This window comes from Streptomyces sp. NPDC016562, assembly GCF_043076955.1.
Classification (GTDB): domain Bacteria; phylum Actinomycetota; class Actinomycetes; order Streptomycetales; family Streptomycetaceae; genus Streptomyces.
Map to the genome: position 1 here is coordinate 1,565,247 of NZ_JBIBRZ010000001.1, position 57,671 is coordinate 1,622,917.

At 72.1% G+C, this 57,671-nt stretch carries 42 protein-coding genes and 1 pseudogene (1 of these 43 only partly in view); 24 read left to right on the top strand and 19 right to left on the bottom strand.

The genetic code is table 11. The features are described from left to right. Positions 1–61 precede the first annotated feature (61 nt). Both ACF059_RS07240 and ACF059_RS07245 read right to left on the bottom strand, forming a co-directional pair. Positions 62–991, bottom strand: a complete 930-nt coding sequence (locus ACF059_RS07240) for an alpha/beta hydrolase (protein ID WP_392053123.1) — start codon at positions 989–991, stop codon at positions 62–64. Positions 992–1,434: 443 nt separating this feature from the next. Beyond that, the gene (locus tag ACF059_RS07245; protein WP_392052567.1) at positions 1,435–2,505 is read right to left on the bottom strand and encodes a ketoacyl-ACP synthase III family protein; all 1,071 of its coding nucleotides are present in this window, start codon (positions 2,503–2,505) and stop codon (positions 1,435–1,437) included. A gap of 2,535 nt (positions 2,506–5,040) precedes the next feature. On the opposite strand from ACF059_RS07245, the gene ACF059_RS07250 reads away from it, so the two are divergent. The 7 genes from ACF059_RS07250 (at position 5,041) to ACF059_RS07280 (ending at position 12,129) form a co-directional block, all read left to right on the top strand. Further along, a complete protein-coding gene (locus ACF059_RS07250) occupies positions 5,041–5,628 on the top strand; it encodes a response regulator transcription factor (protein WP_360895954.1) in 588 nt (195 codons plus the stop codon). A gap of 1,239 nt (positions 5,629–6,867) precedes the next feature. Beyond that, positions 6,868–8,037, top strand: a complete 1,170-nt coding sequence (locus ACF059_RS07255) for an ATP-binding protein (protein ID WP_366867429.1) — start codon at positions 6,868–6,870, stop codon at positions 8,035–8,037. Further along, positions 8,034–8,435: a roadblock/LC7 domain-containing protein gene (locus ACF059_RS07260; protein WP_360895957.1), complete on the top strand. Its 402-nt coding sequence runs from the start codon at positions 8,034–8,036 to the stop codon at positions 8,433–8,435. The genes ACF059_RS07255 and ACF059_RS07260 overlap by 4 nt, the downstream gene beginning before the upstream one ends. Next, positions 8,432–8,809, top strand: coding sequence for a DUF742 domain-containing protein (locus tag ACF059_RS07265; RefSeq protein ID WP_392052571.1), 378 nt, complete (start codon positions 8,432–8,434; stop codon positions 8,807–8,809). Before ACF059_RS07260 ends, ACF059_RS07265 begins: the two co-directional genes overlap by 4 nt. Continuing rightward, positions 8,784–9,377 carry an ATP/GTP-binding protein gene (locus ACF059_RS07270; protein WP_360895963.1) on the top strand — a complete coding sequence of 198 codons (594 nt, stop codon included), beginning with the start codon at positions 8,784–8,786 and terminating at the stop codon, positions 9,375–9,377. The genes ACF059_RS07265 and ACF059_RS07270 overlap by 26 nt, the downstream gene beginning before the upstream one ends. 8 nt (positions 9,378–9,385) lie before the next feature. Continuing rightward, on the top strand, positions 9,386–10,729 hold the full coding sequence (locus tag ACF059_RS07275; RefSeq protein ID WP_392052574.1) for a cytochrome P450: 1,344 nt from the start codon (positions 9,386–9,388) through the stop codon (positions 10,727–10,729). A gap of 263 nt (positions 10,730–10,992) precedes the next feature. Next, positions 10,993–12,129 carry a tryptophan dimethylallyltransferase family protein gene (locus tag ACF059_RS07280; RefSeq protein ID WP_392052576.1) on the top strand — a complete coding sequence of 379 codons (1,137 nt, stop codon included), beginning with the start codon at positions 10,993–10,995 and terminating at the stop codon, positions 12,127–12,129. Positions 12,130–12,207: 78 nt separating this feature from the next. Here the strand turns inward: ACF059_RS07280 and ACF059_RS07285 are convergent, their stop codons facing one another. The 3 genes from ACF059_RS07285 to ACF059_RS07295 all read right to left on the bottom strand — a co-directional run bounded on the left by ACF059_RS07285 (position 12,208) and on the right by ACF059_RS07295 (position 16,737). Beyond that, the gene (locus ACF059_RS07285; RefSeq protein ID WP_392052579.1) at positions 12,208–13,557 is read right to left on the bottom strand and encodes a flavin-containing monooxygenase; all 1,350 of its coding nucleotides are present in this window, start codon (positions 13,555–13,557) and stop codon (positions 12,208–12,210) included. 149 nt (positions 13,558–13,706) lie between these two features. Further along, a complete protein-coding gene (gene recQ, locus ACF059_RS07290) occupies positions 13,707–15,710 on the bottom strand; it encodes a DNA helicase RecQ (RefSeq protein WP_392052582.1) in 2,004 nt (667 codons plus the stop codon). Between the two features lie 76 nt (positions 15,711–15,786). Further along, the gene (locus ACF059_RS07295; RefSeq protein WP_392052585.1) at positions 15,787–16,737 is read right to left on the bottom strand and encodes an NAD-dependent epimerase/dehydratase family protein; all 951 of its coding nucleotides are present in this window, start codon (positions 16,735–16,737) and stop codon (positions 15,787–15,789) included. Positions 16,738–16,863: 126 nt separating this feature from the next. Here ACF059_RS07295 and ACF059_RS07300 point away from each other — a divergent pair, with 126 nt between their 5' ends. The 4 genes from ACF059_RS07300 (at position 16,864) to ACF059_RS07315 (ending at position 20,711) form a co-directional block, all read left to right on the top strand. Then, entirely contained in the window at positions 16,864–17,301 is a 438-nt protein-coding gene (locus tag ACF059_RS07300) for a VOC family protein (RefSeq protein ID WP_392052587.1), read from the top strand. A gap of 85 nt (positions 17,302–17,386) precedes the next feature. Then, positions 17,387–19,798, top strand: a complete 2,412-nt coding sequence (locus tag ACF059_RS07305) for an ATP-binding cassette domain-containing protein (RefSeq protein WP_392052590.1) — start codon at positions 17,387–17,389, stop codon at positions 19,796–19,798. A 66-nt stretch (positions 19,799–19,864) separates the two neighbouring features. Then, positions 19,865–20,284, top strand: coding sequence for a helix-turn-helix transcriptional regulator (locus ACF059_RS07310; protein WP_392052593.1), 420 nt, complete (start codon positions 19,865–19,867; stop codon positions 20,282–20,284). A 10-nt stretch (positions 20,285–20,294) separates the two neighbouring features. Next, on the top strand, positions 20,295–20,711 hold the full coding sequence (locus ACF059_RS07315) for a VOC family protein (protein ID WP_366867354.1): 417 nt from the start codon (positions 20,295–20,297) through the stop codon (positions 20,709–20,711). Here the strand turns inward: ACF059_RS07315 and ACF059_RS07320 are convergent. From ACF059_RS07320 to ACF059_RS07330, 3 genes are all read right to left on the bottom strand, one after another. Then, on the bottom strand, positions 20,689–22,791 hold the full coding sequence (locus tag ACF059_RS07320) for an FUSC family protein (RefSeq protein WP_392052596.1): 2,103 nt from the start codon (positions 22,789–22,791) through the stop codon (positions 20,689–20,691). The genes ACF059_RS07315 and ACF059_RS07320 overlap by 23 nt on opposite strands. 92 nt (positions 22,792–22,883) lie before the next feature. Further along, positions 22,884–23,798, bottom strand: a complete 915-nt coding sequence (locus ACF059_RS07325; RefSeq protein WP_392052599.1) for a hypothetical protein — start codon at positions 23,796–23,798, stop codon at positions 22,884–22,886. Beyond that, positions 23,795–25,207 carry a phenylacetate--CoA ligase family protein gene (locus ACF059_RS07330; RefSeq protein WP_392052602.1) on the bottom strand — a complete coding sequence of 471 codons (1,413 nt, stop codon included), beginning with the start codon at positions 25,205–25,207 and terminating at the stop codon, positions 23,795–23,797. The genes ACF059_RS07325 and ACF059_RS07330 overlap by 4 nt, the downstream gene beginning before the upstream one ends. A gap of 448 nt (positions 25,208–25,655) precedes the next feature. Between ACF059_RS07330 and ACF059_RS07335 the strand changes: the two genes are divergently transcribed. After that, on the top strand, positions 25,656–26,351 hold the full coding sequence (locus ACF059_RS07335; protein WP_392052605.1) for a helix-turn-helix domain-containing protein: 696 nt from the start codon (positions 25,656–25,658) through the stop codon (positions 26,349–26,351). Positions 26,352–26,506: 155 nt separating this feature from the next. Then, positions 26,507–26,755: a hypothetical protein gene (locus ACF059_RS07340; protein ID WP_392052608.1), complete on the top strand. Its 249-nt coding sequence runs from the start codon at positions 26,507–26,509 to the stop codon at positions 26,753–26,755. 29 nt (positions 26,756–26,784) lie between these two features. On the opposite strand, the pseudogene ACF059_RS07345 reads toward ACF059_RS07340, so the two are convergent. Both ACF059_RS07345 and ACF059_RS07350 read right to left on the bottom strand, forming a co-directional pair. Further along, positions 26,785–27,322, bottom strand: a pseudogene (locus ACF059_RS07345) (hypothetical protein). 69 nt (positions 27,323–27,391) lie between these two features. Continuing rightward, complete coding sequence (locus ACF059_RS07350) at positions 27,392–27,880, bottom strand: isochorismatase family protein (RefSeq protein ID WP_392052611.1); 489 nt, start codon at positions 27,878–27,880, stop codon at positions 27,392–27,394. Between the two features lie 123 nt (positions 27,881–28,003). Here ACF059_RS07350 and ACF059_RS07355 point away from each other — a divergent pair, with 123 nt between their 5' ends. The 3 genes from ACF059_RS07355 to ACF059_RS07365 all read left to right on the top strand — a co-directional run bounded on the left by ACF059_RS07355 (position 28,004) and on the right by ACF059_RS07365 (position 32,014). After that, complete coding sequence (locus ACF059_RS07355) at positions 28,004–29,422, top strand: hypothetical protein (RefSeq protein ID WP_392052613.1); 1,419 nt, start codon at positions 28,004–28,006, stop codon at positions 29,420–29,422. A gap of 73 nt (positions 29,423–29,495) precedes the next feature. Beyond that, positions 29,496–30,761: an AAA family ATPase gene (locus tag ACF059_RS07360; RefSeq protein ID WP_392052616.1), complete on the top strand. Its 1,266-nt coding sequence runs from the start codon at positions 29,496–29,498 to the stop codon at positions 30,759–30,761. Beyond that, positions 30,758–32,014 carry a VWA-like domain-containing protein gene (locus tag ACF059_RS07365; protein WP_392052618.1) on the top strand — a complete coding sequence of 419 codons (1,257 nt, stop codon included), beginning with the start codon at positions 30,758–30,760 and terminating at the stop codon, positions 32,012–32,014. Before ACF059_RS07360 ends, ACF059_RS07365 begins: the two co-directional genes overlap by 4 nt. Positions 32,015–32,073: 59 nt before the next feature. On the opposite strand, the gene ACF059_RS07370 is transcribed toward ACF059_RS07365, so the two are convergent. The 3 genes from ACF059_RS07370 to ACF059_RS07380 all read right to left on the bottom strand — a co-directional run bounded on the left by ACF059_RS07370 (position 32,074) and on the right by ACF059_RS07380 (position 41,583). Next, positions 32,074–34,707: a SpoIIE family protein phosphatase gene (locus ACF059_RS07370; protein WP_392053126.1), complete on the bottom strand. Its 2,634-nt coding sequence runs from the start codon at positions 34,705–34,707 to the stop codon at positions 32,074–32,076. A 256-nt stretch (positions 34,708–34,963) separates the two neighbouring features. After that, positions 34,964–35,716, bottom strand: a complete 753-nt coding sequence (locus ACF059_RS07375; protein WP_392052621.1) for a tyrosine-protein phosphatase — start codon at positions 35,714–35,716, stop codon at positions 34,964–34,966. Positions 35,717–35,736: 20 nt separating this feature from the next. Beyond that, positions 35,737–41,583, bottom strand: coding sequence for a TIR domain-containing protein (locus ACF059_RS07380; protein ID WP_392053129.1), 5,847 nt, complete (start codon positions 41,581–41,583; stop codon positions 35,737–35,739). A gap of 168 nt (positions 41,584–41,751) precedes the next feature. Between ACF059_RS07380 and ACF059_RS07385 the strand changes: the two genes are divergently transcribed. Further along, complete coding sequence (locus ACF059_RS07385) at positions 41,752–42,942, top strand: SLC13 family permease (RefSeq protein WP_392052624.1); 1,191 nt, start codon at positions 41,752–41,754, stop codon at positions 42,940–42,942. Between the two features lie 15 nt (positions 42,943–42,957). On the opposite strand, the gene ACF059_RS07390 is transcribed toward ACF059_RS07385, so the two are convergent. From ACF059_RS07390 to ACF059_RS07405, 4 genes are all read right to left on the bottom strand, one after another. Next, positions 42,958–43,785: an inositol monophosphatase family protein gene (locus ACF059_RS07390; RefSeq protein WP_392052627.1), complete on the bottom strand. Its 828-nt coding sequence runs from the start codon at positions 43,783–43,785 to the stop codon at positions 42,958–42,960. Then, positions 43,766–44,254: a hypothetical protein gene (locus ACF059_RS07395; protein ID WP_392052630.1), complete on the bottom strand. Its 489-nt coding sequence runs from the start codon at positions 44,252–44,254 to the stop codon at positions 43,766–43,768. Before ACF059_RS07395 ends, ACF059_RS07390 begins: the two co-directional genes overlap by 20 nt. 154 nt (positions 44,255–44,408) lie before the next feature. Continuing rightward, the gene (locus ACF059_RS07400; RefSeq protein WP_392052633.1) at positions 44,409–45,353 is read right to left on the bottom strand and encodes a hypothetical protein; all 945 of its coding nucleotides are present in this window, start codon (positions 45,351–45,353) and stop codon (positions 44,409–44,411) included. Positions 45,354–45,466: 113 nt separating this feature from the next. Next, positions 45,467–46,927 (bottom strand): MFS transporter, encoded by a 1,461-nt coding sequence (locus ACF059_RS07405; RefSeq protein WP_392052636.1) that lies wholly within the window; start codon positions 46,925–46,927, stop codon positions 45,467–45,469. Between the two features lie 166 nt (positions 46,928–47,093). Between ACF059_RS07405 and ACF059_RS07410 the strand changes: the two genes are divergently transcribed. Further along, positions 47,094–48,053 (top strand): helix-turn-helix domain-containing protein, encoded by a 960-nt coding sequence (locus ACF059_RS07410; protein WP_392052639.1) that lies wholly within the window; start codon positions 47,094–47,096, stop codon positions 48,051–48,053. Here ACF059_RS07410 and ACF059_RS07415 read toward each other — a convergent pair. Next, positions 48,040–48,402 carry a zinc ribbon domain-containing protein YjdM gene (locus ACF059_RS07415; RefSeq protein ID WP_392052642.1) on the bottom strand — a complete coding sequence of 121 codons (363 nt, stop codon included), beginning with the start codon at positions 48,400–48,402 and terminating at the stop codon, positions 48,040–48,042. The genes ACF059_RS07410 and ACF059_RS07415 overlap by 14 nt on opposite strands. Before the next feature lie 180 nt (positions 48,403–48,582). Between ACF059_RS07415 and ACF059_RS07420 the strand changes: the two genes are divergently transcribed. The 4 genes from ACF059_RS07420 (at position 48,583) to ACF059_RS07435 (ending at position 54,554) form a co-directional block, all read left to right on the top strand. Next, positions 48,583–50,211, top strand: coding sequence for an AMP-binding protein (locus ACF059_RS07420; RefSeq protein WP_392052644.1), 1,629 nt, complete (start codon positions 48,583–48,585; stop codon positions 50,209–50,211). Between the two features lie 141 nt (positions 50,212–50,352). Continuing rightward, a complete protein-coding gene (locus ACF059_RS07425) occupies positions 50,353–51,561 on the top strand; it encodes a serine hydrolase domain-containing protein (protein WP_392052647.1) in 1,209 nt (402 codons plus the stop codon). Between the two features lie 231 nt (positions 51,562–51,792). Continuing rightward, entirely contained in the window at positions 51,793–53,814 is a 2,022-nt protein-coding gene (locus ACF059_RS07430) for a discoidin domain-containing protein (protein WP_392052650.1), read from the top strand. A gap of 131 nt (positions 53,815–53,945) precedes the next feature. Then, a complete protein-coding gene (locus ACF059_RS07435) occupies positions 53,946–54,554 on the top strand; it encodes a TetR/AcrR family transcriptional regulator (RefSeq protein WP_392052653.1) in 609 nt (202 codons plus the stop codon). A 79-nt stretch (positions 54,555–54,633) separates the two neighbouring features. Here ACF059_RS07435 and ACF059_RS07440 read toward each other — a convergent pair whose 3' ends face one another. Beyond that, complete coding sequence (locus ACF059_RS07440) at positions 54,634–56,292, bottom strand: FAD-dependent oxidoreductase (RefSeq protein WP_392052656.1); 1,659 nt, start codon at positions 56,290–56,292, stop codon at positions 54,634–54,636. 146 nt (positions 56,293–56,438) lie between these two features. On the opposite strand from ACF059_RS07440, the gene ACF059_RS07445 reads away from it, so the two are divergent. Together ACF059_RS07445 and ACF059_RS07450 are read left to right on the top strand one after the other, a co-directional pair. Beyond that, positions 56,439–57,560: a SchA/CurD-like domain-containing protein gene (locus ACF059_RS07445; protein WP_392052659.1), complete on the top strand. Its 1,122-nt coding sequence runs from the start codon at positions 56,439–56,441 to the stop codon at positions 57,558–57,560. A gap of 12 nt (positions 57,561–57,572) precedes the next feature. Continuing rightward, on the top strand, positions 57,573–57,671 hold the start of the coding sequence (locus tag ACF059_RS07450) for an acyl carrier protein (protein WP_392052662.1). Its footprint extends 159 nt past the window's final position; the window shows 99 of its 258 coding nt (coding positions 1–99); it begins with the start codon at positions 57,573–57,575; its stop codon lies beyond the right edge, outside the window.

Consider the following 57,671-nt stretch of genomic DNA (forward strand, 5'->3'; position numbering starts at 1 on the left):
GGTCTGGACGATGGCGGGGGGAGCCCCGGCCCCACCCGGGTCGGCTCGTGGAGCGCCCCGCCTAGTTCGGCACCGGAACCGACGTCAACGTCCGTTCCAGCGCCGCGAGTACTTCGCGTGTGGCCTCTGCGGCCGCGGGGACGACGTCGGCCAGGAGGAGGTAGCCGTGCACGAGGCCCGGCGCCGGAACGTGCTCCACGCGGACGCCGCTGGCGGCCATGCGCGCCGCGAGTTCGACGCCCTCGTCGTGCAGCCCGTCGAACTCGGCCGTGCCGATCACCGTCGGCGCCAGGCCGCGGTGGTCGGCGTTGATCAGGTCGATCGCCGGGTCATTGGCGTGTGCCGGATCGGTCACGTACTGCTCGTAGTACCAGCGCAGGTCGTCGAGGTCCGCCAGGTATCCCGACGCGTACTTGTGCAGGGACTCCGAGGTCATGCTCGGGTCGGCGGGCGGATAGACCAGCAGCTGCGCGGCGAAGGTGATGCCGTCGTGGTCGCGGTGGTGCAACGCGATCCCCAGGGCCAGCCCCGCTCCGGCGCTGTCCCCGGCGATCACGTGGTCGCGCCCCGGGAACTGGCCGGCCGCCCATTCGGAGGCGGCGATGCCGTCCTGGAGCGGGCCGGGATAGGGGTGCTCCGGCGCGCGGCGGTAGTCGACGGAGACGACGACCGCTCCGAGGGCGGCGGCGATGCGACGGCACACCCCGTCGTGGGTGTCGACGTCGCCGACCGTCCAGCCCCCGCCGTGCAGGAACGTCACGAGGCGGCCCCGGTCGGTGACCGGGAGGTACGTCCGCACGCGGAAGCGCCCGCCCCGGCCGTCGATCAGCTGGTCCGACACCGCGGCGACCGGTTCCGGCTGGGCGCCGCCGCAGGTGCGCGCCGCACTGTCGGCGTACCTGCGGCGCACTTGTGCCACGGTGAGGGTCCGCGCCGGTGCGGGCCGGTCGGCGGCCTGCCACTGGATCAAGGCGCGGATGAAACGGTCCATGGGCACGGGATTCTCCTCGGATCACACCAGCGAAGGGTTCAGCGGTTCGAACCCGCGAAGCCGGTGGTGCGGGAATCGCGGGCCGCGTGGTCAAGGTCAACGCGTCGACGCGGAAGCTGTGTTGCGAGTTCGCCCTCCTCATGCGGTACGGCGGGAGCCGGCCGCCCGGTGACTGCCCGCACCGGGAAGCGGCAACGTGGCCGCACAGCATGAGGGGGACTCCCCGACCCGGACCCGTCCGGGCTCCGGTGCGCAGAAGGCGCCGTCGCCGGCCGTGGTGGCGCCGGTGTCGGGGTCACTCGTATGGGGCGCCGCGGCGTCGGCCCGGCCGACGTTCGCGCGCATGCCTGCATCCCGCACGATCCAGGCTTCGCGGGCGTCAGCCGGGCGCCCGCCACGGCGGGGGCGTCACCCGGGCCGGAACGCGGGTTCCGGCGTCGGGGTCACGCCGTGACGTCGGCCGGCAGGGCGAAGTCCGTGGTGACCTCGGTCCACTCCGGGACCGACTCGATCTCGACCACGGCAGCGGTCAGCGAGTAACCGCCACCGGTACCGACCAGCAGCAGGAAGTCACCGGGGTTGACCTCCTTCGTCTCCACCAGGCGGGCGACGGCCGCGGTCAGGTCGCCGGCGCCCAGGTGCCCGGTGTAGCGGCCCCAGTTCCACAGCGTGCGCTCGGCCGGGATGCCCAGCGGGTTGAAGAACTGGACCTGCATCATCATGCTGCCCATGTTGGGCAGGAGGACCTTGGCGAAGTCCTCGAGCTTGTGGCCGGTCTTGTCGAGCACCGTACGGACGACGCTGAGCAGCGCGTCCTCGGCGCGCTTGAGCACCGACTCGACTCCGACCTCTTCCAGGTAGGACTTCTTGGGCGTGCGCAGGTTCTCGTCGACGACGACCCCGTACGCGTTGGTGAACGGGTCGGTGCCCCGGTGCAACGGTTCCAGGGAGGCGTCGGTGAGCGATGCGACGGCGTGGATACGGGCGAAGCCACCGGTGGTGGAGAGCACCATCGCCGTGGAGCCGTCACCGAAGACGATGCCGTACGAACCTCGCCAGCGGTCGAAGCCGGGCGGGCAGAAACGGTCCGCGGTGGTGATCAGGGCACTGGTGCCCCGGCCGGCTTCGAGCTGGGCCATGGCCAGGTCGATCGCCGCCATGCCGCCGTTCGACATGCCCTCCACGTTCACCGCGAAGGCGTCGGTGATGCCCAGCTCGCGCTGGATGTAGGGCGCCGAATTCCAGTGGTGGTCACGGCCCTGGTGGTAGATCGAGGCGTGCAATACGAGGTCGACGTGGTCGCCGACCACGTCGGCGGCCCGCTCAAGGGCCTTGCGCCCGGCGATCACACCCATGTCGGGAACGGATATCTCGTCCGTGGCGACCGGCAGGCAGGGGATGTCGTTGACGGTCATTTCGTCGGTGGTGTACTTGCCGGCGGCCACCGCTTCCTTCGCCGATTCCGCGGGCGGAATCCAAGCCGCAGCCGACGCAATGTAGACAGGGGTGCTCATTGTCTAACTTCCTCCGAGTGTGATGCCCGTCGAGTATCGCGGCCGTGGCGACCTGGTCCGGGGCCACCGGTGCGATCACGCTCGGCGATCCGGGCCATCAGATCGCGAACGTTTCATCGGAATAAAGGCCACGCTACAGCGTCGCCCCCGATCATTCGCATATGCGTTTCTCATGACTTGCGATTAATACTGCACAGCCCTGAGAAACCCCCTGGTCGGGCAACGCCCCGGACGTCTTCACGGGGCGGCACCAGGTGGTTCCGGTCGCTAATTGAAGCTTACCGGCGAGTAGTGATCTTTTAAACACCCACAGCCATGCAGGCGCCGTGCGTATGTCACGCGGCGAAGTGAGGAACTCACGCGCGGACCGGTACGGATGACCTACGAGCGGGGAATTTCGGGGGAAAACCCGGTTATCCCCTATTCCCTCATTGCCGGGACCGGCGAGATGTTCCAGAATTCGGCGTGACGCCCGCTGCGCTGGAGCGGTTCGTCGCGGGTGCCTTCGTCGGGGCGGCCGCGGCGGATACGTACGGGGCCGCCGTCGGCGGAGCCGGAGGGGGGCCGGCCGGCTCGGGTGAGGGTGCGGCTTCCCGGCCGCCGCGGCGCCGGCCCAGGACGGAGCGCGCGCAGCGGAGTCGGCCGCCTCCGGTGGCGCTCAGGCGGGGTGGGGCGGTGCGTTCGACGGCGCGTCCGGCGAAGAGGGAGACGGCGGTGGCACGGACGTACGGGCCTGGCCGCGGGCGATGACGCCCCCTCGCCCGCAGGACGTCCGGGAGCCGCGGGCCGTCCACCACCGCCGGGAGCCGGCAGCGGGCAGGACGCTCCCGCCGCGGCGGCAACCACCGCGCTCCGCGTCGGCGCGCGGCCCAACTGCCGTCCGTGGCACGGCTGATCGCCTGCGGCGGCTCCACCGTGAACAACAGCCCCACGCGCATGCCGACCGCACCCCTCCGTTTGGAAACGCGTGCGAATATTACCCTACCGCGGGCCCGGGCTGACGTGTTCTCAGGTTTTCAGGCCGGGAGGCTCTCCTCGCTGCATGCACGCCAGGAGGCTGACCCATCGTCACCGGTGAGGCGTGGGAGGCGGCAGTAACGAGACGTCGACTGGAAGAAGATGTGCCGTCCACCGGCTGACGCGTAGGTGGTGGGAGGGCGTCGTCGAAGCGACGGCGCGCCCGCCGGCGCCGTCCCCGCACGTCGCGCCGGAGGCTCCGCCTCCGCCCGCTGACGGTCCGCGGAGGTGGCTCTGACCACGCCAATCGCTGGCCAAAAACCGCCCCTTCTGTGCTTCCGGACGCGCTGCACGGCCGGAATGCGGCAGGCTGTTCGTGGGGGTCGACGCGCCGTGAGGAGGAGGGGTGACAACCAGCCGGGCCACCGCTAATGTCTGCTCCGAGTACATCTAACGGGTGACAAGACGGGGGAAACGTGCTCAGTCAATCTTTGACTGGTGGTTTACTCGGAAGATTTGATGTGGCCGCACCAGCCTACGGACGCCGTCGGCCGCGGCGGCGGAACTCGATCGCACCATCACTGCCATGACGACGCTGTAGCCGTCTCTCGCATGCAAGTTGATCTGACGAAGGCCCCTGGCTAATCTGACCTGCGACCGTCCCGGGTTACGACGGTCGACGGCCGGCAGTGCCAGCTCCTCCGGAGGCGCGGGTCGCGGCATTTCACCTGACGTCCAGCACGTCATCGTGCCGTTTCACCCATTCCCGCGCCGCCTTCACGGCATCGAGGCGCGGTGACACGTGCTCATTTTCGCGTTTGCGGGCCCGCATGCCGCGGTCTGCTCATGCGGCACACCTCTTTCTGCTGAATACGTGCTACGGGCCAATCCTTGACGCGATTACCCCTGCTCAGAGGAGAGAAACGTGATGGAAACGGCAGCCGGACTCTTCGCCTCCGATATTTTTACCACGCATGCGCTGTACAGGGAACCCGGCGGTTCGTCTATATCCCTGAATATAGAAATAGTGGATCCTTCACGTGCGACAGATCCGGACTTACCGGGACACAGACCGCGATCCATGACTGTCGGACTCCCCGAGCGGACCTGCCGCCGCCGGCCGGCCGCCCTCACGGCCCGCGCCGTTCGCTCCTGCGAGGTGCAACCAACCGGCACAGCGGTACGTCATGGGGAGTGGATGCCGCGGGACCGCCGGATCAGAAGGTAGCCCTCGCGGTCGGCGGCTCGACCGGGGCCCGTCCGGCGACTGCCCGGCGGTCCGAAGCCTGAGGCGCCACGCGTACCACACCGGACGGCGACGCGATCAACGCCGGAGTCGGTGAGACCACCCGATCCGGGACCCGCCCCATGACGCCCTCGCGGCCGTGACCACACCTCCGACCCCTGGCCACCGGCCCGATCGGCTCCCCCCATTCACCTTTGTGCCGACGGCACGGAAGGGAGATCCAGCTTCAGGATTTCGAACATGAACGGTATTATCGAACGCGTTACGCATTTACGGCCCAATAGGGCGGTCGAGGAACTACCTTGGGGGATCGAGTGGGAATCGATGTATTGGTGTCCGACGACCTGCACCTGTCCCGTTTCGGGCTCACTGCTTTACTTGAGCGGCACGAGGAGATCCGCGTAGTCGGATCAGCGGACAGCAATCTCGACGCGCTGGAGTTCGCCGAGCGGCATAAGCCGGATGTGGTGATCATCAGCTTCGAGGGCGGGGACACCGACGCGATCGCAATCGCCGAGAAGATCGCGAGCCTTCCGGGATGCCGGAGCATGCTGCTCGCCACGGCGTTCACCCGATCCGTCGTGCGTCAGGCTTTCGCCGCCGGCATCGGCGGCATCGTGGAACGGAGCATGCCTCCGCGTCAGTTCTTCGAGGCCATCCACCGGGTGCACCAGGGCGAGCGGGTCTTCGACGCGGAGCTGACCGTCGCCGCGCTGGTCAACGAGGACTGCCCCTTGACGCTGCGGGAGTTCTCCGTGCTGGAGCACGTCTCCCGAGGTGACACCGTCACCGAGATCGCTGCGCGCTTACACCTCTCGCAGGGGACCGTGCGCAACTACCTTTCGTCCATGGTTGCCAAGCTGGGGGCACGCAACCGCATAGACGCACTGAGGATTGCGCGGGATTCGAACTGGGTCTGAGTGCCCGTTCCCCGAATGGGGCTGTGCCGTCGGCTGTCGAGGTGACCTTGTCCTCGTCACGCCGTCCGTGCACAGCCCTTTTTTTGGGTCGGCGCGGCACCACCACCGGACGCAGAGCTAATATTTACCACCAGAACACCGATGGCGCAATGACCAGACTCTGCCGGTGGAATGAGATGCCCATAAGAAAGTGAGTGAATTTCACTTCAGCCGTCCGAATGCTGGACTATCTCACCGTGACGTACGGGGCCACACACCTCCACGGGGAGGCCGCCTGGCCCTGATGATCCCTCAGAGACCTGCTCTGACCAGCGAGGAGTGCAGTAGCCGCACGGTTCGCCTCCTGCGGCCCGAGCCGCTCTTCCCGTACCCCGGGCCCCAGTTGACGCAGGCTTCGCTGAATTGGCCGCCACGTTCCGCTTCGACGAGGACCGGGGCCGTCGATCCATCGGCCCGTGATGCCCCACGGCTCTCTCGCCCTGCCTCGCCAGAACCCACAGCGGCATAACGCCCACTCCCCCAAGTGGAGTTACCGAGGACCGCACCGAGGACGGCCGCGATATCGACGGCCCGCGCGCCGAAAACAACGCCCTCGCCTGAGAGGCGCCGCAGAGCGCGCCCCGTGGCACCCGGAGGCGTCCGAGCCTCGACCCGGGCCGCGGCGAGCCCCCTACAGCACGGCGCAGGGACCCGGCCGGCGCCGTCCTGGGCGCCCCACACCCCGGTGCGGACGCGTATCGGCACTATGATCCTCGCCACGTCGGAGGAGTTCCCGGCCAACTGGCGCATGTTCGCCCGGCCCTTGGTTCCCACCGTCCCGCCGGGCCCTCGACACAGGCCCGTTCCTTCGGTCGTCCCAGCATCGGCAAAGGGCGTCTGCGCAGATCGACGGAGAGGCATCCCTGCGGGGACCGCCCAGCCCTCGAAAGCCGTAGACGGCCTTTATCGGACACCCCGCCCCGTCGCCGCGCGCTCTGTTGTGAGACGCTCCCCCACTTCATTTACTTCCCGTGAAGTCGGCCGAAACAGGCCAATGCGCATCAACGAACTCCTTGTTGACGGTCGGTCACCTCCTGACACCCGGTGATACGATCAACACACTTGCGGAGCGGCTGATGGGCGTACCACGACATCTCCGACCACGGCGGCCGTACGGCAGTGCCCCGGTACGCATGGTCCGCCGGTCCACCCGCATTGACGGAAATCAACAACTGGCCGTCAGCGCCTGAAGAGAGTCTTATGACGCAGTACATACAGAATCCAGTGCTCTGGGCCCTTCTCGTCGCCGTCGTCGGCGCAGTCGCCGTCATTGCTCGCCAGCGCAAGGCGGCGCAGGCATTGCGGCATCAGGTCGAGGAGATCAAGGCCCATTACGCCGAGTTGGAGCACGGCTTCTCGAAATCCGTCGAGATCGAGAAGGAGCATGCCCAGGACGCGACGAAGTCGGTCCTGAAGTCCGCGATGAGGACGCTCCAGGGACTTGCCGCCGAGCAGCAGTCGGTCATCTCCGGATTGCAGAGCAAGTACGGCGAGTCCGTCATTCTCCAGGACCTCCTGGAGATCGACCACACGAACTCTCAGTTCGGACGGCGCGCCCAGTCCATCGCCGTACTGTGCGACGGCTGGCTCGGGCGACAGCGCGATGCCGCGTCGGTTTACGACGTGGTCCGCAGTGCGCAGGGCAGGATCCGTCACTTCCGGCGCGTGGAAATCCTTTCGCAGGTCGACTTCGGCATCACCAGCCGGGCCGTCGAACCGGTGGCACTGGCGCTCGCCGAGCTGCTCGACAACGCCACCAGCTATTCCAGCCCGGACACCGTGGTCGAAATCAACATTCGGACCGTCCCGAAGGGCATTTGCATCGTCGTCGACGACGCCGGCGTCGGCATGAACGACGAGGAGCGGGCCAAGGCCGCGAAGCTCCTGACCACCGAGCGGGTCTCCGGCGTCTCGGGTCTCGGCAGCCCCCCGCAGTTCGGTTTCGCGGTGATCGGCGTGCTCAGCGAGCGCTTCGGCTTCGAGGTGTCCGTGGACTCCGACTCACCGTACGGAGGCGTCCGCGCGGTCCTCCTCCTGCCGCACGAGCTGCTCTCCGCCATGCCGGACAAGAAGGCCCCGGCACCGGTCGTCCCCGCCATGTCGGCGGCGGACCCGGGCGGCCCCGAGTCCGCGGTGACCACCTCCTCGACCGTCGACGGCCTGCCCAAGCGCAGCCGCAAGCGGCCGATGGCCATCGTGCCGGGCAGTGCCTCGGGCATGCCGGCGGCGACGCGCTCCGGTGCGGAGACGGCGGCGATCATGGGGGCCTTCCAGCGGGGGACGCAATCCGGACGGGCCACACGCTCGGACTCGCCGGATCAAACGAGCAGCACACGTGATGCGAGCAGCGAAGGGCATGGGGTCTCGTGAACGACGATCTGTCATGGATGCTTGACAGCGCCTTGGAGATACCCGGGGCGCTGCACGCGGTCCTGGTGTCCGCCGACGGCCTGCTGATGGCCCGGACGAGGGACTTCGGCAAGGACAACGCCGACACCGTCGCCGCCGCCATGAGCGGCGTCCAGTCGCTGAGCCGCTCTCTCGGCTTCTTCATCGACACGGGCGCGCTGCAGTGGCGTCAGACGCTGGTCGAGTTCGACGGCGGCTGGGTCTTCCTCATCTCCGCCGGAGAGGGCGCCTACCTCGGCGTCTCGGCCTCTCCGGACGTCGACATGCAGGACATCACCTTCCGGATGCAGCAGCTCGTCGGTCAGCTCGGCAAGGCCCTGACGACGCCGCCGCGCGAGAACCTCGGCATGCGGTCATGAGCGGCTTCGAGGGCTGGCAGCCGGGTGGCGCTGAATTAGTGCGTCCGTACGTCATCACCAAGGGACGCGGCCTGCCCGACGAGGAGCAGCTGTCCCTGATCACCTTGGTCACCGCGGCGGGCGATCAGCAGCAGCGGCCGACCCGGCTGTCTCCCGAGGAGCAGAGCCTGCTCGACCTGTGCGCCGCCGGCTACCTCTCGGTCGCCGAGATCGCGGGGCACATGCGGCTGCCCATGGGTGTGGTGAAGATCCTCCTCTCCGCCCTCACCGAGGGCGGCTACCTCATCACCCGCCCACCCGTGCAGCGTGCCCCGCTCACGGACAGACGCATCCTCGAGGAGGTACTGAATGGACTCCGCACCAAGTTTGGGTGAACGGGCCTACGTCCGCGCCGGAGCGACCCAGACCGCCGTCAAGATCCTCGTCGTCGGTCACTTCGCCGTCGGCAAGACGACTTTCATCCGTGCGATCTCGGAGATCCCTCCGCTGTCCACGGAGGAGACGATGACCCGCGCCGGCGAGTCCTTCGACGACCTCAAGGGAGTCCGGAGCAAGACCACCACCACGGTGGCCATGGACTTCGGCCGTCTCACCATCAGCGAACGCGTGGTGCTGTACCTGTTCGGGACGCCCGGCCAGCAGCGCTTCGTGCAGATGTGGGAGGACATGGCACGCGGCGCGCTCGGAGCGCTGGTGCTGGTGGACCCCGAGCGGCTGGCGGACTCCTTCGCCGTGATCGACCTGATCGAGCAGTACGGCCTCGACTACGCGATCGCCGTCAACCGCTTCGACGGCACCCCCGACCGGGAGGTACGGGCGCTGCGCGAGGCGCTGGACCTGCTCGACGACACCCCGGTCGTCACTTGCGACGCGCGTGACGAGAAGTCGTCCGCCGACGCGTTGATCACACTCGTTCGCTATCTGCTGCACCGCGCTCACTAGGAACAGACATGGACGCTCAACCCACCGCCCCCGTGCCCCCGCCCGGGTGCCCTGCTCACCATTCCGGCGCCCGGGTTCCGCTGCACGGACCGGGGTTCGCGGCCGATCCGCAGGCCTACTACGCCTACCTGCGCCACTACGGCCCGACCGCGCCCGTGGAGCTCGCTCCGGGGGTGGAGGCGACCCTCGTCACCGATTACTCGACGGCGCTGCAACTCCTGCAGGACTCCGGCTCCTTCCGCAAGGACGCGCGCCGGTGGCGGGACCTGAGCGAAGGCAGGATCAGCCCGGACAACCCGGTCGTGCCGGTCCTGTCGTACCGGCCCAACTGCATGTTCACCGACGGCGCCGAGCACCTGAGGCTCCGTCAGGCGGTGACCGACAGCATGGCCCGCGTCGACTCGCGCCGGCTCAGCCAGAGCACCGAGCAGGTCTCCAACTACCTGATCTCGCAGTTCGGTACCCGCGGTTCGGCCGATCTCCTCGGTGACTACGCCAAGCAGTTGCCGCTGTTCGTCTTCAACGAACTCTTCGGCTGCCCCGCCGACATCGGCGACCGGGTGCTGTTCGGCATCAACGGCATGTTCGACGGCATCAACGCCGACCGCGCCATCGAGGTGCTGTTCGGAGCCGTCGGCGAACTGGTGGCGCTCAAGCGGGCCCGGCCGGGCGAGGACGTCACCTCATGGCTGATGCAGCACCAGGCGAAGCTGAGCGACGAGGAGATGGTCCACCAGCTCGCCCTGCTGCTGGTGGCGGGCAACGAGCCGCTGCGCAACCTGATCGGCAACACCCTGCACCGGCTGCTCACCCACGACGCGTACGCCCACAAGGGCGGGCTGATCGACGAGGCCATCGACGACACGCTGTGGGAGAACCCGCCCATGCAGAACCTGGCGCCGCACTATCCGGCGTCGGACATGGAGTTCGCCGGGCAGAAGCTCCAGGCGGGCGACCTCGTGCTGGTCAGTTTCGCGGCCGCCAACACCGGGCCGGCGCTGACGGCCGCGCGTCAGGCCGGTAGCAACCGCGCGCACCTGGCGTGGAGCGCGGGCCCGCACGCCTGTCCGTCGAAGGAGCCCGCCCGGCAGATCACCGTGACCGCGGTCGAGAACCTGCTCAACCGGCTCCCCGACGTCGAACTTGCCGTGCCGGAGGACAGCCTCGTGTGGCGTCCGGGCCCCTTCAACCGGGGCCTCGCCACCCTGCCCGCCCGGTTCACGCCGGCCGAGGCGGTACGCCGGACGGTCCCGCAGGCCGGGCCCGAGGCGCCCGCCCGGCCCGAGGCCGGCAAGGCGAACGGCAAGCGCGATCGGATGTGGAGTCAGTTCCTCAACTGGCTGACGACGTGATCCACTTAACTCCCTGGGGTTCCGCTTTCACGGCATGAACGTTTCGCCCGTGGGGTAGTGAGGAACGCGTTGTTCACTCCTACTCATGAGGCAAAGGAGGTGTCGTGGACCAGATATCCGACGACGCCGCTGTCATACAGCACCCCACCGAGCTGGGACCCCTCGATACCCGCCCCTCCAGGCGGGTATCTTCTTGGGCGCTCCGGTCCGCGGCGAGGGTTCCGGTGGCCGCCTCACCACTCGACGGACCGAGACCGCCCGGTGTGGAGACACTGGGCGGTCATGCGGCGAGACAGGTGCTACGGCTGTGCGAGTCCGCGGGTCTGAGCGGGGCCGATTCCGCGGAGTACGCGCGCACGCTGCTCACGGTGCTGGGTCCCGTCGCCGAGCGCTCACTCGATCTGCCGCCCGACGACAGCTCGTTCCTCTCCGACGATCACACGCCGGTCGAGTTCTCGCTCGCCTTCGTGCCGGACGGGGAGCCGACGCTGCGCGTGCTGCTGGAGCCGGGGTACGGCGCCGGCAGCCTGGCCGAGAACGGGCGCACCGGGCTGCGGGCCGTCCGCGAGATGGCGCAGCGGTGGGGATTCGACACCAAGCGGCTGGACGAGCTGGAGGACCTGTTCTTCCCGCCGTCCCCTCAGGGGCCGTTGGCGCTCTGGTGCGCACTGGAGCTGGTCCCCGGCGGAGTACCCAAGGTCAAGGTCTATCTGAACCCGGCGGCGTCCGGGCAGGAACGTTCCGCCGACACGGTGCGCGAGGCCCTGCGACGGCTCGGCCACCGGCAGGCCTTCGCGGCGCTGCCCGAGGGCGACCGCCACCTCTTCTTCGCGTTGGACCTGGGCCACTGGGACGAGCCCCGGGTGAAGGTCTACCTCGCGCACCACGACCTGTCGGCGGCCGAGGCGGTCGGCCTGTCCCGCCTGGAGGGCGGCCCGGGCCCGGGCGAGGTCGCGAGCTTCTTCCGCATGGCGGCCGGCCACGGCACCGAGGCCGACGCCGACGACACCGACACCGACGCGGCGTACGGGGCCCAGGGCCCCGGGCTCGTCCGTCGGCCCTTCCAGTCCTGCCACGCCTTCACCGAGACGGCGACCGGCCGGCCGAGCGGCTTCACGCTCTACATCCCGGTCCGCGACTACGCGCGGGACGACGGTGAGGCGCTCGACCGGGCGGTGGCCGTGCTCGGCCGGCACGGCATGGACGCCGCCCCGCTCGTGCGGTCGCTGTCCGCCGTCACCGCCCGGCCCCTGCGGGACGGTGTGGGGCTCATCGCCTATCTGGGGCTCGCCCACCAGCAGGGCCGGCCGCCGCGGGTGACCGCCTACATCTCCTCGGAGGCGTACGAGGTCAGGCCCCCGGCCGCGGCGGCGGCCCCGCTCACCGCAGCCGTCCTCTGACGCTCCCCGTAGGCGAGCGAAGCTCCCGGAGGTCCCCCACCAGGAGCTTCGCCCACCCGCCCGCGGATCCGGCCCTCCCTACGCGTCCTGCAACTCCCGCAGCTCGCGCAGGTAGGAGCCGACGTCCACCTGGATGGAAGCGCCCTGGGTCCGCCCGTAGCGCTCCTCGATGCGGCTCAGGTAGCCGCTGATCTCCTCGCGCATCGCGTCCGCCGACGGCAGGGTGATGTCCCCGCCGACGATCTGCGCCACCCACTGCGACTGGGCTTCCACGAGCCGCGTGATCGAGCCGTGCGGGCGGATGAGGCCGACGAAGTACAGGCCGGGCCGGTCGGGCGCGACGACGCGCTTGTACAGCTCGACCGCCTCCTGCCGCGGGCCCGCCGGGCAGTCTGCGGGCAGGAACGGGAAGGCCATGCGGAATCCCGTGCAGTAGACGATGGCGTCCGCCTCCACCTCGGTGCCGTCGGTGAAGCACACCCGGCTGCCGTCCAGGGAGTCGATCGCGGGCCTCGGGAGCACGGCGCCGTGCCGGATCCGGCTGAGGATCTCGTCCGAGATGGTCACGGCCGAGGAGAAGACCGGGTGGTCGGGCTCGGGCAGGCCGTAGTCCGACAGCCGTCCCCGCGCCACGAGCAGCGCCTGCTCGACGAAGCTCCGCTGCTCGGGGAAGGACATCTCGCTCCACCACGGCGCATCGGCGATCAGGTCCACGGACATGCCGAAGAGCTGCTTGGGCACGATGTGCAGCCCGCGGCGGACGGACAGTACGGTCTGCGCGGCGTGCCGGGAGAGGTCCGCGGCGATGTCCACGCCCGAGGCCCCCATGCCCACGACGACGACCCGCTGCCCCGCGAAGTCACTGCCGTCGCGGTAGTCCATCGAATGGAGAATCGTTCCTGCGAAGGAATCGGAGCCCGGCGGCAGCGGATTGGGCAGTACCGCCTCGGTGTTGTGGCCGGAGGCCACGATCACGTGCCCGAAGCGCCGTTCCCTCAGCTCTCCTTGCGCGGTGCGACTCGTGACCGTCCAGGCGCCGTCGTCGTCCTGTGTCACGGAGAGCACTTCGGTACGCAGCTCGATACGGGGCAGCAGGCCCGCCCACTCGGCGAACGCCCGCAGATAGGCGGCGACATCGGCGTGCCGGGGGTACAGGGGCAGCTCGGACGGCATCGGGAAGTCGGCGTACCCCGTGAGCTGTTTGGCACTGTTCAGATGCAGCGACAGATAGGCCGGGCCCCGCTCCCCCGCCCCCGGCTGGCGCCAGATCCCGCCGACGTCCGGCGCCTTCTCCAGGCAGACGAAGTCGATCCCCCTGGCCGCCAGGGCGTGCGCGCTCGCCAGCCCCGCCAGCCCCGCACCGATGACGCACACGGTCGCAGCGGCCGGAACGCCGCCCGTACCCGACCCGCCCAAGGATCCCTCCACAGCACACCATCCGTCCTCGTACCGGGCGTTGGCTTCCCCGCTGGCCCTCGCTCCGCACCGGCGGAGCACACAGCAGCGCAGGGACTGCCGCGACGGGTGTCGCGACAGCCCCTGCAGGAGCCCGGACGGCTCACGATACCGATCGCGGGCTACTCCCAGTCGTCCCAGGGCGGTTCGGTCTCCTCCGGGTCGAAGGGCGGCTCCTCGGGCGCGTCCGCGAACCCGGCTGCGGCGGCCGGCGCGGCGGCCGGGACGGGCGCGGCGCTCGGCGCGGCCGCGGCCCCGGGGGCGGCCGTGGTGGCCCCGCACTCCGCCAGGGTGTCCAGGACCCCCTGGGCGTACTTGGCGAGCTTGGCCTCGCCGACGCCGCCGACGGTGGCCAGCTCCTCCACCGTGGCGGGGACCCGCGTCGCGATCTCCCGCAGGGTGGCGTCGTGGAAGACGACGTACGCCGGTACGCCCTGCTCGCGGGCCGTCGCGGCCCGCCAGGCGCGCAGGGCCAGGAACACCGGCTCGGCCGCGGCCGGCAGATCGGCCGGCACGCGGGCGGCCTTTCCGGAGCGCCCACCGGAACCCGTCCGGGACGGACCGGCGACCTGCGCCTCCTTGCGCAGCGGGACGCTCCGGCGGCCGCCGAGCACCTCGCCGCTGGCGTCCGTCAGGACGAGCGTCCCGTACTCGCCCTCCACCGCCAGCAGGCCCTGGGCCAGCAGCTGCCGGACGACCCCGCGCCACTCGGCGGTGCTCAGGTCGGCGCCGACGCCGAACACCGAGAGCGCGTCGTGGTCGAACTGGATGACCTTGGCCGTCTTCTTGCCCTGGAGGATGTCGATGATCTGGCCGGCGCCGAACTTCTGGCGCCGCTCCTTGGCCAGTCGCCACACCGTGGAGAGCAGCTTCTGCGCCGCGACCGTCCCGTCCCAGGACTCGGCCGGTGTCAGACACGTGTCGCAGTTGCCGCAGGGCTCGCCCGACTGCCCGAAGTACGCCAGCAGCCGCACCCGGCGGCAGTCGACCGTCTCGCACAGCGCCAGCATGGCGTCCAGGTGCATCCCCAGGGACCGGCGGTGCGCCTCGTCGCCCTCGGAGCCCTCGATGAGCTTGCGCTGCTGGACCACGTCCTGGAGCCCGTAGGCCAGCCAGGCGGTGGCCGGCTCGCCGTCGCGGCCGGCCCGGCCTGTCTCCTGGTAGTACCCCTCGACCGACTTCGGCAGGTCGAGGTGGGCCACGAAGCGCACGTCCGGCTTGTCGATGCCCATGCCGAAGGCGATCGTGGCCACCACCACGACCCCGTCCTCCCGCAGGAAGCGCGCCTGGTTCGCGGCGCGCGTGCGGGCGTCCATCCCGGCGTGGTAGGCCACGGCGTCGACGCCTTGCTCCACCAGGAAGGCCGCGGTCTTCTCCACCGAGGAGCGCGAGAGGCAGTAGACGACTCCGGCGTCCCCGTCGTGCTCGGTCCGGATCAGCTCCAGCAGCTGCTTGAGGGGGTTGTTCTTCGGAGCGATGCGGTACTGGATGTTCGGCCGGTCGAAGCTGGCGACGAAGTGCCGGGCGTCCTCCAGGCCGAGCCGTGCCACGATCTCGGCGTGGGTGGCCTCGGTGGCCGTCGCGGTCAGCGCGATCCGCGGCACCTTGGGCCAGCGCTCGTGCAGCATGGACAGGGCGAGGTAGTCGGGCCGGAAGTCGTGGCCCCACTGGGCGACGCAGTGCGCCTCGTCGATCGCGAAGAGCGCCACCTCGCCCCGGTCGAGCAGCCGCTGCGTGCTCTCGCCGCGCAGCCGCTCGGGAGCCAAGTAGAGCAGGTCCAACTCGCCGGCGAGGAAGGCCTGCTCGACGGCCTGCCGCTCGTACGGGTCCTGCGTGGAGTTCAGGAAACCGGCCCGCACCCCGAGGGCGGTGAGCGCGTTCACCTGGTCCTGCATCAGCGCGATGAGCGGCGAGATCACGACGCCCGTGCCGGGCCTGACCAGCGCCGGGATCTGGTAGCAGAGCGACTTGCCGCCGCCGGTCGGCATCAGGACGAGGGCGTCACCGCCGCCGACGACCTGCTCGATGATCTCCTGCTGCTCACCGCGGTAGGAGCTGTAACCGAAGACGCGGTGCAGCGCCTGGAGAGCGTCGGAGATCTCGGGGGAAGCGTCCGGAAGGGCCATTCACACAGCGTAACGTCATCCACTGACACCCCGGCTCCGTCCGCCGGAACCTGTGGACGGCGGTGCCGCGCGGACGTCACCCGGTGGCGGCCAGTCGCTCCCGCCACCACGCCACCGTCTGCGTGAGCTGCTCGTCGAGCGGCGTGGCCCGCATGCCGAAAGCGGTCTCGTACGCGCTCGAATCGACCACGAAGGGACCGTCGAACTGGTAGCGGATCTCCTTCAGTTCGCGGATCAGCGGGGAGAAGAGCGACGCGACGCCGAGCGCCGCCGAGGGGAGCCTGCGCACGGTGACCGGGCCCGTTCCCGCTGTGGCGGCGAGGCGGTCGACCATCTCCCTGGCGGAGCGCGGGGGCTCCGTCGGGACGTGCCAGGGCCGCCCCCAGGCCTCTTCCCGGCCCGCCACCTCGACCAGGGTCCTGGCCACGTCGGGCAGGTAGGTCCAGCTGTGCGGGGCGTCCGGATCCCCGAGCGTGGAGACCGGCTTGCCGCGCAGCAGCCGCGGCACGACCCGCGCGGCCAGGTGTCCGCCGTCGCCGACCCCGGGGCCGAAGAAGTCGCTGGCCCGCACCTCGACCGCCCTGATGCGGCCCTGCTCGTGCAAGGTCCGCGCCTGCTCCCAGGCGGCGGCGCGCACCCGCCCCTTGGGTCCGGTCGCGGCGAGCGGCAGCTCCTCGGTCATGGGGCGGTCCACCGGCCCGTAGCCGTAGAGGTTCCCGAGCATGACCAGGACGGCTCCGGTCGCCTCGGCCGCGGCGCAGACCGAGGAGGCCAGCGGGGGCCAGTCGCTCGCCCAGCGGGGGTAGGGCGGAGCGGCGCAGTGGTGGATCGCCGCCGCGCCCCGCGCGGCCGCCGTCAGCCGCTCGCCGTCGGTCGCGTCCAGCGCGACGTGCTCGATCCCGGGCTCCGGACTGCGGCCCGTCGGGCCCGTCGTGGTGACGGCCCGGACGCGGTGACCCTGTGCGGCCAGCAGGCGGGCCGTGGCCGCCCCGGCGGGTCCACAACCTATGACGACATGGAGACTCACGTACGCACCCTAACGCGCGGGCGCCACGGCCCGGGGGCCGGATCGATCATGCGCCACGAACCCCGAGAGCGGATCGATCAGGATCGGAGAAGCACCGGCCCGGGGGCCGCGCCTAGCGTGACGGGCATGGACATCGACCTGCACGCGAGCTTCCTCCCGCACACCGACCCCGAGGCCTCCCTGGCCTTCTACCGCGACCTGCTCGGCTTCGAGGTCCGCAAGGACGTCGGCTACGACCGCATGCGCTGGATCACGGTCGGCCCCGCCGGCCGGCCCGGTGTCTCCATCGTCCTGGAGCCGCCGGCCGTCGACCCCGGCCTCACCGACGACGAGCGGCGCACCATCGTCGAGATGATGGCCAAGGGCACCTACGCCCGCATCATCCTGGTCAGCGCCGACCTCGACGGCACCTTCGCACGGCTGCGGTCCGCCGGCGCCGAGGTGGTCCAGGAGCCGACCGACCAGCCGTACGGCATCCGCGACTGCGCCGTGCGCGACCCCGCGGGCAACCTGATCCGCATCAACGAGACCGCCGCCGAGACGGGCGCCGACGGGGTCCGCTGAGCCCGGCGGATCACCGAACGCCGATGGATACTGCTCGAAGCCGATGGGACCGGGCCGGGCGACGCCCCAGGGGATGGAGTACACGATGAGCATGGCCAGGAAGACGAACACGGGGTCGCCCGCGCCGCACGCCACCGACCGTCACGATGTGATCCGCGTGCACGGCGCGCGGGAGAACAACCTGAAGGACGTCAGCATCGAGATCCCGAAGCGCCGGCTGACGGTGTTCACCGGGGTCTCCGGCTCGGGCAAGAGCTCGCTGGTGTTCGACACGATCGCCGCGGAGTCCCAGCGGCTCATCAACGAGACGTACAGCGCCTTCGTCCAGGGCTTCATGCCGACCCTGGCCCGTCCCGAGGTGGACGTCCTGGAGGGGCTGACGACCGCGATCAGCGTCGACCAGCAGCGGATGGGGGCCGACCCCCGCTCCACGGTCGGCACGGTCACCGACGCGAACGCGATGCTGCGCATCCTCTTCAGCCGGCTCGGCACGCCGCACATCGGGCCGCCCAGCGCATACGCCTTCAACGTCCCCTCGGTCCGGGCGAGCGGCGCCATCACGGTGGAGCGCGGGGCCAGGAAGGCCGTCAAGGCGACCTTCGAGCGCACCGGCGGGATGTGCCCGCGCTGCGAGGGCCGGGGCACGGTCACCGACATCGACCTCACCCAGCTCTACGACGCCTCCAAGTCGATCGCCGAGGGCGCCTTCACCATCCCCGGCTGGAAGTCGGACAGCTTCTGGACCGTGCAGGTGTACGCCGAGTCGGGCTTCCTCGACCCCGACAAGCCCATCGCCCGGTTCACGAAGAGGGAGATGCAGGACTTCCTGTACCGGGAGCCGACCAAGGTCAAGGTCAACGGCGTCAACCTCACCTACGAGGGCCTGATCCCCAAGCTGCAGAAGTCGATGCTGTCCAAGGACAAGGAGGCCATGCAGCCGCACATCCGGGCGTTCGTGGAGCGGGCGGTCACCTTCACCGGCTGTCCGGAGTGCGGGGGGACCCGGCTGAGCGAGGGGGCCCGGGCGTCGAAGATCGGCCGGATCAGCATCGCGGACGCCTGCGCGATGCAGATCAGCGACCTCGCCGCATGGGTACGGGGACTGGAGGAGCCCTCGGTGGCGCCGCTGCTCACCGCGCTGCGGCACACGCTGGAGTCGTTCGTGGAGATCGGGCTCGGCTACCTGTCACTGGAGCGGCCGGCGGGCACCCTGTCCGGCGGCGAGGCCCAGCGCGTGAAGATGATCCGCCACCTCGGCTCCGCGCTCACCGACGTCACGTACGTCTTCGACGAGCCGACCATCGGGCTGCACCCCCATGACATCGAGCGGATGAACAGCCTGCTGCTGCGGCTGCGGGACAAGGGCAACACGGTGCTCGTCGTGGAGCACAAACCGGAGGCGATCGCGATCGCCGACCACGTCGTCGACCTCGGCCCCGGCGCCGGTACGGGCGGCGGCACCGTGTGCTTCGAGGGCACCGTGGAGGGGCTGCGGGCCAGCGGTACCGTCACCGGCCGCCATCTCGACGACCGGGTCCGCGTCAAGGAGTCCGTACGCGAGCCCATCGGTGCCCTGGAGATCCGCGGGGCGACGACGAACAACCTGCGCGACGTCGACGTCGACATCCCCCTCGGGGTCCTGGTCGTCGTCACGGGCGTTGCGGGCTCCGGCAAGAGCTCGCTCGTGCACGGGTCGCTGCCCCACCGTTCGGGGGCCGCCGGCGAGGAGGTCGTCTCGATCGACCAGAGCCCGATCCGCGGTTCGCGGCGCAGCAACCCGGCGACCTACACCGGGCTGCTCGACCCGATCCGCAAGGCATTCGCGAAGGCCAACGGCGTCAAGCCGGCGCTGTTCAGCGCCAATTCCGAGGGTGCCTGTCCCACGTGCAACGGCGCCGGCGTCATCTACACCGACCTGGCGATGATGGCCGGCGTGGCCACCACCTGCGAGGACTGCGAGGGCAAGCGGTTCCTGGCGTCGGTGCTGGACCACCACCTCGGCGGGCGGGACATCAGCGAGGTGCTGGCGATGTCGGTGACCGAGGCCGAGGAGTTCTTCGGCGCGGGCGAGGCCCGCACGCCGGCCGCGCACCGGATCCTGGAGCGGCTCGCCGACGTAGGCCTCGGCTACCTCACCCTCGGCCAGCCGCTGACCACGCTGTCCGGCGGCGAGCGGCAGCGGCTCAAGCTGGCCGGTCACATGTCCGAGAAGGGCGGCGTCTACGTCCTCGACGAGCCGACCACCGGTCTTCACCTCGCGGACGTCGAGCACCTGCTCGGCCTGCTCGACCGGCTCGTCGACTCCGGCAAGTCGGTGATCGTCATCGAGCACCACCAGGCGGTCATGGCGCACGCCGACTGGATCATCGACCTCGGCCCGGGCGCCGGTCACGACGGCGGCCGGATCGTCTACGAGGGCACTCCCGCCGACCTCGTCGCCGCCCGCTCGACCCTCACCGGGGAGCACCTCGCCGCCTACGTCACCCAGGGCCCCTGAGCGCGGACGCGGGGACGGGAGAGGGAAGGGCCCGGGCGGGCGCCGCGCGCGTGCGATGGTGGTGGGGTGAACCTGGAGGACCTCGTCCGGCTGCGCCGGGCCCGTGACCGGATGGACCGCGACTACGCGGAGCCGCTCGACGTGCCGACGCTGGCGCGCGACGCGCTCATGTCGCCGGGCCACTTCTCGCGCAGTTTCCGCGCGGCCTACGGGGAGACCCCGTACGGCTACCTGATGACGCGCAGGATCGAGCGGGCCAAGGCGCTGCTGCGGCGGGGGGACCTGTCGGTGACGGAGGTCTGCTTCGCGGTCGGCTGTACCTCGCTGGGGTCGTTCAGTTCGCGGTTCACGGAGCTGGTCGGCGAGAGCCCCCGCGCCTACCGGGCCCGCTCCCACGACGAGGGCGCCGCCATCCCGGCGTGCGTCGCCAAGGTGCACACGCGACCGGTCAGGAACGGAGAAGCAAAACCGGCTGGCCGCCCTTAGCGTCGTACGCATGGACATCAAAGTGACCCAGTGCTTCATCGCCGTCGACGACCACGACAAGGCGCTCGCCTTCTACCGGGACGCCCTCGGCATGGAGGTGCGCAACGACGTCGGTTTCGAGGGGATGCGATGGGTGACCGTCGGCTCGCCCTCGCAGCCCGACGTGGAGATCGTGCTCGAACCGCCGCTCGCGGACCCGAACGCCTCGGCCGCCGACAAGGCGGTCATGGCGGAGCTGTTGGCCAAGGGGCTGCTGCGCGGCGTCATCTTCCGCACCGACGACGTCGACGCCACCTTCGAGCGGATCCGCGCCGCGGGCGGCGAGGTGTTGCAGGAGCCGATCGACCAGCCGTACGGCGTGCGCGACTGCGCCTTCCGCGATCCCTCCGGCAACATGCTGCGCTTCAACCAGCCCCGTCGGCCGTGACGCGTTCCAGGTCCGTCAGCAGCGCGTCCAGCCAGTTCTCCGCCACGAAGTAGCCGCTCGACGCCCCGGCCGGGGCGGGTCTCGACGCGTCCGGCGCGTCGGGGGGCCGCCCCGGCGTCGGGGCCGGGTCGCCCCGCGGGTCCAGCACCGCGGACAGCAGCAGCATCCGCCCCGCCACCCGGTCCGCGAGGCGGGTGACCGCGGCGGCCACGGCGGGGTCCGGGGGCGGCTCCCCCGGCGGGTCGGCCGCCAGCATCCGCTCGGCTCCCCACAGGGTGTGGTGCCCGGTCAGCAGCACCGCCTGCCAGTCGACCGCCTTGGGGCCGTCGCCGGGCGCGCGCCCCGGTTCGCTCTGGAACTGCGCGAAGGCCGACTCCGCCAGGACGAGCGAGTGGCGCAGCGCCCCGTGCCCCGGCGGGGCTCCCGGCTCCCGTGGCCCGCCGGCCGCGAGCGCCGAAGCCGTGGTGACCACCGCCTCGGCGGCGGTCCGCAGCAGGGCCGCGCCCGAGCGGCGTACCTCCTCGTGCGCGCCGCGCGGCCAGGCCAGCAGCCCGAACACCGCGCCGACGGCGCTGCCGATGAGCACGTCCAGCAGCCGGACCTCGGCCAGCCGCCAGGTGGTCGGCGCCAGCTGCGCGAACACCAGGGCGACCACGAGCGCGAACAGCGCCTGTGACCAGCCGACGCCCTTCACCGGCCCGACTGTGAAGGTGAACAGGAGCAGCGCCGGCATCACGGCGGCGTACACCGTGGTGTCCGTACCGACGAGGGCGAGGACCCCGGCCACGCACGCGGCCCCGATCAGGGTTCCGGCCAAGGCGCTGCGGATGCCGGTCCGGGTCGCGTCCAGGGTCGAGCGGGTCAGGGTCAGCGTGGCCAGCATCGCCCAGAAGCCGTGCGGCAGCGTGGCCAGGCCGGCGACGGCCCGGGCCGCCGCGAGCGCCAGGCTGATCCGGACCGCGTTCTGGAAGAAGACCGATCTGCTCCCGGCGTGCCCCACCAGGCGCCGCCACCACAGCCGCGGCGCCCCCATCCGCGCGTACCAGAACCGGTCCGCGGGCAGGCCGGCCGCGGCCGCCCGCCCCCGTACGGCCAGGTGCGCGGCCGCCGACAGCGCCAGCGCGGCGTCGGCCACCTCCAGCAGGGCCGCGCGGCGGCGCAGCGACGCGGGGAGGGCGCCCCGGGTCGGGGCCCCGGCCAGCAGTGCGCGCTCGGCGGCCGGGCCGCGGGGGGCGGCGCCGGCTGCGCTTTCCCCGCGCAGCAGCGCGGCGGCGTCGGCCGCGGACCGGCCCACGGCGCGCAGCAGGTCCAGCCCCGCCTGAGTCGGTTCCCGGCCCGGCGCCGGGGCGGGTATCCGGGTCAGCCGGTTCAGCAGGGTGCGGCTCGCCAGCCCGGTCTGGGCCAGGGCGCGCGAGCGGATCCCCGGTCCGGCCGGGCGCTCCGCCTCCGCGACGCGCGAGGGCCGCAGTGCCTCGCCGGCCGCACGGGCCGCCGCACGGTGCGCCGGGGAGAGCGTGTACGGCGCGCGGGCCAGCTCCTCGGCGCAGCGCTCGGCCGTGAGCGCGGCGCGGGCGGCGAGTTCCCGGTACGGCACGGTCGGCGGATCGGGGAAGAGGAACGCCTCGGCGAGGATCAGCAGGAGGATCCCCGTGGTGGTCCCGGCGAACCGCTCGCCGAGGGTGTCCGGAGCGTACGGCGGGAAGGACGGCAGGATGTAGAGCAGCTGGAGCCCGGGCGCCGCGCCGGCCGGGCGGGGTCCGCCCACGGCGACGAAGGCCAGTGCGAAGCCGATGACCAGCATCCCGGCCACCGCGCTCCAGGTGCGGACGGCCAGGTAGGTGCCCGCGGCGACCAGGAGCCAGGCCGCCGGGAGCGCCCGCAGCAGCACGGCGGCCCGCTGGCGGCCGGTGCCCGGGATGCGCGAGAGTCCGGCCAGCGCCACCGCGGAGAACAGCGCGTAGGTGGCCGCGACGGGCTGCCCGAGCCCGTACAGGAACAGGTAGAACCCGGCCCCTGCGGCCGCCGTGACCCGCAGCGAGCGGCGGGCCGCCCCCGCGTAGGCGGCGCGGTCGGCACCCATGCCACCAGGATCGGGCACCGCCGACGCCCCGGCACCCCGTGTGGTCAGGGGGCGGGGGCGCTCACCGGGTCACCGGGCCGGCCGGGGGCCGGTCAGCCGACGGGGCGGGCGGCCGCGTCGAGGCTCGGGGCCTGCCGGGCGACGGGCGCGGGCGCCCGGTGGAAGAGCACCTCGACCATGCGCCGCTCCGGGCCCCGCCGGCGCAGCACCAGATAGCCGATGAAGGCGGCCGGGCCGAAGAACACCTGGGCGGGGATGAGGGTGGGGGCGCTGTCGGTGACCGCGGTGACGATGTGCAGGGTGGCCATGGGCGCCACCGCTCCGAAGAGGGTGACCAGGACGATCCCGGTCCACAGGCCCGGCTTCCCGTAGGCCTTGTAGGCGGCCGTCGTGAACAGGGCGTAGGCCAGCAGGTCGCCCATGCCGACCACGGCGCCGGCGTCCTCGGTGAGGCGCAGGCCGGCGGCGGGGGCGTAGGGATAGCCCTGGACCGCGTCGGACAGCTCCTGCGTCAGCGGGATCACCGTGGCGAAGAACGCGTCGTACACGGTGAGGGCGAGGAGGAACCACGCGACGTTCTTCAGCCGCATGCCGCCCTGCACCTGGAGGTTCGTGGCGGAGATGACGACCAGGAGGACGACCACGCTGTTCGCCACCCAGTACGGCGGCCGCGTACCGCCGAACGCCATGTGGAGGAGCAGCACGCTCGCGATCAGCACGGCGATCAACGTCCAGCGGAGCCTGCCGTTGGCGATGAGGGGCTGGTAGCCGACGGACAGGCCGCCCGCGAAGACGAGCGCGAGCACGACCGGGAGGACGGGGCCGGGCAGCGTGAGGTAGATGTACGGCAGCGCCAGCACGAAGCCCATCATCAGGAAGATGTCGCGGCCGTTGAAGACGCCGACCGGCGGCCTCTGGGTGCGCACGTTGCGGAAGTAGAGGACCGCGCCGACGCACACCGCGAGCGCCAGGACGGTGGTGGCCGTGATCTGGAAGAAGACCGTCATGCGTGGCTCCGGGTGAAGGTGTGCTCCAACAGGTCGCAGCGGAGCGGGAACCGGCGGGCGGCCTCCTCCTCGCTCAGGGGCAGGACCGTGACGTCCGCGTCGATGTCCCGGGCGAGCAGCCGCTTGGTCACCTCCGCCGCGGTGACCTCCCGGGAGGCGACCTCCACGTGGAGCCGGCCGTCCGGTCCGACCCGGGCGCTGTGGCGCAGCGGCCAGGGCAGACCGGGGGTGCCGTCCAGCGCCTCCAGGACGTCGCGGGGGGTCACGACGCCCTCGGCGGTGCGGTGCAGCAGGCCCGCCTTGCCGAGGATCTGGGACACCGCGGGCACGGCCTTCAGTTCGCACTCGGGCTCGCCGTCCAGGGTGCGGACCACGTCGCCGGTGTTGTACCGCAGGACCGGCATGCACTCCCGGTAGGGGTAGTACGGGGTGACCGTGAGCTCGCCGAGGCGGCCGGGGGCGGCGGGCTCGCCGGTGTCCAGGTCGAGGACCTCGATGTACCCCATGTTGGGGTCCATGTGGAGGTGGTGGTGACTGCAGGTGCGGCCGCCGACCGGCAGCAGTTCGGTCATGCCGAAGGTGTCGTTGACGTCCTGGGCCCCGAAGGTGTCGCGCAGGGCGTCGGACAGGGCCTGGGACAGCATCTCCCCGCCGGCGTAGACGGCGCGGACGGCGAAGTCGTCGGGCCCGTATCCGCGTTGACGTGCGGCGGTCACCATCTGACCCAGGTAGCTCGGGTTGCCGGTGAGCAGGGTGGGCGGGGTGCCGTACCGTCCGAGCAGGTGCTCGACGGACTCCTCGGCCGGGATCTGGCCCGCGACGTGGCAGGAGGCGTTGGCGAGCCGGCACACCTCGACGTCCTCCTGGACGGCGGCCGTGGCCCGGGAGCTCATGTTGATCTGCATCCGGTCGCTGGGGCGCAGGTCGCCGCGGAGCACCATGGACAGCGCGATCAGCGCGGGCCAGAGCTCCATCTCGTAGCGGGAGACCCAGATCTGGACGGGGCGGCCGGTGGTGCCGGTCGTCTGTGTCGCCAGGTACGGGGAGCTGCACAGGAAGTCGGTGGGGCGTTCGATCAGATCGGCCTTGCGGGTCACCGGGATGCGGGTGAGCGTTTCGACGGTCAGCCCTTCGAGGTCCACTCCGGCGAGCCGCTCCCGGTAGAAGGGCGAGAGCTTGGCGAGCCTGCGGACGGTGCGCTGAAGGGCGCGGTTCTGCAGGTCCCGGCGGTCGTCGGGGTCCGCGAACGGGCCGTCGGCCAGTTCGTCGACGTCGTCGCCGAGCGAGCCGAACTCCTCCAGCGTGGCGAGGGCGTCGGCGACCAGCCGCTCCACGGCCCGTACGTTCAGCCGCCGGCCGAACACCATGGACATCGCCACCCGCACCTGCCGGACACCGGTCTCCAGCACTCTGCCTCCCTAAGGCGTAGCACGGGGTGGGGACGGCGAGCCGTCCCCACCCCTGTTCACTGCGTCAGCTGCCGGAACAGGTCGAGAAGAAGACCGCCGTCATGGCGGACATGACGTACTTGAACTGCTTGGCGCTGGTCTTGATCGAGCTCATGGGAACCCTCCTTGTTTCGTTCCGGTGGACGGCCGCTCGGACACCCCGGGAGGCGCAGTAACGTTCCGTCACTTGGGTGATGACACAGTGGCGTGATTCGGGTGCACGGGCAATGATCGGGTCCATTCAACGGACCGGCCGGTGAACGGGGCGGCAACAACGACCTGTTGCTGAGCTGGTGCGAACGGGGAATTCCGGGACCACCCGACCGGTGGTCCCGGCGTGAGAGGGGGACCGCTCATGGCCAGATCCGGCACAGAGGGGCGGGGAGTACTCGAGGGCGCCTTCGCGCTCATGGAAGCACTCGCTCAGGGCGACGAAGTCGGGCTGACCCGCCTGGCGGCCGACGCCGAACTACCGAAGGCCACCGCGCACCGCCTGCTCGGCCAGTTGGTCTCGCTCGGCGCGGTGCAGAGCGAGGAGGGCCGCTACCGGCTCGGGCCGAGGACGTTCCGCCTCGGGCAGGCGTGGCACCCCGCCCGGGTCCTGCGCACGGCCTCGGCGCGGCCGCTGCGCGAACTCGCTTCGACAGCGGGGAGATTGAGCTTCAGCCTGTCGGTGTCGGAGGCGGGGCACACGATCATCGTCGGGGGTCTGCGGGGAGAGGTGGACGAGGTCTTCCCGCTGCGCTCGGGAGCGGTGCTCCCGCCGGGGAGCGCGGCCGAGCTGGTCCTCGCGGCGTCCGCGCCGGTGGCGGAGCCGCCGGCGGGCTGGGGGAAGGGCGAGTGGGCACGCGAGGCGGCGCGGGCCCGGGAACGGGGCCTCGCCTTCGAGTACGGCCGGTGCGTGAGCTCGCTCTCGTGCGTGGCGGCGCCGGTGCACTCCGCGTCCGGCCAGGTGGTCGCCACGGTCGCGGCAACGGCCCTGGACGGCAAGCAGATCGCTCCGTTGGGCGAGGTCGTGAGCCGCGCGGCGGCCATGATCAGCGCGAACCTCTCCCGCCTGCCGGCCCCACGGCCCCGCCCCCGCCTCCCGCACCCGGCCGTCTAGTCCGTGTCCGCCGGTCGCGGAGGGTGCCGGGTGGGTGTGCGGGCGCGGCTGCCACACTCGGGAGGTGCGCCCCGCGACCGGCGGTGCGGGGAAGAACGGATCTCAGCGTGCCCCGATGGACTGTGCTTGCGATACCCGTCGACGGTGTCAGCGATATGGACCGAAACGCGCGAACGGTCACGCAATTCGACGGCAGTACGGAGGAAGCCGTAGCGGCTCTGCTGGAGGTGGCGAACACGTACGAGCACAAGCTCTGGAAGGTGACCCGCCGCGAGATCTTCAAGTGCTCCAGCCGGTCCTATTTCCTCCGTATCCACGGCCGCATGGCCACGTACGGGTTTGTGCTCCAGCTCGCCGAGCTGGTCCACGACACAGCGGAGCCCACGAGCACGTTCCCCGGCTGAAGCGGCCCACTACAGCAGCCGCGCCCCACCTACGCGCCGGCGCGGGCCACGAGCAGCGGCTGGAAGAAGCCCGTCTCGTGCGGCATCCGCCACTCGGGGTCGACGAAGCCGGCCTCGGCGGCGAGGCCGGCCAGACGGTCCTGGCCGAGGGCCCAGTGGGTGGTCCGGCGGACCTGGACGCGCCATTCTCCGTCCGCCGGGAGGAGTTGGAAGTGCTCCAGGTCGTAGTGCTCGCCGTCGTCGTGCCAGTGCCACAGCTGGAAAGTGACGGTCCGGTCTCCGGCGTCGGCGCGGTCGGCGGCCCGGTGGACCTGCGGGGCGGGCGGCGCGGACGGCGGCGGCGCGGGGGCTGATGTCGGTCCCGGTCGCGCGGTGCCCGTGCTGCGCCAGGCCGATGGCCTGCGTACCGATGCCGCAGGAGCAGTCGAGCACCTCCGCGCGATCCCGGCCGATCAGGGCGTCCAGAGCGTCCCCCTGCCGGCGGATGCTCGCGTCCCAGTCCTCGTAGATCAGGTGGTAGTCGTCGGCCAGTTCGTCGTAGAAGTGAGCCACTGAGGTCTCGGACATGGGCCGAGATTAGCGTGTCTGGTAACGGAGTTGCTGGTCAGACCCGTGATCGGGACGGACCGCACCGGCTCACGTGTAGGCGGCCGTGTCGTGCACGGCGCCGAACCGGGGGAAGATCCGTTCCACGGTGAACTCGTGCTCGTCCGCGGCGAATCCGGACATCGCGTCGGCGACGAACTCCACCTCGTAGCCGTGGTCGCTCGCGGCCCGCGCGGTGGACTCCACCCCCATCGTGGTGACCAGCCCGGCGAGCACCACGGTGTCCACGCCGCGGGCGAGCAACTGCTCGTGCAGGTCCGTGCCGTGGAACGCGCCGACCGTGCGCTTGACGACCACGAGGTCCCCGGGCCGGACCAGACCGTCCGCGAGGTCGCTGCCGGGTGGCTGCTCGGTCACGTTCGGCCGCTCCACCCGGACCAGCACCACCGGGCGGCCCTGCGCCCGGAACGCATCGGCCAGCCGACGGCAGCGGGCCTGCACCTCCTCCCCGGAGTGAGGAGCGACGGGCAGCGCGACGATGCGGGGCATCAGGTCGATGAGGATCAGCGCGGAGGTCACGGCAGTGATCGTAACCGGGCGGGAAATGCATGGTGGTTCGAAAGCCGAAGGGCTAGGGTCACGCTCGATGACGACTCACTTCCTCAACAGATCGGGGGTCCCGTCCGCGCAAGGTGATGCCTGATGCTCACCGAGACCGCGAACGAGGATTCCCGCCTTGCCCTCTGGCTGCGCGTGCGCGAGTTCGCCGTGCCGCCGTCCATGATCGAGACTGCGACCGCCCGCCGGCATTCCGGCGACTGGGCGGGGGCGTGCGCCGCCGCAGGCATCGACGTCGATCTCGACCTGAGAAGAACCTCACGTACCCACGGCCGGACACTCGCGGCCCGCATTCGGGCCGATCTGCGTCACCTGGCACCGGACCTGCTGCGCTGGCACATGCCGCGCATCGCTCCCGACGGGCTCCTGCGCCCGGGACTGACCGTGCCCCTGGCCCGGTACGACGGCCCGGATCACGACCGGGCGGAAGACGACGGCGCCGCGCCGGTGTACCTCGTGGTCCGGACCGCGCCCGCCTGGGCGGACGCCGGCCAGCGGATCAGCCTCGGCCTGTGGGACGCGTCCCGCCCCGGCGACGGCGCAGGCCGTCATCCCCACCCCCGTCCCGACCGGCGGTTCCGCCTGGATCTGCACCGTCACCTCTGGGACGGGCGCAGGACCGGGGAGCTGCGGATCCGGTCCGGGGCCGACCGGCCCCCCGTCGGCGGCCGCGCCCCGACGGATCCCGAACTGCCGCTTCCGATGCCCTGGGCGGACCACTGCGCCGTGGACCGGTGGGCGGCTGAGGCAGGGATCCTGCTCGGTGCCGGGGGACGGTCCGCCGGCAGCGTCACCGTACGGTTCGGGGCCCGGCAGCGGCTGGTCCTCGACCTGTCCCCCGCGGACGGCCACGGGACGCCCGTACTGCGGATCGCGGCGGCCCCCGCCGACGGCAGTGCCTCCGCGCTGCCGGTCCTGCCCGATGCGGCGACCTGGGTGCTGCCCGACCTGGAGCTGATCCGTACGGGTTCGATCCCGGCCGACCGGCTGCACCCGCTGGTCGCCTCGGCGCTGGTACCGGACCACGCACCCGGTCGGGGACCAGCGGGTCAGGTACCGGGGCACGCCCCACCGCGCCTCGTGGAGTGCCGGGGAGCCCGGCACCGGATCGGTCTGGTCGACGGGGTGCTCGTCCCGCTGGACCACGACGCGGACGAGATCCTGCGCGAGGAACTCCTGGTCGCCCTGACCGGTACTCCCCTGCCCTGCCTCCAGGCCATCGACCTGGCGCACCGCCGTCCCGACTGCCTCACCGGCGTCCGCGAACGCCTGGCCCACGGCGACACCGCCGGGGCGCTGGACGTCGTCGCGGGCCTGCTGGGCCCCGACGCCCTACTGCGCCCGGGCGCTCTGCGCGACGCGCTGGAGGCGGCCGCCCGCCGGCGGATCACCCACGGGCTGTTCCGGGCGGGACTGGCCGGACCGGGCCCCGGCCGCACCTACCCGGGCACGGTCCGCCCCCGCGAACACCGCTCCCACCCGCGCCAGGGGATCTCCCGCTGATCCGGGGACGCCGCTCCCCGCCTTCCCCACCCTCCGCCGCCTTGCCCTCTGACGAACCCAAAGGTGATCGGACATGCCCATGCCCACGCCCTTGCCCATGCCCCTGCCCACGCCCCTGCCCTCCCAGCTCGACGTCGCCGGCGACCTGCTGGCCCTGCTCCGCGACACCACGACCGAACCGCGCCCCGACAGCCAACTGGAGGCGCTGACCCTGGCGGTGGCCGCCGACCTGCCCGTCCTCCTGTGGGGTGAGCCGGGCATCGGCAAGACCGCGGCCCTGACCCAGTTGGCCGCGACCCTGGACCTGCCGCTGACCACGGTGATCGCCAGCGTGCACGAGCCCTCCGACTTCTCGGGGCTGCCGATCGTCGGCGACGACCCCGCCGTACAGGGCGTCCCGATGGCTCCGCCGGACTGGGCGGTGCGCCTCGTGAAGGCCGGCCGGGGGCTGCTGTTCCTGGACGAACTGTCCACGGCCCCGCCGGCCGTTCAGGCCGCCCTGCTGCGCCTCGTACTGGAGCGGCGGATCGGCGCCCTCCAGCTGCCGCCCGGGGTCCGGATCGTGGCGGCCGCCAATCCGCGCTCCTCGGCCGCGGACGGCTGGGAGCTCAGCCCGCCCCTGGCCAACCGGTTCGTGCACCTCCAGTGGACCCACGACCACGAGGTCGTCGTACGCGGTCTCGGCGGGACGTGGCCCGTGGCCACGCTGCCCCGGCTCGACCCCGGGAAACTGCCCGCGGCGGTGGACTTCGCCCGTCGTGCGGTGTGCGGGCTCCTCGCCGCCCGCCCGGCGCTCGTGCACCGGCTGCCCGCCAACGAGGCGCGCCGCGGCGGTGCGTGGCCGTCGCCGCGGAGCTGGGACATGACCGTGTGTCTGATCGCCTTCGCGACCGCGGCCGGCTCCTCCCGGGAAGTGCTGTCCTCGCTGGTCAGGGGCACGGTGGGGGACGGTCCGGGGCTGGAGCTGCTGGCGAGCATGGACCGGATGGACCTCCCGGACCCCGAGGTGCTCCTCGCCGACCCGTCGGCCGCCGTCCTGCCCGAGCGGGGGGACCTGCGCCAGGCCGTGCTCGACGGTGTGGTGGCCGCGGTCCGCGCGCGCCCTGAGAAGGCGCGCTGGGACGCGGCGTGGGCGGTGCTCGTGCGGGCGCTGGAGACCGGAGCGCCGGACCTGGTGGTCGTGCCCGCGACCACGCTCGCCTCGCTGCGGCACCAGGACTGGGACGTTCCGGCGTCGATCGAGCGTCTCGCCGGAGCGGTGTCCCTGTCGCGGCGGGCGGACCGTTCGGCGGCCCTGGCCGCGGCCCGCACCGGGGCGACCGCGACGGCCGGCCGATGACCCGGGTCGCGACGGGGGCACTGGACCTCGACAAGCTCTTCGCCGCCCGGCTGCACGCCGCCCGGGCCCGGCCGTACCTGGCGACGGCGCTGTTCGCCCTGCACACCGTGGAGTCGCGGAGCGTTCCGACGATGGCCGTCGACCGGCACTGGCGGTGTTACGTCTCCCCGGCGTTCGTGGACCGGACCCCGGTGGAGGAGCTGGCCGGGGTGTGGGTGCACGAGGTGTCGCACCTGCTGCGCGACCATCACGGGCGCAGCGACCGGTTCGCGCGGGAGCACGGGCTGTCGGGGCGGGCGCAGCGCCTGCGGATGAACATCGCCGCGGACTGCGAGATCAACGACGACGTGTTCGGTGACGGGCTGGTCAAGCCCGAAGGAGCGGTCGAGCCGCGCACCCTGAGGCTTGCCCCGGGGCAGCTGATGGAGGATTACCTGCGCCAGTTCCAGCTGGGGCCGTGCACGCAGGGCATGGCCTGGCTGGACTGCGGCAGCGGCGCGGACGGGCTGGACCGGGAGTGGGACCTGGGGCCGGACGGCGCGCACGGCCTGGACGCGCAGGAGCGGGACCTGGTGCGCTACCGGGTGGCGCAGGGCATCACCGGCCGTCCGGGGAACGCCCCGCAGGGCTGGCGGCGGTGGGCCCAGGAGGCCTTCCAGCCGCCGCAGCCGTGGCGGGAGCTGCTGGGTGCGGCGTTGCGCTCGGCGACCTCCGGAGCGGGCGCGGGCGAGGACTACACGTACGGCCGCCCGTCGCGGCGCTCGGCCGGGATGCCCGGCGTCGTCCTGCCGAGCCTGCGGCGCACGCCGCCGCGGGTCGCCGTGGTGATCGACACCTCCGGCTCGGTCAGTGACTCCGAGCTGGGCAGCGCGCTGCACGAGGTCGCCGCGATCGCGCGGGCCGTGGGCGGGCGGCGCGACCTGGTCAGTGTGCTGCCCTGCGACGCGTCGGCCCAGGTCGTGCACCCGCTGTGCCGTGCCGAGGGCATCCCGCTGATCGGCGGCGGGGGCACGGACCTGCGCGCGGGCTTCGCCAGGGCCCTGCGGACGCGGCCGGGGCCCGATGTCGTCGTGGTCCTGACGGACGGGCAGACGCCCTGGCCCGAGGCGCGGCCGTCGTGCCGGACGGTGGTGGGCCTGTTCCCCCGGCAGCATATGGGCGGGTCGTGGGACGAGGACGACCCCGACTACGTCCCGCCCGCGCCGCCCGCGTGGGCCCGCGTGGTCGAGATCGGCTCGGCGCCGGGCCGCTGAGCCCGCGGCCGCCCCGGGCAGGCATGAACACGCCTCGCCCCCGGGCCCGCGGACCGGGTTCAGAGCGGATCCACGTCCAGGAAGGCCGCGAAGTCGGGCGCGGCGGCACCCGCCTCCCCGGGCAGCGCCTGCTCCGCCCAGATGATCTTGCTTTCGGGGGTGTAGCGGGTGCCCCAGCGTTCGCTGAGCTGCGCCACGAGGAACAGTCCGCGGCCGCCCTCGTCCGTGGTGGCGGCGTACCGCAGGTGCGGGGCGTTGCTGCTGCCGTCCCACACCTCGCAGGTCAGGGTGTGGTCGTACAGCAGCCGGACCCGTACCGGCGCGCTGCCGTGCCGCAGGGCGTTGGTGATCAGTTCGCTGAGGATCAGCTCCGTGGCGAAGCCGAGCTCGGTCAGTCCCCATTCGTCGAGCTTCTTCGCGGCGAGGCTGCGGGCCGCGCCGACCGCGCTCGGCTCCATCGGTACGTCCCACTGCACGACCCGGTCCTCGCCGAGGGTCCGCGTCCGCGCGATGAGCAGCGCCACGTCGTCCGTCGGCCGGTCCGGCAGCAGCAGGTCCAGTACGGCCCGGCAGCTCTCGTGCGGGTCCCGGTCGGGATGGCTCAGGGCCGCGCGCAGCATCTCCAGCCCCTCGCCGATGTCGCGGCTGCGCTGCTCGACCAGGCCGTCCGTGTAGAGCACGAGCTGGCTTCCCTCGGCCAGGTACAGCTCCGCCGTCTCGAACGGCATGCCCCCGAGCCCCAGCGGGGGTCCGGCGGGCAGTTCGACGATCTCCGTCGTGCCGTCGGGAGCGACCACCAGGGGCGGCAGGTGCCCGGCCCGCGCCATCGTGCAGTGCTGGGACACCGGGTCGTAGACGGCGTACAGGCAGGTCGCGCCGAGGACACCGCCGTCGGCGTCGTCGCCGTCCCCCTCCCGGTCGTGGTCGATGCGCTGTACGAGGTCGTCCAGGCGGGCGAGGATCTCGTCGGGCGGCAGGTCGAGCGACGAGAAGTTGTGCACCGCCGTGCGCAGCCGGCCCATGGTGGCCGCGGCGTGCAGGCCGTGGCCCACGACGTCGCCGACGACCAGTGCGACCCGGCTGCCCGGCAGCGGGATCACGTCGAACCAGTCGCCGCCCACTCCGGACTGCGCCGGCAGGTAGAAGTGCGCGACGTCCATGGCGCTCTGCTCGGGCAGGGCCCGCGGCAGCAGGCTGCGCTGGAGCGTCACCGCCATGGCGTGCTCGCGGGTGAAACGGCGGGCGTTGTCCATGCTGACCGCCGCACGGGCCACGAGTTCCTCGGCGAGGGACAGCTCGTCCTCGTCGAAGGGCTCGGGCTTCTGCGACCGCCAGAAGTTGACCACCCCGAGGACGACGCCGCGGGCCTTGAGGGGCGCCGCGATGAGCGAGTGGATGCCGTACTCGACGATGGCCCGGGCGCGCGGCGGGTCCTGGGCGTGCCAGCCGGACGCGTGGGCGAGGTCGGGGACCAGCTCGGCCTCGCCGGTGCCGTAACCGCGTGCCTGCGGCGTGGAGGGGAGGAAGTCGATCAGCCGGCCGCAGGGGTAGAGCGGGTGGTCGGAGCGGATGCCGCTGACGGCGGTGCGCCGCATGTCGGCGCCCGGGCCGGGCTCCTCCCCGTGGAGGACGGGCTCCGCCAGGTCGACCGTGACGAAGTCGGCGAAGCGGGGTACGGCCACGGCGGCCAGCTCCTCGGCCGTGCGGACCACGTCGAGGCTGGTGCCGATGTCACCGCCCGCGTCGTACAGCAGCTTGAGGCGGCGGCGGGCGGTGTCGGCCCGGCTGGTGAGGATCTGCATCTCCGTGGAGTCACGGATGGTGACCGCGGTGCCCTCGGGCCGGCCCCGGGGGTGGGTGGGCCGCTGGTTGACCACGAGCAGCCGGTCCCCGCTCTCCAGCACCTCGTCGGTGGTCTCCCGGCCCGAGAGCAGCAGGTCGGCCATCCGGCGGTCCAGGCCGGGTACCGCCCCGATGTGGCGCCCCTCGGCGTCCTCGGGGAGCCCCAGGAGCCGCTTGGCCTCGTCGTTCGCGAGCAGGAGGCGACCTTCGCCGTCGGTGATCAGCACCCCCTCGCGTACGGCGTGGAGCACCGCGTCGTGGTGCTCGTACATCCGGGTCATCTCCTGCGTGCCGAGCCCGTGGGTCTGGCGGCGCAGCCGGCGGCTGATCAGCGCCGTGCCGGCGGTGGCCAGGGCCAGGCCCGTCGCGATGGCCAGGAGGATGACGGGGAGCTGCCGGTCGACGACACCGGTCACGTTCTTCACGGTCAGGCCCGCCGACACGAGGGCGACGACGCGTCCGTCGGCCGCGGTGACCGGCACCACCGCCTGGATCTCCTTGCCCAGCGGCCCGTCCACGCTCTCGGTGTGGACGCGGCCGGCGAGCGAGGGCTCGATCGTGCCGACGAACCGTTTCCCGATGCGGTCCGGCTGGGGGTGGCTGTAGCGGATGCCGTGGGTGTCCATCACGACGATGAAGTCCACTCCGGCGGCCTTGCGCGTCTGTTCGGCGAGGGGTTGCAGGACGGTGGCCGGATCGGGCCTCGTCAGGGCGTCCTGGAGGCCGAGGGAGTGCGCGAAGGTCTCGGCGACCGACACCGACCGGTTGCGTGCCTCGCGCTCGATGTCGTGCCGGGACTGGAGAACGAGGGCCAGCAGGGCTCCGGCGGCGAGCAACACCACGATCGCCACCTGGAGGACGAATACCTGTCCGGCGACGCTCTTGAACCTGATGCCTAGAGGTGACCGCACCGACGTACCCGGCACGGGTGGCGAGGAAAGGTCACGAACCCAGTTGTAGCACTTCCGGGCGCCCATGGCCCCCGGCGTGCGCGCCGTATGCCCGGTCGCTTCCCCCGTGCCGCCGCGCCCCGGGGATCCCGGGCGGCGCCCGTGCGCTCCGTTCGGCCGCCCCCGGCCCAGGGAGCACGGCGTGCGGCGGGCGGCGTCACGCCGCCGCCCCGGTGCCGTTCGCGCCCGTCAGCAGCCTGGCGCGCAGTCGCTCGGCCGTCCGGTCCGACAGTTTGACCCTGTCCTCCAGATAGCCCCGTACCGACCCGTAGCGGGCCTCCAGGTCCGCGAGCACCAGCTCCATGATCACCGCGGGCGCGCGTCCGTAGCCGGGCCACTGGGGCTCCCGGCCCGGGTGGGCCGCGCGCCAGTCCCCGATCAGGCGCTCGGTGGCCAGCTCGGTGAGCGCGAAGTCGGCGAGGACCTCCTCGCGGCCGACCCCGAGCAGGGTCAGGACGAGCATCCCGATCAGCCCGGTCCGGTCCTTGCCCGAGGCGCAGTGGAAGACCACCGGGCCGGGGGCCCCGGCGATCTGCTCCAGCACCTGGCGGATCTCCTCGGCCCCGTCCTCGGTGACCTCCGCGAACCGGTCCGCGAGGTAGCGCCAGGGGTCGACGTCCGGGTCGATGGCCGCCTGGTCGTAGGGCCGGTGCTCGATGCTCAGGTTGACGTAGTGGAACCGCTCCGCCTCGGGCACCCGCCCCTTGGCCTCGATCTCCCACGGGTAGCGCAGGTCGATGACCGTACCGACGCCCAGTTCCAGGAACCTCTCCCAGTCGGCGCCGCGCAGCTTGCCGAGCGAGTCCGACCGGTACAGCTTCCGCCAGGCCACGGTCCGCCCGTCGGCGCAGCGGTAGCCGCCCATGTCGCGGAAATTGTGCAGGCCCTCGAATGTGACGTGCCGGTTCAACGGCGCTCCCCCCTCGTTTCTCACAGTTCCTCCCCCAGCGGCAGGCGGTGCACGCCCGGCAGGTACTCGTCGAGCTCCCCCGGGGTGAACCTGGACATGCCCACGACGTGCCAGAACTCACCGGCCACGTCGCCCTCGTACTTGTACCCGCCCCCCGGTGTCAGCGCCGCCCAGCCGCCCGCCATGCCCATAAGCGTCGCACGCAGCGACGGCTCCCCCTGCGCCGGGAGGTTCCACAGCCGCACGGTCCCGTCCTCCGCTCCGCTCGCCAGGGTGGTGCCGTCCGGGGAGAACGCGAGGGCGAGCACCCGGCCGGTGTGGCCGACGAGGTCGGTGAGGTGCTCCCCCGTCGCGGGGTCCCACAGGCCGACCGAGCGGTCGTCGCCCGCGGCGGCCAGCAGCGGGCGGCTGGGGTGCGCCGCCGCGGCCCACAGGCGGCCGCCGCGCCCGCGCAGGCGCAGGCTCGGCTCGCCGTCCCGCCAGACGATGACGCTGCCGTCCCAGCTCGCACTGGCCAGCCACGCGCCGCGCGGGCCGTACGCGACCGCGTACACCCGGTCGGCGTGCCCGGCGCCGCCGCCGAGCTCGGCCAGGAGGTCGCCGCTCCGGGCGTCCCACACCCGTACGAAGCTGTCGTCGCAGCCGGTGGCCAGGACGTCGCTGTCCGGGCGGAAGGCGATCGAGCGGACCCTGCCGCGGTGCCGGGTGAGGGTCGACACGGGGGATCCGGTGGGGCGGAACCAGACGCGCACGGAGTCGTCGTCGTTGGCGGTGGCGAGGAGGGTGCCGTCCTTGTTGAAGGCCTCCGCCCAGACGTGTTCGGTCTCGGCGTCCAGTTCCCTGAGGTACTCGCCGGCCGCCGGGTCCCACAGGTACATGTCCCCGTCGTTGCTGGCCGTGGCGAGGAGGGGTTCGACGGGGCTGAACACCGCCGAGACCAGCCGGTCGCCGCGCCCGGTGAGCTCGTCGGTGCGCCTGCCGGTGCGCGTCTCCCACAGCCGTACGACCCCGTCGTTGCCGGCGGTCGCCAGCTGGGCTCCGTCGGCGCTGAAGGCGACCCCGCTGATCCGCCGGCCGTGGCCGCGCAGGATGCGCTTGCCCTGGCCGGTGGCGGAGTCCCAGATCTGCGCGCCGCCGTCGTTGCCGACGGTGAGCAGCTGGCTGTCGCCGGGCCGGAAGGCGCAGGCCCAGGCGGTGCCGCGGTGCGGGGCCGGCTGCTGGGCGTGGAGGGTGACCGCGTATCCGTGCGGTCGTCCGGTGACCGTCCACAGGCGGACCGTGCCGTTGCTGTCGCAGGAGGCCAGGAGCCTGCCGTCGTCGCTGAACAGCACTTGGTAGACGGCGCCCGTGCCGCGTTCGAGTATGCCGGCGGGGGTGCCGACGACGGGGTCCCACAGGCGGACCTGTCCGTCGGTGTCGCCGCTGGCGAGGAGGTTGCCGTCGGGGTGGAAGTCGAGGACGTAGACGCGGCCGGTGTGTCCGGTGAACTCGTGCAGCAGCTGCGCGTCGGCTGTCCGCCAGATCCGCACCGTGCCGCCCCGCCCGTCCCCGCCCCGGTCGGCGGTGGCGAAGAGGGTGCCGTCCGGGCTGAACCGGGCCCGGTACACGGCGCCCCGGTGGCCCCCGATCTCGCGGATGCAGCGCCCGGTGGCCAGGTCCCACAGGCGTGCCTTCGCGGCCGCGTCGCCGGTGAGCAGCATGCCGCCCGGGCCGTGGACCGCGGTGTAGACGGGCGCGACGTGCCCGGGCAGCCGGTGTACGGGCTCGCCGGTGGCCACGTCCCAGACGGTGACCAGGCCCTCGCGGTCGCCCGTGGCGAGCCGGGTGCCGGCCGGGTCGAACGAGACCGGCCACACCCCGTCGGGGTGGACGTCCAGGCGGTGGCGGCAGGCGCCGGTCACCGGGTCCCAGAGCCGTACGGTGCCGTCGGAGCCGCCGGTGGCGATGACGCCGTCGCGGAACTTCACGGCGTACACCCGCCCCTCGTGCCCCTGGAGGGTGCGCACGGCCCGGCCGTCGTCGGCGCCGCAGACCAGGATCGAGCCGTCCTCGCTGCCGACGGCGAGCAGTTCGCCGTCGGCGCTGTACGCGATGGGCTCGGGCAGCCGGCTCGTACGCATGCCGAAGCCGTACGGGACGCCGACCGCCGACGGCCGGAACCCGGCGTCCACCGGCATCCCCGGGGCGATCGCGGCGGTCCTGAGCTCGGGCGCCGCCCGCACCGCGTCGTCCATGGTCACGTCGATGAGCGCGGCCCGGTGCCAGCGGCTGCCGGTCAGCAGGGCGCCGCGCAGGTCGGCCCGGGTCAGCCGGGCCCGGCACAGGTCGGCGCCGGTGAGGTCGGCCCCGCTCAGGTCGGCCCGGTCCAGGCGGGCGCCGGTGAGCCGGGTGCCGCGCAGCAGGGCTCCGGAGAGGTTGGCGCCGATCAGCCGGGTGTCGGTCAGATCGGCGTCGCTGAGGTCGACCCCCGAGAAGTCGCGGTGCGAGAGGTCCTCGCCGGCGAGCCCCGCTCCGCGCAGGTCGGCGTTGGCGGGCACCCGGAGCCGGTCGCTGATCCGCATGGCGTTGGCGCGGGCGGCGTCGTTGACGCCGCGTCCGGGCGAGTCGAGGACCTCGCGCACCCAGCGGGCGCACAGGGCGTGGTCGGCGAGGTCGCAGAAGAACTCCACCGCGAGCTGGCTCAGCGGGCGGGCGAAGAGCACGGTGTGCTGCCCGCGGGCGAGCTGGTGGGCGGCCTCCCTGGCCACCAGCCATTCGATGACGGAGCCGTGGATGAACTGGAAGACGCCGTCGTCGCTGCGCACCAGCAGGCTGCCCGCCCCGACCGCCTGGGCTCGCTCGGCCGGGGAGAGCGGGGACTCGGTGAGGTCGCTGAGCGTCCCGGCCACCGCCTCGGTGAGCTCGTCGAGCCGCAGGGCGCTGCGGCCGCTCTCCCACAGCCGCCAGGCCAGCGCGGTCACCGCCGCCCACAGCTGGTCGGCGGTGAGCCCGGGCGGGGCGCCGGGTCCTCCCTGGCCGCGCCGTTCCTCGTGGTCGAGCCAGGACGTGAACACGTCCTGGTACAGCCGCGCGGCGCTGAGCGCACGGCCCGCTCCGGCGACGGCCCGCAGCTGGTCCTGGCTCAGGTCGGCGACGAAGGACAGCAGCCGCGGATTGCGGCAGAGCATGAGGAGGTCGGGGATGTTGCGCAGGAGCTGGAAGCGCTGGTCGGCCGCGTCCTCGTTGCCGTAGCTGCGCACCAGGTACGAGCGGATCTGCGCCGGGGTGAAGCCCTCCACCGACAGGATCCGGCGCTGCGGGAGCAGTCCCACGCGCTCGCCGAGGGCGGTGAGGATCTGGGCGTGCGATTTGAAGTGCTGGGTGCGGCTGCTGACGACGATCTTGGCGTTGTCGACGGCGGCGTCGAGGAGGACCTGGAGGTGGTCGGCGGCCCGGTCGTAGCTGACCCGGTGGACCAGCTCGTCGAAGCCGTCGAAGAGCAGGACCACGCGGCCCTGCGCGAGCATGTAGCGCAGGGCCCGCAGGTCGATGGTGTCGACTCCGTGGCCGGCCAGGTGGGCGGCGACGAGGCCTTCCAGGCTGTGGGCCCGGTCGAGAGTGTTGAGCGGGATCAGCAGCGGTGTCAGGTGCGGGAGCTGCTCGGAGATGCGGCGGGCCAGCTCGCGCAGGGCGAAGGTCTTGCCGTGCCCGAAGTCGCCGAGGAGCAGGACGAACCGGCCGTGGTCGGATTCGAGGAGCTCCAGGAGTTCCTCGACGAGGCCGTCGCGTTCCCGGCCGGAGCTGCCCTGGCCGTCGGTGCGGTCGGCGTCGCGGTAGCGCTGGGGGAGGTAGAGACCCGGGGCGTACTGCTCGCTGCTGCTGAGCCGGGCGGCCTGCGCGGCGACGTAGCCCCGCAGGTCGAGCAGGCCCTGGAACTCGATGAAGCTGCGCAGCCTGACCCGTACGCCGTGGCTGACGGCCCGCTGGCGCAGGCCGCCGGCCGGGCCGTCGCCCGCGTAGACCAGGACGGCCTCCGAGCCGGGGTCGGTGGCGTGCACCTGGGCGATGAAGCGGTCGAGTTCCTCTTCGGTGGGGGTGCCGGGGTGGACGGCGATGCGCTGCTGCTGCACGACGCCGTCCTCCTGCTCCCGCCAGGTGGCCATGATCTGCGCCATGTCGTCCGGTTCGCGGCGCGGGACGTCGCGCAGGCGTACGCCCTCCCGGCGCACCCGGCAGATCTCCTTGACGCGTTCGACGAGCGAGGCGGCCGGATCGTCCAGGGGCGCCCTGCCGTCCGCGGGTCCGGCGGTGATGACGGGCGGCAGCTGGGGCACGGGAAAGACCCGGCGGGTCTGCCTCCAGGCGGCGGGGAAGCGCTGGGAGGCCGCCTCGATCCGGTCCTGCCAGCGGGTGACGCCGTCCGCGGTGACCTGGAGCAGCTGGAACCGGGCGGGGCCTGCGGAGCCGAAGAGCGGCAGCTCGCCGGCGGCGCCGGGCAGATGGCCGCGGCTGGGGTCGGCGGCGAGGGTGCGCGGGCCGCCGGTGGGTCCGTGCAGCAGAAGGTGGAGCCGCGGGGCGGCCAGCCGGGCGAAGGTGTCGGCGTCCCGCAGTCCGCCGGGTCCGCCCACCGCGTCGCCCGGGCGGCGGCCGTCGGTGAGGGGGTGGCGCAGCGCGCCGATGCGCAGCCAGCCCTCCTCCTCGTACCGGCGCATGGCCTCGGCGAACCAGGCGGCCTGGTCGCGGCCGATGAACCCGTACTGCTCCTCGGGGCGGTGGCTGTAGGCCATGGAGGAGTTGAAGCCGGCGACGACCGTGCTCAGTTCGGGCACGGGGAAGAGGGTCCAGGGCTGGTCGCTGTCGAAGACGGTGTCCAGCCCCTGGTAGAGGCCGCGGAAAAGCCGTGTGTAGTGGCGCCACTTGGGCCAGTACGGGGGCTGCGGCGCCACCTCGTCGGCCTCGCAGCTGTGGAAGTACGCGAGGCAGGCCGCCTGGTTCACGTCCTGCGCACCCGGCACCACCATCACCCGCTGGGGGGACAGGTCGAGCTGGGAGCGCAGCGCGGTGAGGAAGCTCAGGGCCTGGTCGCACTCGCGCGGGCTGCCGGACGCGGTGAGGTCCCCGGTCACCACCATCAGGTCGGGGGCGGGCGCCCCGGCGTCCCGGAGCATGATGAGGTCGCCGCGGATCTGGCGGCTGAGCGAGTCGGGCTCGCGGCCGCGCCCGAAGTCGGGCCCGGCCAGGTGCAGGACGGTGACGGCTTCCTGGGCGCTGCCCGCGCCGGCCCGGGAGGCCTGCGGATAGAGCGGCGCCCTGGCCGGGCGCCGGCGCCCGGACCAGCCGGGGCCGGCGAGCGCGCTCGGCTGCGGCCGGCCCGGATGGGGCTGCTCCGGGTGTCGGGGGGAGCCCGAGGCGCTCCCGGGGAAGCCGGGCCGGCGGCCCGGGCGGGCGTGCCCGTCGACGGCCTGCCCGACCCGCGTCAGCAGCAGGGAACGGGCGGCGTCGGTGTCGGCCACGCCCACCAGGTCGACGTAGGTGATGGTGGCGAGCAGTCCCTCGATCGGGATCTCGTCCACCCGCACGGTCAGCAGGCGCCGCTCGGGGGACTCGGGGGAGGCGCGCAGCGCGGCCTGCCACTCCATGCGGCCGTAGGTGGAGCGTTCGTAATGACGTGACAATACGGCGATCACCGCGACCGACTCGCTGACCCCGCGGTCCATGAAGTCTATGAAGTTGGTTCCTGGTACAAAGTCCCAGGCCTGCACCACGGTGCGGTAGCCGGCTTCCTCCAGGGTCCAGGCGATCCATGCGGCCCAGGGTTCGTCTGCCGGCGAGTAGCTGATGAAGAAGTCGAACTCTCTTGCAGGAGCACCGAATTGGCCATCCGTCATCATGGGACCATCGTAGGGGCGTCCCTGCTGCGACGGCTTCGCCTCGTCGAAGACGGGGAACAGCGCCCGGCCGCGGATGGAGCGCCGCCCGCGTCACCCGGGCGGCCCGGTCCGGATGCGTCCGCGCCCCCTGACGTCCAACCGCCTGTTTGTGCGAGTCTGTTCGGCGTGTCTCTCCTCAGACGTCTGCATCCACTGGACTGGCTGGCCGGCGGGCTGCTCGCGCTCGGTGTGCTGTGCGTCGCCACGGGTCTGCTGCCGTCGGAGCCCGCCGGGGACGTGATGGAGCGCATCGTCCCCCTGCTGGTGTTCCTCGCCACGGTGATCGTCCTCGCCGAACTGACCGGCAAGGCCCAGGTGTTCGACGTGGTCGCCACCTGGGTGGCGCGGGCGGGACGTGGGAACTACGTCCTGCTCTTCGGCCTGTGCGTGCTGTTCGCGTCCGTCACCACCATCACCCTCAACCTGGACACCACGGCGGTCCTGCTGACCCCGGTGATGTTGGCGCTGGCCACGCGGGTGGGCATCGCGGCCGTGCCGCTGGCGATGACCACGGTGTGGCTGGCCAACACGGCGAGCCTGCTGCTCCCCGTGTCGAACCTGACGAACCTGCTGGCCGCGGACCGGGTGGCGCTGGCGCCCTCGGAGATGGCCGCCACCATGTGGGCGCCGCAGGTGGCGTCCATCGCGGTCACGATGGCCTGCCTGTGGGGCTTCTACTGGCGCCTGGGCCGGCGCGGCGAACTGCGCTACGAGCCCCCGTCGGCGCCGCGCCCGGCGGACCGGGTCCTGTTCCGCGTGAGCGCGCTGGCCTGCGCCGGCTTCCTGCTGGCGATCCTCCTCGCCGACGTGCCCCTGTGGACGGCGTCGATGACGGCCGCGCTGGTCGTGCTGGTGGCCTTCGCGGTGCGCAGCCGCGACACGCTGCGCCTGTCGCTGGTCCCCTGGCGGCTGCTGGTCCTGGTCCCGGGGATGTTCCTGGTCGTGGAGACCGTCAACGCCCACGGCCTGCACGGGATACTGACGACGGCCATGGGCACCGACAACGGCGTGACGGGCATGCTGCGGTCCGCCGCGGTCGGCGCCGGTTTCTCCAACGCGCTGAACAACCTGCCCGCCTACATGGCCGCCGAGGCGGCCATCCCCGATGGCAACCACCATCAGCTGCTCGCGCAGCTCATCGGCGTCAACGTGGGACCGGTCATCACGCCGTGGGCCTCGCTGGCCACGCTGCTGTGGTTCGAACGGTGCCGCTGGCACGGCACCCGGATCGAGCTGGGCCGCTTCCTCGGCACGGGGCTGGTGCTGGCGGTCACGGGCACGCTGGCGGCGACGGTCGCGCTGGCGGCCACCACCTGAGAGCGGTCCGGTGGATCACGCCGGGCTCGCGGCGCCCACCTCCCGCAGCAGGAGCGCGAGGGTCTCGCCGCGCGCGGCCACGAAGCTGCGCCCGCTGTCGTCCCCGGCGAAGCCCGGTCTGAACTGCGCCCCGGACAGCGTGCGCAGTTCCACCCCCGCCTCGGCCGCGAGCAGTGCGCCGGTCGGCAGGTCCACGCCCTCGGCCCGGTAGCCGACGAAGGCGTCGATGGTGCCGCGCGCCAGCAGGCTCCAGCCGAGCAGCGGCGCCCACAGCTGCAGGACGCGCCGGCAGTGCGGTTCGAGTGCCCCGCGCAGGGCGGCCGCCGTCGGGTCGCCGCGCCGTACGGCGTACCCCTGCGTCCAGGCGACGACGGGCCCCGCGGGCGGGAGCCCCGGGGCGGGACCGGGCAGTGGCCCGGCCGCACCGTGGGCTCCCCGGCCCGTGACCGCGTGCCAGGTCTCGCCGGTGACCGGCTCGTGCACCACGCCCATCACCGGGGCGCTTCCCAGGCACAGCCCGATGCCCACCACGTAGGCGGGCAGCCCGATCGCCACGTTGTTGCTGCCGTCCAACGGGTCGACCAGCCAGGTGCGCTCGCCCGCCGCGTCGAGGAGCCCGGCCTCCTCGGACAGGATCCGGTCGTGCGGGAAGTGCCGCTGGATGTGGCCGAGTACGAGCTTCTCCGCGGCGAGGTCGAGGTCCGTGAGCACGTCCCCGGACTCGCCCTTCGTCCGCAGGCACTGCGCCGAACCGAAGCGCCTGCGCAACAGGCCGCCCGCCTCCCGCGCCGCGGCGACGGCCACGTGCAGCTCGCGCTCGAAGTCAGGCCCGCTGTTGGGCATCGATCCTCCTGAGGACGGTGTGGGCGCTGCGCACGGTCTGCCCCGTGTCGCACAGCCGGCGGGTCGTGCGGCGCGGGCGGCCGTCGAGCGGCCCCAGCGAGAGGTCGACCTGCCCGGGGATCGAGAACCCGTGCACCAGGGTGGCCGCTGGGGCCCCGCCCGCCAGGGCGGTGGCGTGGAACTGGCCCGCGGCCAGGGTGTAGCTCTCCCCGCCGGAGGTGATGTGGGCGGGGCCGATCTCGCTGCGCACGAGGAGGGGGGTGGGCCGGATCTCGTCCACGCCGTCGCTGCGGCTGCGGACCTCGAACACCCGGTGCGTCGCGCCCGCCTCGCCGTCGGCCACCACGGTGGTGTGCACGGGGAGGTTGGCCACCCGGCCGTACAGCACGCGGCTGCGCAGCTCCCAGCTGTGGCAGTGCATGGGCGAGGCGTCGGGCTCGGGGCGGTGGTCCGTCTCGAAGAGGTGCACGCAGACCCCGCGCGGGCCCTCTCTCAGCAGCGGCAGGCACAGGAATCCGAGGGGATGACGTACGGCACGTAACTCCCGTGCTCCCGTGGCTATTTCCTCCAGGGTGACGAGAGACCTTTCGAGCTCGTGGTCCATGGTGCGCGCCGGGGGCGCCTCACCTCCTGTAAGGGTCCTCCGCGTGCAGGGCCTTTTCGATGATCTTGCCGATGTCGCTGTCGGTGAAGACGCGCGGCAGCGGGAGCCGCAGCTCGTCGAAGAGCGTCCGCACCTCGTCGACGGTGGGCTCCTGGCCGAGCGGCGAGGCGACGCGCAGGTCGAGAGCGGTGGCCTGCTCGCGGCTCTGGTGCAGCTCGGTCACGTAGTAGTCGTAGAGCGGCTGCCCCCGCTCGACCAGCAGGTTCACCCTCGACTGGTCGTCCTGGGTGATGACCAGGCAGGTCTCGGACAGGTCGAAGCGCAGCGTCGGTACGGCGGACGAGAGGTGCACGCTGATCTCGAGCGTCGTGAGCTGCCGCTGGTACCAGCAGGCGGCGAGGACGGTCGCGTACGACTCCCGCCGGACGCGGTCGGTGGTCCACACCTCGTCGTTCTGGCGCTGCCTGCCGAACATCTGCCGGAAGCGGGCGTAGGCGGCGCACGCCCGCTCGTCGGCCGGGTTGACGATGTCGATCTTCACGTTGAGCTGCGAGCGCTGCTCCTTGGCCGCGCTCACGCACAGGGGCAGCGTCACCGCCCGCAGGTAGGTGCCCGTACCGCCCTTGAAGTACCAGAGGTTGGTGTGCTGCCGGGCCTCTCGCAGGGCCTCGCCGACCTCGTTGCCCGAGAGGGAACGCACCATGGCGAGGTCCTCCAACGCCCGCCGGGTCCCGCTCATGGCCTCCTGAATGCTCGCGGGGCGCCGTACGCGCTCCACGATCGACCCGGTCGCGAGCAGACCGAGCACGACCAGGGTGGCGCCGGAGGACACGTCGTCGCTGATGACGTCGCCGAAGATGTCCAGGAACCCGACGGCCATCGCGACCAACAGGGCGACGACCACGTCGGCGTTGCGCAGCACCCAGGCCACGAAACGCTCCAGCCGCCCGACATGCGCCGCCATGGACGCCCCCCTCCCCCGCCGTGCACCGATGGTAGGAGATCTCCCCACGGCGCCACCAGGGGCACTTTCCGGATGCCCGCGCACGCCCCGGCGTCCGCGGAGCGCACACGGCGTCAGACCCGCTGCCGGGCGGCCCTGCCGGGGAGGAAGAGGCCGGTGGTGAGGGTGCCGAGGAGGACGATCGCGGTGTTGACGACGAGCGCGGTCGTGATCCCGCCGTGGACGTCGGTGTGCGACGCGGCGATCGCGGACATGACCGGAGTGCCCATCGTGATGCCGATCTGCTGGGTCATCGTCGCCAGGCCCGTCGCCATGCCCTGCTCGTGGTCGGGCAGGCCCGTGGTCGCCGTCACCATGAAACCGACGATCACCAGCATGTTGCCGATGCCGCCGACGAAGGTCGCGAGCAGCAGGAGCCACAGGGTCCCGGAGGTCTCCCCCAGCCCGACCAGGCTCAGGGTCGCGGCCGCCTGCACGGCCCCGCCGGCCAGGAGCGTCGTACGGGTGCCGGTCGCGGCGATCACCCGCGCCGCGAGTGCGCCACCGATGACGGTGCCGACGCCCAGCACGCCGAACGACAGACCTGCGGTCAGCGCCGAGAAGTCCAGCACGTCCTGGAGGTGGAGCGTCATCAGGAAGACCAGGCTCGTCTCCGTCAGGAAGGCGATCAGGCCTGCGATGTTGCCCCAGGCCACCGTCCTCCTCTTCAGCACCGAGACGGGCACCAGCGGACTCGACGCCTTCGACTCCACCGCGTAGAACACCACCAGCAGCGCCGCACCGGCGGCGAGCCAGCCCAGCGCCGGACCCGAACCCCAGCCGTGGTCGCCCGCCTGCGTCAGACCGTAGATCAGGGCGAGCAGACCCGCCGTCACGGCCGCCGCACCCGGCAGGTCCAGCTTCGGACGGGTGGTGGGGCGGGACTCCTTGATGACCGCGGGGGCGATGAGCAGGACGGCCAGCGCGACCGGGACGTTGACGAGGAACGCCCACCGCCACGACAGCAGATCCGTCAGGACACCGCCGAGGACGGCGCCCGTAGTGAACCCGGCCGACATCAACGCCCCGTTGAGACCCAGTGCCTTCTGGCGCAGCGGACCCTCGGGGAACGAGGTCGTCAGGAGCGACAGACCCGCCGGGGTCACGGCCGCGGTGGCCAGTCCCTGGAGGACGCGGGCGACGAGCAGCGCCTGCGGGCTGTTGGCCAGCCCGCCCGCCAGGGAGGACGCGGCCAGCACCGCCAGGCCCACCAGGAACAGCCGGCGGCGGCCGAACAGGTCCGCGACCCGCCCGAAGAGGAGGGTGAACCCGGCGGCGCACAGGGCGAACGACGTCGCGATCCACTGGAGGTCCGGCAAAGAGAATCCGAGGCCCTCGCCGATCACCGGCAGCGCCACGTTCAGGATCGAGAAGTCGACCGCCAGCATGAACTGCGCCACCAGCAGCACCACCAGCACCAGTTTCAGACGCCCGTCCAGTCGGACCGGCGTCCCGGGCCCCAGGCCCTTCCCCGCCTCCTTCCCCGCGCCCTTCCCCGCACCGGCATCCACGCGCACACCTTCGACAACGGACATCGCCACGCATCCTCTCGCTCACGCAACACCGTGTTGCGCCACCGACTCTGGAGCGCCCGAAGGGAGTTACCCAGCCCCCTGACGGTGGTGGCACCCGGGAAGCTGGCACTGGCAGGGCCACCTTCGCGGCCGCTGCCCGGCGCCCTCCCCCGGCACACTGGAGGGCATGGACACACCCACCGCTCTGGGCGCCTTCCTGCGCACCCGTCGCGCCCAGCTCCAGCCCGAGGACGTGGGGCTCCCCTCCCACGGCACCCGCCGGCGCGTGCCCGGGCTGCGGCGCGAGGAGCTCGCCCTGCTGGCGGGCGTGAGCATCACCTACTACACGCACCTGGAGCAGGGGCAGAGCACGAACGCCTCGGACAGCGTCCTGGACGCCCTGGCCCGCGCCCTGCGGCTGACCCCGGACGAGCACGCGCACCTGCACGACCTGGCCCGGCCGCCGCGTGCCAAGCGGGCCGCCTCGCCCCGCCCCGCGTACGTCCGGGACACCACGCGCCGGCTGATCGGCGCGATGCCGCAGGTCCCCGCCGTGGTCCTGGACGGCCGCAACGACGTCCTCGCCTGGAACGCGCTGGGCCACGCCCTGCTCGCCGGGCACCTCGACCCCGCGAGCCCCGACGATCCGGCCGTGCGTCCCAACCTCACGCGGATGCTGTTCCTCGACCCGCTGACCCGGGACCTCTACACGGACTGGAAGAAGGAGGCCCGGGTGGCGCTGGCGGCGCTGCGGCTGGTCGCCGGACGCCATCCCGAGGACCGCGCCCTCGCCGAGCTCATCGGGTCCCTGATGCTGCGGAGCCCCGACTTCGCCACCCTCTGGTCCCAGCACCCCGTACGGGACTGCACCGTCGGGACCAAGAGCCTGCACCACCCGGTCGTGGGTCCCCTCACCCTCGACTTCGAGAGCCTGCACCTCACCGACGGCACCAACCACCGGATGCTGCTCTACAGCGCCCCCGAGTCCTCCCCCTCGGACGCGGCGCTGCGCATGCTGTCGAGCCTGACCGCCGATGGCGCCGGCGCGGGGCGCGGAACCGGAAAGCCCGCGTCGGCGGGTGCGGACGCGGGCTCGGGGGGCGAGGGGGGCCAGGAGGCCCAGGAGGGCCGGGTCAGACCTTCCTGACCACGCTCGACTTGAGCTGCATGGCGCCGAAGCCCTCGATCCTGCAGTCGATGTCGTGCCCGTCGACGCCGTCGACGAGGCGGATGTTGCGCACCTTGGTGCCCGCCTTGATGCCGGAGGTGCTGCCCTTGACCTTCAGGCCCTTGACGACCGTCACGGTGTCGCCGTCGGACAGTACGTTGCCGACCGAGTCCTTGACCACCCGCTCCTGCGGGGCGCCGGCCGGGCCGTCGGAGGCCGCGGAGGGCTGCCATTCGTGTCCGCACTCGGGACAGATCAGGAGCGCGCCCATCTCGTAGGCGTAGGCGCTGGAGCACTCGGGGCAGGGGGGCAGGGCGGTCTCAGTCACCTGACCAGTCTATTTCAGGCCATGGGGGCCGGCGGCTCGCCGTCGGCGGCGCCGGCTTTCCCGGAAGCCGCGAGGACCGCGCCCGGCGTGTGCGAGAGTCCGGTCGGCGCGGATCACCCGCCGCGCGCCCGCCCGGTGCCGCCCAGTCCAGTCCGGTCCCGTCCCGTCCAGGAGGTCCATGTGTCCGCCGCATCGAGCTACGCGTCCGGGGTCTGTGAGGTGCCGCTGCTGGGCGACACCATCAGCGAGAACCTGGACCGCACCGTGCGCAGGTTCCCCGGGCGCGACGCCCTCGTGGACGTGGCCGCCGGGCGCAGGTGGACGTACGCGGAGCTGGGCGCGGACGTCGACGCCCTCGCGCTGGGGCTGCTGGACCTGGGCATCGTCCGGGGGGACCGGGTCGGCATCTGGGCGCCCAACCGCGCGGAGTGGACGCTCGTGCAGTACGCCACCGCGAAGATCGGGGCGGTCCTGGTCACCGTGAACCCCGCGTACCGCGCGCACGAACTGGAGTACGTGCTGCGGCAGTCCGGGATCCGGCTGCTGGTGGCGGCCGAGCGGTTCAAGACCTCCGACTACGCGGCCATGATCGAGGAGGTGAGGCCGCGCTGCCCGGCGCTGGAGTTCACGGCCCTGCTGGAGGGTCCGCTCTGGGCCTCCCTGCTGGAGCGGGGCCGGCGGGGCGACCCGGCGGACCTCGCGCGGGCCCAGGCCGCGCTGAGCCCGGACGACCCGGTCAACATCCAGTACACCTCGGGAACCACCGGCTTCCCCAAAGGCGCCACGCTCTCGCACCACAACATCCTCAACAACGGCTTCTTCGTGGGCGAGTTGTGCCACTACACCGAGCAGGACCGGGTGTGCATCCCGGTGCCCTTCTACCACTGCTTCGGCATGGTGATGGGCAATCTCGCCTGCACCAGCCACGGCGCGGCCATGGTGATCCCCGCCCCCTCGTTCGACCCCGCGGCCACCCTGGCGGCGGTGGAGGCGGAGTCGTGCACCTCGCTCTACGGCGTCCCCACCATGTTCATCGCCGAGCTGGCGGATCCGGGCTTCGACGGGTACGACCTGTCGAGCCTGCGGACCGGGATCATGGCGGGCTCGCCCTGTCCGGTGGAGGTGATGAAGGAGGTCATCGACCGGATGGGCATGCGCGAGGTGTCCATCTGCTACGGGATGACGGAGACCTCGCCGGTGTCGACGCAGACCCGCGCCGACGACTCGGTCGAGCGCCGGGTCTCCACCGTGGGCCGCGTGGGGCCGCACCTCGAAGTGAAGGTGGTCGATCCGGACTCGGGACGGACGGTGCCGCGCGGGGAACCGGGCGAACTGTGCACCCGCGGCTACTCGGTGATGCTCGGCTACTGGGAGGACCCGCAGCGCACCGCCGAAGCCGTCGACGCGGCCCGCTGGATGCACACCGGGGACCTGGCCGTCATGGACGACGACGGGTACCTGAGCATCACCGGCCGGATCAAGGACATGGTGATCCGCGGCGGCGAGAACGTGTACCCGCGCGAGATCGAGGAGTTCCTGCACGCCCATCCGGACGTACTGGACGTCCAGGTCATCGGCGTACCCGACACGAAGTACGGGGAGGAGCTGATGGCGTGGGTGCGGATGCGCGAGGGCGCCGCTCCCCTGACGGCGGCGGCCGTGCGGGCCTACTGCGAAGGGCGGCTGGCCCATTTCAAGATCCCGCGCTACGTGCACGTCGTGGAGGAGTTCCCCATGACCGTCACCGGAAAGATCCGCAAGGTCGAGATGCGGGAGGCCGCGCTCCGGCTCCTGGAACGCCCCTCGTAGGACGGCGCGTTGCGGACCGGACCACCCGGTTCCTGCACGATGATCTTACGTAGGCGCGGCGTCGCCCGACCCCACCGGTCCGCGGCGCCGCTCCTGTTCGCCCTGCCGACCGACCACCGGAGGACCACCGTGACCCGACCCATGAGCCGACCCGTGACCCGACGTCTGACCCTCAGTGCCGCCCTGCTCGCGGTGATGGCCGCCGTGACGCCGGTGTCCACCGCCCACGCGTCGCCGGTCACCCCCGACATGGAGGCGCTGACCCAGGCGCTGCGGAACACGATGGACGCCGGGGCGCCGGGGGCGATGGCCCGGTTCTCCGGCCCGGCCGGGGTCAAGACCCAGGCCCTGGGCGTACGCGACAAGACGACGGGCGCGGCCATGAACCCGCAGGCCCGCTTCCGCATCGGCAGCGTCAGCAAGACCTTCTCCTCGGTCGTCCTGCTCCAGCTGGCGGGCGAGGAGCGGATCGCGCTGGACACCTCCGTCAACCACTACCTGCCGGGCCTGCTGCCCGACGACCGGATCACCGTGCGTCATCTGCTGACCCACCGCAGCGGGCTGGCGGACTACACCAACGCCATGTTCGACAAGACCGTGCCCGGCTTCGAGGCCGTGCGGAACAAGGTCTTCGGCTACCAGGACCTGGTGAAGCTCTCGCTGAGCGAGCCGAGGACCACCGAGCCCGGCGCGGCGTACAAGTACTCGAACACCAACTTCGTCGTCGTCGGCATGCTCATCGAGAAGATCACGGGCAACGGCGTGGCCACGGAGTACGACCGGCGCATCATCAAGCCGCTGGGCCTGCGGTACACCTCCTACGTGCACCCCGGCACCCGGATCGACGGCCTGCACGCGCGCGGCTACCTCCACCCGGACGAGGCCGGGGCGCCCCTCGTCGACTCCACCGAGCAGACCGTCTCGTGGGCCCAGTCCGCCGGGGCGATCATCTCCAACCAGTCCGATCTGAACACCTTCACGTCCGCGCTGCTCGGCGGCCGGCTGCTGTCGCCGCGCATGCTGGACGCCATGATCACCGTGACGCCCACCGACACCACGAACACGCGGTTCTACGGGCTCGGCCTGCGCCGCTACGACCTCTCCTGCGGCACGTCGGTCTACGGGCACACGGGCACCGTGCAGGGCTACTACACCTACGCCTTCTCCACCCGCGACGGCCGGCGCAGTCTCGCCGCCATGGCGAACACCTCGAACAAGGGGGCCGCCAACACGGCCCTCGGCGGGACGCTGGAGGCCGCGTTCTGCGGCAAGCAGCCCGCCGAGGCCAAGTCCACGATGCGCGGACTCGGGTTCACCCCGGCCGAGATGGACCTGCCCGAGCAGCGCTGACCCCTCAGCGTCAGCGTGTGAAGCGGAGTCCGGGGCAACGATCCTGACGAATCATCAGGTCATCTGTCCCGGACTCTTGACTCCGTCGGTGCCAGTCGCGATCCTCGTCGCAATATTTGTGCGGTCCATGACAAGCCACCCACCCGTGGCCGGCCGCGCTCCCGCTGACCGAAGACGTGAGTGATGACCATAAACCGACACACGCACCACAGGCGTAGGCCCCTGGCCGTCATGTCATTGCTCCTCGCCGTGGTGGCCATGGTGCTCGGCCCCGTGCCCAGTTCCTCCGCGGCCGATCCCGGCTGGTGGAACCCGGTCGCGCGGCCCGCGCCCGACTCCGACATCAACGTCACGGGCGAACCGTTCAAGGGGACCGACTCCCAGGGCCGGGTCCGGGGCTTCGTCGACGCACACGACCACCTGATGTCCAACGAGGGCTTCGGCGGCCGGCTCATCTGCGGCAAGCCGTTCTCCGAGCTCGGGGTCGCCGACGCGCTCAAGGACTGCCCCGAGCACTACCCCGACGGATCGCTCGCCGTCTTCGACTTCATCACCAAGGGCGGCGACGGCAGGCACGACCCCAACGGCTGGCCGACCTTCAAGGACTGGCCCGCCCACGATTCGCTGACCCACCAGCAGAACTACTACGCCTGGGTCGAGCGGGCCTGGCGCGGCGGTCAGCGGGTGCTCGTCAACGACCTCGTCACCAACGGCGTGATCTGCTCGGTCTACTTCTTCAAGGACCGCGGCTGCGACGAGATGACCGCCATCCGCCTGGAGGCGCAGAAGACGTACGACATGCAGGCGTACATCGACAAGATGTACGGCGGCGCGGGCAAGGGCTGGTTCCGGATCGTCACCGACTCCGCGCAGGCCCGGGAGGTCATCAAGCAGGGGAAGCTGGCCGTCGTGCTGGGGGTCGAGACCTCCGAGCCGTTCGGCTGCAAGCAGATCCTGGACATCGGCCAGTGCAGCAAGGAGGACATCGACCGCGGCCTGGACGAGCTGCACAAGCTGGGCATCCGCAGCATGTTCCTGTGCCACAAGTTCGACAACGCCCTGTGCGGGGTCCGCTTCGACGAGGGCGCGCTCGGCACCGCCATCAACGTGGGCCAGTTCCTGTCGACCGGCACGTTCTGGAAGACGGAGCAGTGCACCGGCCCGCAGCACGACAACCCCATCGGCCTGGCGGCGGCGCCCTCGGCGGAGAAGCAGCTGCCGGCGGGTGTGGCGGTCCCCTCGTACGCCGCGGACGCCCAGTGCAACACCCGCGGTCTCACCGAGCTCGGTGAGTATGCGGTGCGCGGCATGATGAAACGCAAGATGATGCTCGAAGTCGACCACATGAGCGTCAAGGCGGCGGGCCGGGCCTTCGACATCCTGGAGTCCGAGTCGTACCCGGGCGTGATCTCCTCGCACAGCTGGATGGACCTCAACTGGACCGAGCGCGTCTACAAGCTCGGCGGGTTCATCGCCCAGTACATGAGCGGCTCCGAGGCGTTCAGTGCCGAGGCGAAGCGCACGGACGCGCTGCGCGACAAGTACAAGGTGGGCTACGGCTACGGCACCGACATGAACGGCGTGGGCGGCTGGCCCGGCCCGCGCGGCGCCGGCACGCCGAACCCGGTGACGTACCCCTTCCGCAGCGCCGACGGCGGCTCCGTCATCGACAAGCAGACCACCGGGCAGCGCACGTGGAACCTCAACACCGACGGCGCCTCGCACTACGGGCTGGTGCCGGACTGGATCGAGGACATCCGGCTGGTCGGCGGCCAGGACGTGGTCGACGACCTGATGCGGGGCGCCGAGTCCTACCTCGGCACCTGGTCGGCGTCCGAACAGCACAAGGCCGGGGTGAACCTCGCCTCGGGCGCGTCCGCCTCGGCGTCCACGTCGCAGTGGTGGAACCCGTTCGTGGACTACTCGCCGGGCCGGGCCGTCGACGGCGACCGGGGCACCCGCTGGGCGAGCGAGTGGAACGACAACCAGTGGCTCCAGATCGACCTCGGCTCCCCGAGCCTGATCAAGCGCGTCACCCTCGACTGGGAGACCGCGTACGCGCGGGGCTACCGCATCGAGGTGTCCGCCAACGGCACGGACTGGCAGAGCGTGTGGTCCACCGACTCCGGTGACGGCGGCCTCGACACGGCGCGCTTCTCGGGCGTCCCGGCGCGCTACGTACGCGTCCAGGGGCTCCAGCGCGGCACGCAGTGGGGCTACTCCCTGCACGAGGTGGGGGTCTACAGCGGCTGACGACCGCAGCACTCGGGGCCGGCCGGATCGCCACACGATCCGGCCGGCCCCCGCACATCACCCCGCCGCACCGAGCGCAGGGCGGACAGCACGACCCCGTACGACCCCGTACGAAAGCGAAAGGAACGCCCATGGCACGGATGCCGTCGGCCGAGCGGCGCCGGCAGCTGACCGAGGCCGCGATCCGGGCGATGACCCGCGACGGCGTCGCCGGGACCACGACCAGGTCGATCTGCGCCGAGGCGGGCGTGTCCCTGAGCGTCTTCCACTACTGCTTCGACTCCAAGCAGGCCCTGCTCGAATCCGTCATCGCGGCGATCACCGAGCACAGCGTCACCGTGGTGCGGGAGGCGATCCAGCCCAAGACCACCCTGCACGAGACCATCCGGGCCGGCTTCCAGGCGTACTGGGACCACGTGTCGGCCCACCCGGGCGAGCACATGCTCACCTACGAACTCACCCAGTACGCCCTGCGGCAGCCCGGCTTCGAGCACCTGGCCCGGCGGCAGTACGAGCGGTACTCCGACACCTACGCCGAGCTCGTCGAGCAGCTCTGTGACCGCATGGGCTTCACCCTGCGCGTGCCGGTCCCCTCGCTCGCCCGCTATCTGGCGGCGATGACCGACGGGCTGACCCTGAACCACCTCGTCCTCGGCGACGGCTCCATATCGGCGGACATCCTCGACACGGTCACCGACCACGTCGCGAGCCTCGCCGCCGACGACGCCCGCACCGGCTGACGGCAGGCGGCGGAAGGCGGAGGGACGGCGGATCCCCGCACCGGCGGCCGGCGCGGGGATCCGGGTCGGGCGGTGCGGCTCAGGTCCGGTGCAGCAGGGCGGTCATCGCCTCGTGGAGGACGGTCTCCGGATCCGTGACGGCCTCGACCGAGCGCCAGGCCACGAAGCCGTCCGGGCGTACGAGGACCGCACCCGCCTTGGTCGTGCCGTGCACCTCGGCCCAGTTGCCGCCGTCCTCCGCGATCAGGTCGGCGTCCGGCCCCGAGCCGATCGCGTACGCCTCCAGGGGCGCCTTCAGCCGCTCGGCGACGGACAGCGCGGCACCGCGCCAGGGCGTGCCCTCGGAGCTGAGCAGGACGAAGGACCGCTCGTAGAGGTCCACGGTCGACCTCGGCTCCGGCTCCCCGGGGCCGCGCAGCCACATGTGCGGGGCGCGGGTGCCGGGATCGCCGCCGAGCTTCATCCGTTCGGGTACGACCGGAAGGTCCGGATCGCACCCGAGGACGGCGCCCTGGTTGTAGCGGTAGCCCATGGCCACGGACAGGACGCCGCCCTGCCGTCCGCCCCCGCGCCCGGCGGGTTCCGGCGCGGCCGCGGGGTCCGGCTCGTACCCCGGATGGCTGTGCTCCGCCGACCGGGCCGAGGCCCGCTCGCTCGTCGCGCGGGCCACCGGCTGCCGCTCGGCCTCGTAGGTCCGCAGCAGCCCGGGGCCCGCCGCGCCGTTCAGCACGGCGGCGAGCTTCCAGGCCAGGTTGTGGGCGTCCTGGATCCCGGTGTTCGAGCCGAACGCCCCGGTGGGGGACATCTCGTGGGCGGAGTCGCCGGCGAGGAAGACCCGGTCGGCGCCGTAGCGCTGCGCGACCCGTTCCGCGGCGTGCCACGGGGCCTTGCCGGTGATCTCCACGTCCAGGCCGGGTGCGCCGACGGCCCGGCGGATGTGTTCGACGCAGCGCTCGTCGGTGAAGTCCTCCAGCGTCTCGCCCTGGTCGGGGTGCCACGGCGCGTGGAAGACCCACCGCTCGTGGTTGTCGACGGGCAGCAGCGCCCCGTCGGAGCCGGGCTTGGTGAGGTAGCAGACGATGAAGCGGCGGTCGCCGACCACCTCCGCCAGCCCGCGGGACCGGAAGGTGATGCTCACGTTGTGGAAGAGGTCACCGGAGCCGCTCTGCCCGATCCCGAGCTGCTCCCGCACGGGACTGCGCGGCCCGTCGGCGGCGACGAGGTAGTCCGCGCGCACGGTGCAGTGCTCCCCGGTGTCCCGGTTCTTCACGACGGCGCTCACCCCGTTCGCGTCCTGGTCGAAGGAGAGGAGCTCGGTGGAGAACCGCAGGTCCGCGCCGAGCGAGGGGGTCACGGACATCAGGACCGGCTCGATGTCGTTCTGGCTGCACAGGCACCATGACGACGGGCTGAAGCGCGCGAGCGCCCCACCTGGGTCGATCTCCTCGAACAGCCACTCCTGGTCGTCGCCGGTCAGCGAGCCGCCTTGCGTGATGCCGTGGTTGTCCGCCAGGACCGAGGCGGCCTCACGGATCCGGCCCTCGACGCCCGCGACCCGGAACAGCTCCATCGTCCGTACGTTGATCCCGCGGCCGCGTGGGTGCATCGAGGTACCCGCGTGCTTTTCGACCAGCATGTGTCTGATGCCATGCCGGCCGAGGAACAGCGAGGTGCACAGGCCCACCAGCGAGCCGCCCACGATGAGGACCGGGACGCGGTGGTCGACGTTTTCCTTCATGGATCTTCCATGCCCTGTGGGAGGGGGGTTCCCTCGCTCCTTCACCCGCTTGGTTCTCTCCTCTCGCGCCGGGGGGATTACGGGACAACGATCGGTTCGGGTGGCGCCGCCCGTGGCGACCGTGTGGTCTCGAAGGAGTGTGAACGATGACAACCTTGTCGGAACGGATATCCCAGTCCGCCTTCGACGGCTCGAGGCTTCGGGTCGTGCTGCTGCTGGATCTGTACGACGGTGCGCAGAACAAGTTCCTGGAGGTGTACGAGCATCTGCGCGAGCAGGTGTCCTCCGTACCCGGGCACATCAGCGACGAGTTGTGCCAGTCGATCGAGAATCCCTCGCAATGGCTCATCACCAGCGAGTGGGAGAGCGCCCCGCGGTTCCTGGCCTGGGTCAGCAGCGAGGAACACGTCGCGACGGTGCAGCCGCTCCACGGCTGCGTGCGCGACACCCGCTCCCTGCGGTTCAGCGTGCTGCGCGAGGCGGGCAAGGACGTCGCCCCCGCCAAGGAGCTCGGCCCCACCCGTCTGCGGGCCGCTCCCCGACGGGGGGACGGCGTGGTGCGCCACGCCCTGACCTTCACCGTGAAGCCGGGCAGCGAGCCCGAAGTGGCGAAGCTGCTGGCCGGATACGCCTCCCCCAAGGCCCAGGTCGACGAGAGCACCCGGCTGCGCCGCACCTCGCTCTTCATGCACGGCAACCGCGTCGTGCGGGCGGTGGAGGTGGAGGGCGACCTCCTCGCGGCCCTGCGCCACGTGGCCCAGCAGCCCGAGGTGAGGGCGCTGGAGGAGGCCATCAACCCGTATCTGGAGCAGGACCGGGACCTCAGCGACCCCGGATCCGCCCGGACGTTCTTCACCCGTGCGGCGCTCCCGGCGGTCCACCACGTGGCCTCCGGCGACCACGAGCCCGCGGACGTCCGGCGCCACGCGCTCTTCTACCCGGCCAAGGACGGCTGCGGCACGGCACTCGCCCGGCTGCTCGCCGGCCAGGACGAGGCGGCCGTGGACGATCCGACGAGCCCCATCGAGGCCAGCACCGTCTTCCAGCGCGACGACATCGTCGTCCGGCTGCTCGACATGCGCGCCCCGCTCGAAGCCCGGCCCGCACTGTCGCTGGGCGTCGAGGGCAGCCACAAGGCGGCGGTGCTCGCCCGGCTGCTCGACAGCGCCAAGGACGGTGTCCCCACTACGGACGAGGAGATCGCACGCTTCCTCGCGCGCTCTGAAATGCGCCTGATCACCGACCGGCGTACGCCGGTGCAAGCCTGAGGAGATGTCGTCATGACCGCTCGACTGACCATGGAAGAACTGGCCGCCCTGATGAAGAAGGGCGCCGGTGTCACCGTAGACCCCGCCGACATGGAGAGCCGTCCCGACTCG

Bases quoted from the DNA above. Each gene is read 5' to 3' on its own strand.
- ACF059_RS07305 (WP_392052590.1), top strand. From the start codon at position 17,387: ATGAGCATGGCCAGGAAGACGAACACGGGGTCGCCCGCGCCGCACGCC.
- ACF059_RS07255 (WP_366867429.1), top strand. From the start codon at position 6,868: ATGACGCAGTACATACAGAATCCAGTGCTCTGGGCCCTTCTCGTCGCC.
- ACF059_RS07275 (WP_392052574.1), top strand. From the start codon at position 9,386: ATGGACGCTCAACCCACCGCCCCCGTGCCCCCGCCCGGGTGCCCTGCT.
- ACF059_RS07430 (WP_392052650.1), top strand. From the start codon at position 51,793: ATGTCATTGCTCCTCGCCGTGGTGGCCATGGTGCTCGGCCCCGTGCCC.
- ACF059_RS07300 (WP_392052587.1), top strand. From the start codon at position 16,864: ATGGACATCGACCTGCACGCGAGCTTCCTCCCGCACACCGACCCCGAG.
- ACF059_RS07445 (WP_392052659.1), top strand. From the start codon at position 56,439: ATGACAACCTTGTCGGAACGGATATCCCAGTCCGCCTTCGACGGCTCG.
- ACF059_RS07315 (WP_366867354.1), top strand. From the start codon at position 20,295: ATGGACATCAAAGTGACCCAGTGCTTCATCGCCGTCGACGACCACGAC.
- ACF059_RS07380 (WP_392053129.1), bottom strand. From the start codon at position 41,583: ATGACGGATGGCCAATTCGGTGCTCCTGCAAGAGAGTTCGACTTCTTC.
- ACF059_RS07270 (WP_360895963.1), top strand. From the start codon at position 8,784: ATGGACTCCGCACCAAGTTTGGGTGAACGGGCCTACGTCCGCGCCGGA.
- ACF059_RS07410 (WP_392052639.1), top strand. From the start codon at position 47,094: ATGGACACACCCACCGCTCTGGGCGCCTTCCTGCGCACCCGTCGCGCC.
- recQ (WP_392052582.1), bottom strand. From the start codon at position 15,710: ATGGCCCTTCCGGACGCTTCCCCCGAGATCTCCGACGCTCTCCAGGCG.
- ACF059_RS07435 (WP_392052653.1), top strand. From the start codon at position 53,946: ATGGCACGGATGCCGTCGGCCGAGCGGCGCCGGCAGCTGACCGAGGCC.
- ACF059_RS07325 (WP_392052599.1), bottom strand. From the start codon at position 23,798: ATGACGGTCTTCTTCCAGATCACGGCCACCACCGTCCTGGCGCTCGCG.
- ACF059_RS07335 (WP_392052605.1), top strand. From the start codon at position 25,656: ATGGAAGCACTCGCTCAGGGCGACGAAGTCGGGCTGACCCGCCTGGCG.
- ACF059_RS07355 (WP_392052613.1), top strand. From the start codon at position 28,004: ATGCTCACCGAGACCGCGAACGAGGATTCCCGCCTTGCCCTCTGGCTG.
- ACF059_RS07320 (WP_392052596.1), bottom strand. From the start codon at position 22,791: ATGGGTGCCGACCGCGCCGCCTACGCGGGGGCGGCCCGCCGCTCGCTG.
- ACF059_RS07365 (WP_392052618.1), top strand. From the start codon at position 30,758: ATGACCCGGGTCGCGACGGGGGCACTGGACCTCGACAAGCTCTTCGCC.
- ACF059_RS07360 (WP_392052616.1), top strand. From the start codon at position 29,496: ATGCCCATGCCCACGCCCTTGCCCATGCCCCTGCCCACGCCCCTGCCC.
- ACF059_RS07400 (WP_392052633.1), bottom strand. From the start codon at position 45,353: ATGGCGGCGCATGTCGGGCGGCTGGAGCGTTTCGTGGCCTGGGTGCTG.
- ACF059_RS07425 (WP_392052647.1), top strand. From the start codon at position 50,353: ATGAGCCGACCCGTGACCCGACGTCTGACCCTCAGTGCCGCCCTGCTC.
- ACF059_RS07265 (WP_392052571.1), top strand. From the start codon at position 8,432: ATGAGCGGCTTCGAGGGCTGGCAGCCGGGTGGCGCTGAATTAGTGCGT.
- ACF059_RS07240 (WP_392053123.1), bottom strand. From the start codon at position 991: ATGGACCGTTTCATCCGCGCCTTGATCCAGTGGCAGGCCGCCGACCGG.
- ACF059_RS07245 (WP_392052567.1), bottom strand. From the start codon at position 2,505: ATGAGCACCCCTGTCTACATTGCGTCGGCTGCGGCTTGGATTCCGCCC.
- ACF059_RS07405 (WP_392052636.1), bottom strand. From the start codon at position 46,927: ATGTCCGTTGTCGAAGGTGTGCGCGTGGATGCCGGTGCGGGGAAGGGC.
- ACF059_RS07440 (WP_392052656.1), bottom strand. From the start codon at position 56,292: ATGAAGGAAAACGTCGACCACCGCGTCCCGGTCCTCATCGTGGGCGGC.
- ACF059_RS07390 (WP_392052627.1), bottom strand. From the start codon at position 43,785: ATGCCCAACAGCGGGCCTGACTTCGAGCGCGAGCTGCACGTGGCCGTC.
- ACF059_RS07340 (WP_392052608.1), top strand. From the start codon at position 26,507: ATGGACCGAAACGCGCGAACGGTCACGCAATTCGACGGCAGTACGGAG.